Origin of the sequence: Exiguobacterium sp. SH1S21 (assembly GCF_004337175.1) — a bacterium.
GTDB classification, from domain to species: Bacteria; Bacillota; Bacilli; order Exiguobacteriales; family Exiguobacteriaceae; genus Exiguobacterium; species Exiguobacterium aurantiacum_A.
In genome coordinates, this window is the sequence record NZ_SJUY01000001.1 from 454703 (window position 1) to 512373 (window position 57671).

Annotated in this window: 58 protein-coding genes (2 of these 58 running past the window's edge); 18 read left to right on the plus strand and 40 right to left on the minus strand. The window is 52.8% G+C overall.

The genetic code is table 11. The features are described from left to right. The 3 genes from EVJ24_RS02195 to EVJ24_RS02205 form a co-directional block, all read left to right on the plus strand. A protein-coding gene (locus EVJ24_RS02195) for an NADH-dependent flavin oxidoreductase (RefSeq protein WP_131439202.1) crosses the window boundary here: on the plus strand, positions 1-220 show its 3' end. The gene continues 896 nt to the left of window position 1, outside the view; the window shows 220 of its 1116 coding nt (coding positions 897-1116); its start codon lies off the left edge, out of view; it ends in the stop codon at positions 218-220. 264 nt (positions 221-484) lie between these two features. Beyond that, on the plus strand, positions 485-697 hold the full coding sequence (locus tag EVJ24_RS02200; RefSeq protein WP_070328215.1) for a hypothetical protein: 213 nt from the start codon (positions 485-487) through the stop codon (positions 695-697). 39 nt (positions 698-736) lie between these two features. After that, the gene (locus EVJ24_RS02205; RefSeq protein WP_131439204.1) at positions 737-1504 is read left to right on the plus strand and encodes a helix-turn-helix transcriptional regulator; all 768 of its coding nucleotides are present in this window, start codon (positions 737-739) and stop codon (positions 1502-1504) included. Here the strand turns inward: EVJ24_RS02205 and EVJ24_RS02210 are convergent. The 5 genes from EVJ24_RS02210 to EVJ24_RS02230 form a co-directional block, all read right to left on the minus strand. Continuing rightward, on the minus strand, positions 1496-2050 hold the full coding sequence (locus EVJ24_RS02210) for a GNAT family N-acetyltransferase (protein ID WP_131439206.1): 555 nt from the start codon (positions 2048-2050) through the stop codon (positions 1496-1498). The genes EVJ24_RS02205 and EVJ24_RS02210 overlap by 9 nt on opposite strands. Positions 2051-2092: 42 nt before the next feature. Beyond that, entirely contained in the window at positions 2093-2908 is an 816-nt protein-coding gene (locus EVJ24_RS02215; protein WP_236637525.1) for a TVP38/TMEM64 family protein, read from the minus strand. 151 nt (positions 2909-3059) lie between these two features. Beyond that, on the minus strand, positions 3060-4655 hold the full coding sequence (locus EVJ24_RS02220) for a CTP synthase (protein WP_131439214.1): 1596 nt from the start codon (positions 4653-4655) through the stop codon (positions 3060-3062). A 235-nt stretch (positions 4656-4890) separates the two neighbouring features. After that, a complete protein-coding gene (gene rpoE, locus EVJ24_RS02225) occupies positions 4891-5370 on the minus strand; it encodes a DNA-directed RNA polymerase subunit delta (protein WP_070328219.1) in 480 nt (159 codons plus the stop codon). An 80-nt stretch (positions 5371-5450) separates the two neighbouring features. Beyond that, positions 5451-6761 (minus strand): hypothetical protein, encoded by a 1311-nt coding sequence (locus tag EVJ24_RS02230; RefSeq protein WP_084812983.1) that lies wholly within the window; start codon positions 6759-6761, stop codon positions 5451-5453. A 187-nt stretch (positions 6762-6948) separates the two neighbouring features. Here EVJ24_RS02230 and EVJ24_RS02235 point away from each other — a divergent pair, with 187 nt between their 5' ends. Continuing rightward, positions 6949-8244 carry a globin-coupled sensor protein gene (locus EVJ24_RS02235; protein ID WP_131439216.1) on the plus strand — a complete coding sequence of 432 codons (1296 nt, stop codon included), beginning with the start codon at positions 6949-6951 and terminating at the stop codon, positions 8242-8244. Between the two features lie 45 nt (positions 8245-8289). Here EVJ24_RS02235 and EVJ24_RS02240 read toward each other — a convergent pair whose 3' ends face one another. The 6 genes from EVJ24_RS02240 to EVJ24_RS02265 form a co-directional block, all read right to left on the minus strand. Then, entirely contained in the window at positions 8290-10419 is a 2130-nt protein-coding gene (locus EVJ24_RS02240) for a (Fe-S)-binding protein (RefSeq protein WP_131439218.1), read from the minus strand. Between the two features lie 89 nt (positions 10420-10508). Continuing rightward, positions 10509-11225, minus strand: a complete 717-nt coding sequence (locus tag EVJ24_RS02245) for a hypothetical protein (protein WP_131439219.1) — start codon at positions 11223-11225, stop codon at positions 10509-10511. Positions 11226-11231: 6 nt separating this feature from the next. Further along, positions 11232-11750: a GNAT family N-acetyltransferase gene (locus tag EVJ24_RS02250; protein ID WP_131439221.1), complete on the minus strand. Its 519-nt coding sequence runs from the start codon at positions 11748-11750 to the stop codon at positions 11232-11234. A 47-nt stretch (positions 11751-11797) separates the two neighbouring features. Then, positions 11798-12226, minus strand: coding sequence for a hypothetical protein (locus tag EVJ24_RS02255; protein WP_131439223.1), 429 nt, complete (start codon positions 12224-12226; stop codon positions 11798-11800). Next, positions 12223-12642, minus strand: a complete 420-nt coding sequence (locus tag EVJ24_RS02260; RefSeq protein WP_131439225.1) for a DUF1934 domain-containing protein — start codon at positions 12640-12642, stop codon at positions 12223-12225. Before EVJ24_RS02260 ends, EVJ24_RS02255 begins: the two co-directional genes overlap by 4 nt. Positions 12643-12769: 127 nt before the next feature. After that, positions 12770-14473, minus strand: coding sequence for a glycoside hydrolase family 13 protein (locus EVJ24_RS02265; protein WP_131439226.1), 1704 nt, complete (start codon positions 14471-14473; stop codon positions 12770-12772). A gap of 220 nt (positions 14474-14693) precedes the next feature. Between EVJ24_RS02265 and EVJ24_RS02270 the strand changes: the two genes are divergently transcribed. Beyond that, positions 14694-15155, plus strand: coding sequence for a GNAT family N-acetyltransferase (locus tag EVJ24_RS02270; RefSeq protein ID WP_236637526.1), 462 nt, complete (start codon positions 14694-14696; stop codon positions 15153-15155). Positions 15156-15203: 48 nt separating this feature from the next. Then, complete coding sequence (locus tag EVJ24_RS02275) at positions 15204-15968, plus strand: MerR family transcriptional regulator (RefSeq protein ID WP_131439228.1); 765 nt, start codon at positions 15204-15206, stop codon at positions 15966-15968. Between the two features lie 27 nt (positions 15969-15995). On the opposite strand, the gene EVJ24_RS02280 is transcribed toward EVJ24_RS02275, so the two are convergent. The 8 genes from EVJ24_RS02280 to EVJ24_RS02315 all read right to left on the minus strand — a co-directional run bounded on the left by EVJ24_RS02280 (position 15996) and on the right by EVJ24_RS02315 (position 25589). Further along, complete coding sequence (locus EVJ24_RS02280; RefSeq protein ID WP_131439230.1) at positions 15996-16649, minus strand: hypothetical protein; 654 nt, start codon at positions 16647-16649, stop codon at positions 15996-15998. A gap of 76 nt (positions 16650-16725) precedes the next feature. Next, on the minus strand, positions 16726-17427 hold the full coding sequence (locus tag EVJ24_RS02285) for a hypothetical protein (RefSeq protein ID WP_131439634.1): 702 nt from the start codon (positions 17425-17427) through the stop codon (positions 16726-16728). Between the two features lie 28 nt (positions 17428-17455). After that, entirely contained in the window at positions 17456-18586 is a 1131-nt protein-coding gene (locus tag EVJ24_RS02290) for a glycosyltransferase family 4 protein (protein ID WP_131439232.1), read from the minus strand. Then, entirely contained in the window at positions 18574-19905 is a 1332-nt protein-coding gene (locus EVJ24_RS02295) for a nucleotide sugar dehydrogenase (RefSeq protein ID WP_131439234.1), read from the minus strand. Before EVJ24_RS02295 ends, EVJ24_RS02290 begins: the two co-directional genes overlap by 13 nt. 13 nt (positions 19906-19918) lie before the next feature. After that, positions 19919-21283 (minus strand): phenylacetate--CoA ligase family protein, encoded by a 1365-nt coding sequence (locus EVJ24_RS02300; protein ID WP_131439236.1) that lies wholly within the window; start codon positions 21281-21283, stop codon positions 19919-19921. Positions 21284-21307: 24 nt separating this feature from the next. Beyond that, entirely contained in the window at positions 21308-22651 is a 1344-nt protein-coding gene (locus tag EVJ24_RS02305; protein WP_131439636.1) for a phenylacetate--CoA ligase family protein, read from the minus strand. Further along, complete coding sequence (locus EVJ24_RS02310; RefSeq protein ID WP_131439238.1) at positions 22651-23679, minus strand: NAD-dependent epimerase; 1029 nt, start codon at positions 23677-23679, stop codon at positions 22651-22653. The genes EVJ24_RS02305 and EVJ24_RS02310 overlap by 1 nt, the downstream gene beginning before the upstream one ends. Continuing rightward, positions 23676-25589, minus strand: a complete 1914-nt coding sequence (locus EVJ24_RS02315; protein WP_131439240.1) for a polysaccharide biosynthesis protein — start codon at positions 25587-25589, stop codon at positions 23676-23678. Before EVJ24_RS02315 ends, EVJ24_RS02310 begins: the two co-directional genes overlap by 4 nt. 448 nt (positions 25590-26037) lie before the next feature. Here EVJ24_RS02315 and EVJ24_RS02320 point away from each other — a divergent pair, with 448 nt between their 5' ends. Continuing rightward, positions 26038-26790 carry a homing endonuclease associated repeat-containing protein gene (locus EVJ24_RS02320; RefSeq protein ID WP_071398405.1) on the plus strand — a complete coding sequence of 251 codons (753 nt, stop codon included), beginning with the start codon at positions 26038-26040 and terminating at the stop codon, positions 26788-26790. A gap of 35 nt (positions 26791-26825) precedes the next feature. On the opposite strand, the gene EVJ24_RS02325 is transcribed toward EVJ24_RS02320, so the two are convergent. The 4 genes from EVJ24_RS02325 to speE form a co-directional block, all read right to left on the minus strand. Continuing rightward, the gene (locus EVJ24_RS02325; protein WP_131439242.1) at positions 26826-27776 is read right to left on the minus strand and encodes a sodium-dependent bicarbonate transport family permease; all 951 of its coding nucleotides are present in this window, start codon (positions 27774-27776) and stop codon (positions 26826-26828) included. A 198-nt stretch (positions 27777-27974) separates the two neighbouring features. Beyond that, entirely contained in the window at positions 27975-28343 is a 369-nt protein-coding gene (locus EVJ24_RS02330; protein ID WP_201740335.1) for a DUF2294 domain-containing protein, read from the minus strand. A 2-nt stretch (positions 28344-28345) separates the two neighbouring features. Continuing rightward, the gene (gene speB, locus EVJ24_RS02335; protein ID WP_131439243.1) at positions 28346-29227 is read right to left on the minus strand and encodes an agmatinase; all 882 of its coding nucleotides are present in this window, start codon (positions 29225-29227) and stop codon (positions 28346-28348) included. Continuing rightward, a complete protein-coding gene (speE, locus tag EVJ24_RS02340; RefSeq protein ID WP_131439245.1) occupies positions 29224-30063 on the minus strand; it encodes a spermidine synthase in 840 nt (279 codons plus the stop codon). The genes speB and speE overlap by 4 nt, the downstream gene beginning before the upstream one ends. A gap of 220 nt (positions 30064-30283) precedes the next feature. On the opposite strand from speE, the gene EVJ24_RS02345 reads away from it, so the two are divergent. The 4 genes from EVJ24_RS02345 (at position 30284) to cls (ending at position 34489) form a co-directional block, all read left to right on the plus strand. Beyond that, complete coding sequence (locus EVJ24_RS02345; RefSeq protein WP_330857577.1) at positions 30284-31216, plus strand: EAL domain-containing protein; 933 nt, start codon at positions 30284-30286, stop codon at positions 31214-31216. 101 nt (positions 31217-31317) lie between these two features. Further along, the gene (locus EVJ24_RS02350) at positions 31318-32502 is read left to right on the plus strand and encodes a chloride channel protein (RefSeq protein WP_131439247.1); all 1185 of its coding nucleotides are present in this window, start codon (positions 31318-31320) and stop codon (positions 32500-32502) included. Between the two features lie 65 nt (positions 32503-32567). After that, positions 32568-32918: a hypothetical protein gene (locus EVJ24_RS02355; protein ID WP_131439249.1), complete on the plus strand. Its 351-nt coding sequence runs from the start codon at positions 32568-32570 to the stop codon at positions 32916-32918. 77 nt (positions 32919-32995) lie between these two features. Continuing rightward, entirely contained in the window at positions 32996-34489 is a 1494-nt protein-coding gene (gene cls / locus EVJ24_RS02360) for a cardiolipin synthase (protein ID WP_236637528.1), read from the plus strand. Here the strand turns inward: cls and EVJ24_RS02365 are convergent. The 9 genes from EVJ24_RS02365 to ypfJ form a co-directional block, all read right to left on the minus strand. After that, the gene (locus tag EVJ24_RS02365) at positions 34465-34998 is read right to left on the minus strand and encodes a TVP38/TMEM64 family protein (RefSeq protein WP_236637530.1); all 534 of its coding nucleotides are present in this window, start codon (positions 34996-34998) and stop codon (positions 34465-34467) included. The two genes, cls and EVJ24_RS02365, sit on opposite strands and share 25 nt — an antisense overlap. Before the next feature lie 49 nt (positions 34999-35047). Then, complete coding sequence (locus EVJ24_RS02370; RefSeq protein ID WP_131439255.1) at positions 35048-36310, minus strand: dicarboxylate/amino acid:cation symporter; 1263 nt, start codon at positions 36308-36310, stop codon at positions 35048-35050. 156 nt (positions 36311-36466) lie between these two features. Then, positions 36467-36970: a YwhD family protein gene (locus tag EVJ24_RS02375; protein WP_070328246.1), complete on the minus strand. Its 504-nt coding sequence runs from the start codon at positions 36968-36970 to the stop codon at positions 36467-36469. Positions 36971-37027: 57 nt separating this feature from the next. Beyond that, the gene (locus tag EVJ24_RS02380; RefSeq protein ID WP_131439257.1) at positions 37028-38080 is read right to left on the minus strand and encodes a DUF871 domain-containing protein; all 1053 of its coding nucleotides are present in this window, start codon (positions 38078-38080) and stop codon (positions 37028-37030) included. 53 nt (positions 38081-38133) lie between these two features. Continuing rightward, positions 38134-39507 carry a PTS transporter subunit EIIC gene (locus EVJ24_RS02385; protein WP_131439259.1) on the minus strand — a complete coding sequence of 458 codons (1374 nt, stop codon included), beginning with the start codon at positions 39505-39507 and terminating at the stop codon, positions 38134-38136. Positions 39508-39520: 13 nt separating this feature from the next. Beyond that, positions 39521-40414, minus strand: coding sequence for an N-acetylmuramic acid 6-phosphate etherase (murQ, locus tag EVJ24_RS02390; RefSeq protein WP_131439261.1), 894 nt, complete (start codon positions 40412-40414; stop codon positions 39521-39523). A gap of 138 nt (positions 40415-40552) precedes the next feature. Beyond that, positions 40553-41011, minus strand: a complete 459-nt coding sequence (locus EVJ24_RS02395) for a GNAT family N-acetyltransferase (protein WP_131439263.1) — start codon at positions 41009-41011, stop codon at positions 40553-40555. Beyond that, positions 41008-41856: a MurR/RpiR family transcriptional regulator gene (locus EVJ24_RS02400; protein WP_070328251.1), complete on the minus strand. Its 849-nt coding sequence runs from the start codon at positions 41854-41856 to the stop codon at positions 41008-41010. The genes EVJ24_RS02395 and EVJ24_RS02400 overlap by 4 nt, the downstream gene beginning before the upstream one ends. 114 nt (positions 41857-41970) lie before the next feature. Further along, positions 41971-42825, minus strand: coding sequence for a KPN_02809 family neutral zinc metallopeptidase (gene ypfJ / locus EVJ24_RS02405; protein ID WP_131439265.1), 855 nt, complete (start codon positions 42823-42825; stop codon positions 41971-41973). Between the two features lie 157 nt (positions 42826-42982). Between ypfJ and EVJ24_RS02410 the strand changes: the two genes are divergently transcribed. Further along, positions 42983-43762, plus strand: coding sequence for a VLRF1 family aeRF1-type release factor (locus EVJ24_RS02410; RefSeq protein WP_131439267.1), 780 nt, complete (start codon positions 42983-42985; stop codon positions 43760-43762). Between the two features lie 66 nt (positions 43763-43828). Beyond that, a complete protein-coding gene (locus EVJ24_RS02415; protein ID WP_070328254.1) occupies positions 43829-44017 on the plus strand; it encodes a 2-hydroxymuconate tautomerase in 189 nt (62 codons plus the stop codon). 42 nt (positions 44018-44059) lie between these two features. Here EVJ24_RS02415 and EVJ24_RS02420 read toward each other — a convergent pair whose 3' ends face one another. Both EVJ24_RS02420 and EVJ24_RS02425 read right to left on the minus strand, forming a co-directional pair. After that, positions 44060-45646, minus strand: coding sequence for a Na/Pi cotransporter family protein (locus tag EVJ24_RS02420; protein ID WP_131439269.1), 1587 nt, complete (start codon positions 45644-45646; stop codon positions 44060-44062). 24 nt (positions 45647-45670) lie between these two features. After that, the gene (locus EVJ24_RS02425; RefSeq protein WP_131439271.1) at positions 45671-46966 is read right to left on the minus strand and encodes an HD domain-containing protein; all 1296 of its coding nucleotides are present in this window, start codon (positions 46964-46966) and stop codon (positions 45671-45673) included. Between the two features lie 107 nt (positions 46967-47073). On the opposite strand from EVJ24_RS02425, the gene EVJ24_RS02430 reads away from it, so the two are divergent. Both EVJ24_RS02430 and EVJ24_RS02435 read left to right on the plus strand, forming a co-directional pair. Further along, entirely contained in the window at positions 47074-47916 is an 843-nt protein-coding gene (locus EVJ24_RS02430; RefSeq protein ID WP_131439273.1) for a lipoate--protein ligase family protein, read from the plus strand. Between the two features lie 7 nt (positions 47917-47923). Then, the gene (locus EVJ24_RS02435) at positions 47924-48769 is read left to right on the plus strand and encodes a DegV family protein (RefSeq protein ID WP_131439275.1); all 846 of its coding nucleotides are present in this window, start codon (positions 47924-47926) and stop codon (positions 48767-48769) included. A 45-nt stretch (positions 48770-48814) separates the two neighbouring features. Here the strand turns inward: EVJ24_RS02435 and EVJ24_RS02440 are convergent, their stop codons facing one another. Further along, positions 48815-50764, minus strand: coding sequence for a glycoside hydrolase family 3 protein (locus EVJ24_RS02440; protein WP_131439277.1), 1950 nt, complete (start codon positions 50762-50764; stop codon positions 48815-48817). A gap of 304 nt (positions 50765-51068) precedes the next feature. On the opposite strand from EVJ24_RS02440, the gene lipA reads away from it, so the two are divergent. Both lipA and EVJ24_RS02450 read left to right on the plus strand, forming a co-directional pair. Continuing rightward, positions 51069-51986, plus strand: coding sequence for a lipoyl synthase (lipA, locus tag EVJ24_RS02445; protein WP_131439279.1), 918 nt, complete (start codon positions 51069-51071; stop codon positions 51984-51986). Between the two features lie 17 nt (positions 51987-52003). Next, positions 52004-52834, plus strand: coding sequence for a lipoate--protein ligase family protein (locus tag EVJ24_RS02450; protein ID WP_131439281.1), 831 nt, complete (start codon positions 52004-52006; stop codon positions 52832-52834). A gap of 50 nt (positions 52835-52884) precedes the next feature. On the opposite strand, the gene EVJ24_RS02455 is transcribed toward EVJ24_RS02450, so the two are convergent. Next, on the minus strand, positions 52885-53901 hold the full coding sequence (locus tag EVJ24_RS02455) for a fatty acid desaturase (protein WP_131439283.1): 1017 nt from the start codon (positions 53899-53901) through the stop codon (positions 52885-52887). A gap of 297 nt (positions 53902-54198) precedes the next feature. On the opposite strand from EVJ24_RS02455, the gene EVJ24_RS02460 reads away from it, so the two are divergent. Continuing rightward, a complete protein-coding gene (locus EVJ24_RS02460; RefSeq protein WP_131439285.1) occupies positions 54199-54654 on the plus strand; it encodes a VanZ family protein in 456 nt (151 codons plus the stop codon). Positions 54655-54702: 48 nt separating this feature from the next. Here EVJ24_RS02460 and amyS read toward each other — a convergent pair whose 3' ends face one another. The 4 genes from amyS to EVJ24_RS02480 form a co-directional block, all read right to left on the minus strand. After that, positions 54703-56247, minus strand: coding sequence for an alpha-amylase (amyS, locus tag EVJ24_RS02465; protein ID WP_131439287.1), 1545 nt, complete (start codon positions 56245-56247; stop codon positions 54703-54705). Between the two features lie 171 nt (positions 56248-56418). Then, a complete protein-coding gene (locus EVJ24_RS02470) occupies positions 56419-56946 on the minus strand; it encodes a DUF2812 domain-containing protein (RefSeq protein WP_131439289.1) in 528 nt (175 codons plus the stop codon). Then, complete coding sequence (locus EVJ24_RS02475) at positions 56943-57275, minus strand: PadR family transcriptional regulator (protein ID WP_131439291.1); 333 nt, start codon at positions 57273-57275, stop codon at positions 56943-56945. Before EVJ24_RS02475 ends, EVJ24_RS02470 begins: the two co-directional genes overlap by 4 nt. Positions 57276-57391: 116 nt before the next feature. After that, positions 57392-57671, minus strand: the final stretch of a protein-coding gene (locus EVJ24_RS02480) for a YfbR-like 5'-deoxynucleotidase (RefSeq protein WP_131439293.1). 848 nt of this gene lie beyond the right edge of the window; the window shows 280 of its 1128 coding nt (coding positions 849-1128); its start codon lies off the right edge, out of view; its stop codon occupies positions 57392-57394.

Sequence of the window (57671 nt, forward strand, 5' to 3'; positions counted from 1 at the left end):
AGTCGAAGACGCTTTGAACGTCATCGACCTGGCCGCGCTCGGCCGTGAACTCATCATCGACCCTGACTGGCTTGAAAAAGTGCAAACGGATCGTGAAGAGGAGATTGAAACGGCACTCGACTTGAACAAGCAAGCCGAACTCGCTGTCCCGGCCCCACTTTGGAACGCCATTACGACACGTGCCGGTTGGTTCCCAATCAAAGATGAAGCAGTAAAATAAGCAAGCTGTCCGCAGACATAAGTCTGCGGATTTTTTATTGCGTTCGGAGACGAGACCGGACTGTGACACAAATAAGTCTCTTCGGACACAATTCCGTCACATTTATCATCTTTTTCACCACTCCTTTCGTGTTGACCTAACTTTCCAACCATTCGCCCCATTCGTAAGCTAAGGACAGGAAGCGTTTCCTCATTGAGACCGCGGCGCGAGACCCATCATTCGTTCCGCCTGTCTGTTTGACCTTGTTTTGAAAGGGGCATATATATGACAAAAAAGCCGTTTGATCTCGATGTACACAACAAACAGCTTAATCAACATCACCAGCGCACAAAACAAGCGGCTGAAACGTATCGCAACAAAAGCAAAGAACTCGAACACCACCTCGAATCATCCACACGTTCCCGAGAAGAAGCACTCGCCAAAGAAATCGCCGAGCTGAAGCAGGCGACGATGCGAAATGCTCAACGAGACAAATGAACGATTCCCGATGGTACGATGAAAGAAGTGACTTGACCGGTGGAAAACAAAATCGAACGCCAATTTATGAACCACTTGCAGCGCGACAAAAACTTATTTGCTGACTTTCAGCTGCTCGATAACTTTTATGCGCTCGACCAACAGATTTTGAATGCGATCCGGAGCGCCCATCCGGTCCGGGCCGAGCAATTGCTTGAAACGTTGACGTTCGACCTTTTGAAACTTCCGGTCACGGATGAATATAGGAGTGTCCGCTTCTACTATCGCGGACTCGTCTATCACGTCATCCGCATGATTCCGGTCGACAACCCGAACGTCCAGACCGCGCTCACTTATACGAGTGCGCTCCTCATCTTGATCGACGAACTGACGACGACGCTCGACTTCATCGATGCCGTCCCGGTCATCGTCGATTCCTTGACGAAGATGATGGCTTTCTTGTCCCCACCCGTATCGACCAATCCGAACGTGACGACGATCATCTACTTAATCGAGGACCATCTGCAAGAACCGGCGTTATCGCTCCCTTGGATCGCCCAACGAATCGGTATGTCGAACAACTATCTGTCGGCTCTGTTCAAACAAGAAGTCGGGGAAAGTGTGCCAGAACGGATTCGCAGGCGACGGATTGATGCGTCGATCGCCGACCTGCTCGGTACGAATCTGCCGATCTGTGCCATCGGCAAAAAATACTGTTTTACCTCTTGCACGGCGTATATCACCACGTTCAAGACGTACAAGCAGATGACCCCGCTCCGATACCGCCAATTGTTTCTCACGTCTAAAAAGCGCGATGCCTCAACTTGAGACGTCGCGCTTTTGTTCGTCTTCCCATTCTTCCCGAAGCATGCCCATTCGAATCGAATCGTAGCGCTCGCCACGGACGACGCGGACGCGCCGCATCCGGCCTTCGAGCTGCATGCCGACCTTTTCAGCGACGCGCACCATGCGCTCGTTCCCTGACCACGTCGTCAATCCGACCCGAACCGTCGAGAGCGTGTTAAACAGATGGTCGATCCAAAGCTTGAGCGCCCTCGTCCCGACACCTTGATTCCAGCGGTCTGACTGATGAAGGATGATCCCGACTTCGAGCCATTGTTTCCCGGCGTCTTCATAATAGTAGGACACCGTACCGAATACCGTCCCATCGACTTCGACGACCCACATGTCGTCACGTCCGACATGGCGGTCCGCCTCCTCCTGATACGCATCATAGCTTTGCGCGCGATGTTCAAAATACGGTGCGTCCCACCGTTTCCATTCGGGCGTCGCTTCTTTGTAAATCAATTCCCATAACCGTCCCAAGTCGCGCGCCTCGATCGGTCGAATAACCAGTTTCTCATCTCGATACATAATCTCTTCCTCTCTGTATATGCTCCTCACTCATTCGAGACGTCAGTTCGAATTCCCTTTTCTACGTTTGCGCCAGACGAGCGCCAAGATGACGAGGATCAAACTCGCCGTCACCGAGACGACCGCGAACGGGCTCGTACCGGTCACAAACAATTCACCGAGCGTGACCGAATAAGCTAATCCGAACGACGTGACGAGCTTCGCTCCGGCTGCGATCATCACGAAACGTCCGAACGGTACACGGCTGAATCCGGCCGCCAAACAAATGACTTCGTCCGGTAAGATCGGGATGATGAACAAGACGAGCAAGACACCGAGACCGTACTTGCCGACATAACGGTCATACGTCGCGAGCTTATCCGCATCGATCAAGTGCATGACCCGCTCCCGTCCGAACCGCGCGAGCCCGTACATGACGAGGATGCCAAGCGTCGTCGCGACACTGCCGATCAAGGCCGCGCGCAACGGACCGAGGGCGACACTGCCGATCGGGACGCTGATCGCTTCCGGGACCGGCAACGCGATCGGTTGCAGGAAACTGAACGCGGCGAACACCCAGACCGCATGATTTTCATAACGTTCGAGCAAACGATCGAGCCCATACGTATCGTATAAGATGAGACCGAACGAGACGTAATAGATCAAGACAAATAATAAAAACAACGTGAATGTCACTTTCAACATCTGCTTCAAATAGACGCTCGACCCTTCACGGATCGACCGCAACAGACCGATCGATAGAGCCAACAGGACAACCCCGGTCCATCCGAGTTGATACGGCAATAAGAGTGTCGGCAGGACGACGAACGGCAATATGCTCAACGCGACTAATGCGACCCCATACCCCCAGTAAATCATGTTTCGTTCCCCCATGTGACATCGCCCTCTCCCCGTTCTACTCTTAGTTTACCCGGATTTAGGTGAACATGTATCCATCCTAAGCTGTTGAAGCGGTCAGTCTTTTGCCCGAGAAAAAAGGCCACGACCGAAAACGGTCGTGACCTCTCCCTCACTCTGCGAGTGCTGCTTGGATGAAATCGTGGAACAAGCGCTGCGGGCGCTCAGGACGTGAAATCAATTCTGGGTGGAACTGTGACGCGACGAACCACTTGTGTTCTGGAATCTCGATGATCTCGACGAGACGGCCGTCCGGGCTCGTCCCCGAGAACTTGAATCCTTCCGCTTCGAACGCTTCACGGTACTCGTTGTTGAACTCGTAGCGATGGCGATGACGCTCATAGACGAGCTCTTGGTTGTAAGCGGCGTGCGCTTTCGTGCCCGGCTCAAGCTTACAAGGGTAAAGGCCGAGGCGGAGCGTACCGCCGAGGTCCTCGATATCTTTTTGCTCAGGAAGAAGATCGATGATCGGGTAGTTCGTCGTCGGATCGATTTCCGCCGAATGGGCGCCGTCTAACTTCAAGACGTTACGGGCAAACTCAACCGTCGCGAGTTGCATCCCGAGACAGATTCCGAAGAACGGGACGTTGTTCTCACGCGCATAACGCGTCGCTTCAATCTTCCCTTCAATCCCACGCTCGCCGAAGCCGCCCGGGACGAGAATACCGTCGGCGTCGCCGAGAAGCGCCTCGACGTTTTCAGCCGTCACATCTTCTGCGTTGACCCAGTCGATGTCGATGTCGGCGTTGAACGCGTAACCGGCATGCTTGAGTGATTCGGCAACCGAGATATAGGCGTCGCGGAGTTCGACGTATTTTCCGACGAGTGCGATCTTCACTTTCTTCTCGAGGTGCGTGACCGTATGGACAAGGTTTTTCCAAGCCGTCATGTCAGCCGGTGGCGTGTTGAAGCCGAAGTAGTCGTTGACGAGCTGGTCCATGCCTTGTTTTTGAAGGTTGAGCGGCACTTCATACAACGTCGACGCGTCTTGTGCCTCGATGACCGCTTCTTTGCGCGTGTCGCAGAAGAGGGCAATCTTTTCACGCATGTCTTCCGGGATATCATACTCGGTACGGAGCACGATGATATCCGGCTGGATTCCGTAACTGCGGAGCTCTTTGACGCTGTGTTGTGTCGGTTTCGTCTTCATCTCGCCAGCTGCGCGAAGGTATGGGACGAGCGTACAGTGAACGTACATGACGTTCTCTTTGCCGATGTCGTTTTTCACTTGTCGAATGGCCTCAATGAACGGAAGCGACTCGATGTCCCCGACTGTTCCACCAATCTCTGTGATGACGACGTCCGCGTTCGTCTCGCGGCCGGCACGGAAGACGCGGTCTTTAATCTCGTTCGTGATATGCGGGATGACTTGGACCGTCCCCCCGTTATAGTCACCGCGACGTTCTTTTTTCAATACCGTCGAGTAGATGCGGCCTGATGTCACGTTCGCGTTTTGCGACAAGTTGATGTCGATGAAACGCTCGTAATGTCCGAGGTCAAGATCGGTCTCGGCGCCGTCGTCCGTGACGAACACCTCACCGTGCTGGTATGGGCTCATCGTCCCTGGGTCGATATTGATATATGGGTCAAACTTTTGAATCGTTACGTTCAGACCTCGGTTTTTAAGCAGACGTGCGAGCGAAGCGGCTGTGATCCCTTTACCGAGTGAAGATACTACCCCACCTGTTACGAAAATATACTTTGTCATCATCATTCTCCTCTCTTGAATACCCACATCGGGAAACGAAAAACAAAAAAAGCAAAAGTGCCCCCACTGACATGGGGGACACTTTTGCTGCATCGTACGTGCTAAACTAGCCCATGACTAATTTACGTCAGAGACGATGCAGTCGTCAAGTTATTATTTTTTTCTTGGTTCCGTGTGCCAAAAAAGAAAAAGAGACACGCCTAGCCGGGACAAATGCCCGGCTTTTTGCGGTCTCTTATAAGTCGTCCTCGTCTTCGAGGTCGAGGTCGTCGTCTAAGTCGTCGTCCTTGAACTCGTCAAGGTCTGGTACTTTTTCAGTTTCATCATCCGCATCAAATTCAGATGCATCGAAATCTTCACCTTTAGCAAAGACGTCAAGGTCGTCTTCGATGTCGACGATGCCTTCGTCCGTCTCATCGAGATCTTCCTCAAACTCGTCAAGCTCGCCGCGTTGGCGTGCCTCGATGACGAGATCTTCGTCTGACTTATCGAACGGATACCAAACACGAAGCGCCCAACGGTTAGCTCCCAAGTTGACGAATAGTCCGTCGATGTTCATGTCCGTGTAGAGTTGCGCGATTTTCTCGAGCTCTTCCTCTTCACTTGTGAACGTATAGTTTTGTCTGATCTGCTCGCGGATTTCATCAAATGAAACTGGTTGCTCCCCAGTCTTTTGAAGAATTTCGTAAACAAAATCGATCAACGATTTATTCATTAAAGGACACTCCTTTTCCGTCACTAGTTAAACATCACTCCTCATTATAAACAAAAGCAATATAAAAAAGCTAGAGGAAATTATTTCGGTTCCGCTTGATTTTTATTGACGCGTTGCCAATAGATTGTAATCAATCCAACGTTAAACAACCAAGTCAGACCGAGTACAACCATCATCCAGCCGCGAGGAATTTGAAACGACAGCTCGGCATTGACTGTCTGTCCAACGTAGAGACCATAGCTTAATATTCCGACCATCAAAGCGGAATAGGCGACGACCATGCCAAATCGTTTCCATAGTTGAAGCAGTAACGAAGCAAACTCTTTGTTGTCTCCATAGTATTCATATAAGTAGACGTGCCCGGCACTTGAGTACATCGTTTGGACGTAACCGCTCACGAACAGGACGGGAATGAACACGAGCGGTTCGATGAAACCTAAGAAAAACACCAGAGATGAGACGAACAGGACGAGATAAGGACGGCGAGCCAAGTCGAAAACGCGACTAATCAATACCCAACCGATCACCCCTGCAAAAAATGGGACAAATACATAGAAGAGGAGTACTTGAAACGAATATAGGGCGAGACTGACGAATACGGCACCGATCAATGTCCATCCCCCGAACAAGCCGACGACGAACGCAAGCAATTGGACTTGTCGCGTCCTAGTCGCGCTGACGTATGTTCTCGTCCGTTCTTGGAACAGAACCCAGCCCACATATCCTAGTAAAATGACCATCAATAAAAATAGTTCAATGTAGCCTCTCGTTCCTTCTAACAAACTAAGAAGACGGCTCACTAACGTAAATAATGTGACGGCGATGAAGGCGCCCACAAACTTTACCGTCGTCAATGTCCAAGTTGCCGTTTTTTGGAGTGGCAACTTTCTCACGAATAACCATGGCAGGACAAGGCTGACGAGGAATAAGATGACGGCCCCATTATAAGATTGGGTGAGCATGTATGAGAATGCGGCGATCCACGCAACGAGTGCCAATACGAGCGGCAATGAACTCCCTTTGTCCTCCGTCGGTTCTTTTGGTACAGACAGTTCACTCAGTTGGGACAAAATCGTCGTCATGATTGACCCGACCCCAATTGAGCCGACGCCGACTAAAAATGCACTCAACTCGATGCCCCATTCAAACGGCAACAAAAAACAGACCAGTCCGCCGACTAGTACCCACAAAGCAATCAAAAATGTCTGTTTCGATCCGAGACGACCGATGACATACACCCACAACAATAGCCCCGACATGCTCGCGACATAAAAAATCATGAATGGGATTAAACCCCCGATGCCTTCTTCTAATGCCATCACCGACAAATACAGGATTTGCGGGAGAATCTGGCTGCTGAGCGCACTGACAATCGTCAATAACACAATCATGTTTTTCACGAAGGACACCTCTTTCTTCGAAATGGTCGAAGTGGTCGAAACAGTCTCTCTTTCCTTCTTTCCCGATTTGGACAAAAAACAACTGACTCCTTCGCACATCAAGTTCTCAGTATTTTCACATTTTGACCGATATATGAGATGACGGCTTTTACTCGTACTAAGAAAAGGAGATTTTTGAATGACACTCTTCCGTAAATCGAAAAAAACTGATTATACCGCATCAATCGCTTTCCCTGACGCAGCGACCATCGCCCAACCGTCAGACACCCGTCTGAGTGGACGTGCGCATTATATGGGTTATACGTCGACTCAAGTCGAACGCCTTCAAGCGATGGCCCCACTCGTCGAATCCGTGCTTGATGACGTGTTAGAAAGCGTACTCGACCATTTGATGTTGCAGCCTGACATGGTCAAGATCGCCAACGCCTCATCGACGCGCGAGCGTTTGAAAAAAGTATTCGCCGACTACTTCCGCAGCTTGTTGACGGGTCGGATCGATGAGAAGTTTCTCGCCATGCGTAAACGCATGGGACAGACACACCATAATTTCTCGGTACCGGTCGTCTGGTTCCTCGCGACGTATTCTGCCTTCAACACGTTGCTCGTCCCGAAAATCGTCGAGCACTATCAACACGATCCGGCGGCGATGACCGAGTCACTCCTCGCGTTGTCACACGCAATGAATTTGGATGCTCAAATCGTGACCGAGCAGTACGTCGACGCCCGACTCGGTGAGATCGAATCGGCAAACGTGGCCCGGGCCGATTTGTTGACCGATATCGGTCGTGTCAGCACGGAAGTCGCGACGACGATGGAACGGACCGGCGCCGCCATGTCCGAGACGAGCGACCGGGCCCACCAAGTGTTGTCTGAAACCGAACAGACGGAGAAGATGAGCCGTCACTTGATGGAACTGACGCAAACGAACAGCAAACAGATCGAACAGATGGAGACCGAATTCACACAATCGGCGACATACGTCGACGCCTCGCTCGAGCGCATCACTGCCTTGAAAGACGGCTCGCAAGAAATCGTCAGCATGACCCGCAGCATCGAACAGATCGCCAACCAAACGAACTTGCTCGCGTTGAACGCGTCCATCGAGGCGGCCCGGGCCGGTGAGCACGGCAAAGGGTTCGCCGTCGTCGCGACCGAAGTCCGGACACTCGCCGAGAACGCCAAACAGCTCAGCAGCCAAATTAACGTACTCATCCACGAGAACGAGACGAACATCGCCGCCCTGCTCGACCAGATGGGACAAATGCATCGGACGAACGACGAGGCGATGCGTCAGTTGAATGCGGTCAAAGTCGGCTTCTCGACCGTGAAAGACGAGATGGGCAACTACGTTCTCTCATTCGAACGCAACAAGCAAGACCTCGGACAGATGGTCGAGACGATCTCAGCCATCAACGAGACGACGCAAGGACTGTCTCACCTCACGTCTTCACTGCTCACAAAATCCGAAATGTGAGTAAACGAAAGCCGGGCCTGGTCAACGACCAAGCCCGGCTTTGTTTCATTGTAAGATTGGTTCCGGTACTTCGATTGGCTTCAGTGAGCGATCGAGCAACTCGACGACGTCGAACGTTCCGACCGTCTCATCGACTTCTTTCGCTTTCGTACCGTCCGAGAGCATCGTCAAACAGTACGGACATGCCGAACCGATGACCGTCGGCTTCGTCTCGAGCAACTGCTCGGTCCGAGCGACGTTGACACGCGTCCCGACTTTCTCTTCTTGCCACATGAGTCCGCCACCGGCTCCACAACACATGCCGTTCTCGCGGTTTCGTTCTGCTTCGACGAGCTCGACCCCTGGAATTCGTTCAAGGACGAAACGCGGTGCGTCATAAATATTATTGTAGCGGCCGAGATAACACGAGTCGTGGTAGACAACGCGTTCGTTCACGGCGAAGTCCGGTTTGATCCGTCCTGTATCGAGCAGTTCGGCGAGCAGCTCGGTATGGTGGTACACTTTCACACCAGAAAGTCCGAAATCCGGATACTCGTTTTTGAACGTATTGTATGCGTGCGGGTCGACCGTGACGATTTTCGTGACCCCGTACTTCTCGAACAGTTTGATGTTCGCCTCGGCGAGTTCTTGGAACAACAGTTCGTTCCCGATGCGACGCGGCGTATCACCTGAGTTCTTCTCCTCGTTTCCGAGGATGGCGAACGAGACACCTGCTTTATTCAAGACGCTTGCGAAGCTTTGGGCGACTTTTTGGCTGCGGCTGTCGTAAGAGCCCATCGCCCCAACCCAGAAGAGAAATTCGAACTCTTCCCCAGCTTTCTTTTTCTCTTTGGCAGTCGGGATGACGAGTTCTTCCCGGTCTTTTCGCCAGTTCTCGCGCTCTTTCCGGTTCATCCCCCACGGGTTGCCTTGACGCTCGATGTTTGCGACCGTGCGTTGCGCCTCAGGGTCCATCTTCCCTTCCATCATGACGAGGTAACGGCGAAGATCGATGATTTTATCGACGTGCTCGTTCATGACCGGACATTGGTCTTCACAGTTTCGGCACGTCGTGCACGCCCAAATCTCTTCTTCCGTGATGACGTTGCCGATCAACTCATCGGCGACGAGCATGTGCCCGTTCTGGGCCGCGGCCGCGATCTCCGCACCTTGCGTGTTCTGGAACATAAGTGCCGGTGCCCACGGTGATTTCCGCGTGATGGCCGCCCCTTTCATGTTCATATGGTCACGCAGCTTGACGATGAGATCCATCGGCGACAGCATCTTGCCGGTACCGGTCGCCGGACAGACGTTCGTACAGCGCCCACACTCGACACAAGCGTACAAGTCGACGAGTTGCTTCTGGTTGAAGTCCTCGATTTTGTTGACACCGAAGACGACTTCTTCGTCCGACTCTTCCGCGTCTTCCATCGCTGAGAAATCGACCGGCGCGAGACGACCGACTTTGTGCGTCCGGCCGAGCCAGACGTTGAGCGTCCCAGCGATCAAGTGGGCGTGTTTGCCTTGCGGGATGTAGATCATGAAGCTGAGCAAGAACATGAGGTGCAGCCACCAGAAGACGACGAACAAGGCGAAAGCGACGCCCCCAGGTACCCAAGCGAACGCTGAACCGATCAGCGTCGCGACCGGTTCGCCCCACATCGGTAACTCTTCCTTATAAACGAGATAGAACCCGTTGCCGAACAAGACCGATACCATGAGCCCGCCGATGAAGATGAGGGCGAGGCCGGCCAAAAAATTCCGTTTCAAGCGCACGAGTTTCTCGACGTAACGGCGGTAGAATCCCCAAACGACCGCGACGAGAATCATGAGCATGACGATTTCTTGCATGAATGTGAAAATCGGATAGAGCGGACCGAGCGGCACATGCGGGAAACGGGTTCCGACGGCGAGCCCTTTCCAGATGAAGTCGATGGCCCCGAATTGGACGAGGATGAACCCATAGAACATCATGACGTGGATGATCCCGCTCTTCTTATCCTTCAGTAATTTCTTTTGACCGAACACGTTGATCATGACTTGTTCGAGCCGTTCCTTATTCGTTTGGCTCCATTCTGCCTTCTTCCCAAGCTTGATGAACGTATACCGCTGATACACGAGCGTCGCGAACAAATACAGTCCATAACCGAGAACGAGCAAGAATAGAATCCAGTTGACGATTAAAAATGTCGACATCCCCAAAACTCCCCCTTATGAAAACGGATTCAATCTTGAGTTCAGTATAACAAATAGTGAATGAACAGTCATTCATTTTCTTGTTAGAATCAAAAGTCGAGCACATGTTTCAAGAACAACAAGATGCCGCCGTAGCCGAGAACAGCGAGCATGAACGTCCGGAAGTGGAGGTTGCGGTCGGCCGGCAGCTCGAACTTGACGATATTGAGGATCATCGCCCCGGCGACGAACGCGAACAGGAGCGCCTCGACGTGCGTCGCTAGATCGATGAAACGGGCGAACAAGCCGCCAACGAGAATCCCGCCGCTCAAAAAATAGCGTCCTTGTGTCAAGTAACGTTCCCCGTAGTGACGGTACAAGTCGTGTCCGACAGCGAGGAAATGGACGCCGAGCGCGGTCGCATAAAAACTACGTGCCACAAACGTGACCGACGTCGCCGTGACGACGTAAGCCGAGAACGACATGTATGCCGTCAGAAGCGTCACTTGAAGCCAATACGACACGTTTCGGTCAATCGTCTCGTCTTGAAAGTACGGTGTCCGCACGAACCGCATCGTTCCGTAGAAGACGGTAAAGCCGAGCAGACTGACGACGTAAATCTCTGACGGCAAGGCAAGATCGAGCCAGTCGACTTGAAGCGTATCTTGGCGCTTGTTGAGTGATGGCAGTAAATACATGAAAAAATACGTGATGGCGATCCCGCTCGAAAATGAGAACCATTTTTTAGACGGTACCCGGTCGCGTGGAAACAAATAAATCCCAAAGAAATTGATGAGCACTAAATACACGACAATCCAGTTCGCCATCCCATGTCACCCTTTCACATCAATCCAAAATCGCTCGACGACGTTTCCACCTTCTTCGGTATACGGTGTGTCGGCGACACCCCCGTTGTTCAAAATGACTTGGCGAGAAGCGACGTTCTCTCGGTCACACGTGATGAGCGCCCGCTCAATTCCGAGTTCCTTCGCTTTCTCGAGCGCGAGACGTAGCTGTTCTGTCGCCAAACCGCGTCCGCGCGCACTCGGCTTGATGCCGTAGCCGATATGTCCCCCGAAGTTCAACAGGTGGGCGTTTAACTCATGGCGAATATTCGCCGCCCCGAGCAACTCGTCCCCGTCCGTCAACCAATACGTCGTGCTCGGCACCCAACCGTCCTCAATCTTTTCACGGTCTTCTGCGTCAAGTAGTCGTTTGACGTAGGCGTCAAAATCGCTTGTATCTTTATTAATCGTCGTCGGGACGATGTTGCTTCCGTCCTCTTTCCATTCGCTTAACAGGGCAAGAACTTGGTCTTGCTGTTCGACTGACGTCTTCACGAGCCGTAACATAGCATTTCCCCCCTAATCATATGTATGAAAAAGACCGCAATGCGGCCTTAGTCTTCGAGTCCTAATCGTTTTGGCATCACCGGTGCGAGTTGTCTCGCTTCGTCTAAGCGACCGGCTTCGACGAGCGTGTGGAACCGTAAAAATTCCTCATGCTCAGCGTCACCGATTGCCGCCAAGTAGTCGATATAGCGGTCGTACACCGATTTATCTTCCGGTCGCGCTTCGATCAACGCGATATAGAGCCGGACCGTGTCTTCTCCGTACAGGAGCGGGAACTCGTCGTTCAATTGGAGCAACTTGTCGACCGCGTCCATATCGACGCCGGTCTCATTGTCATAATGACCGATGACTTGTTCGGCATGGTCTTCGAGGCGGCCTCGCCATTCCTCATACTCTTCCTCGTTCGTCTCGAGCATCTCGAACCAATCCTCGTTCAACATCTCTTCAATCTTTTTCACACGTTCTGTAAAATTCATCTCGTTTCTCCTCCTTCAAACGTCCAAGCGACGTCGACTTCATAGTCGCCCGCCAAGTCGTCGTTCATTGCCAACTCGTAATGGAAACGGCAGCGGCCGTCCCGGACATCGAGCCGCACCGTCGTCGTCGCCATCGTCATCGACATATATGGATTTTTATATAAGCTTTGTGTCAGCCGCCCTTCAATGAAGGAATGGTTCATCTCGATCGGTCCTTTACAGATGAGGGCGAGCCGCCCGGTCGTATATTTCAACGTCGTCGGCACAATGCCGTCCTCACGCTCTTGGTCGAACATCAAGATGAAGCCGGTCTTTAATTCATAGTAGAGCCCGTCGGCATGGAGCTCGATCGGTTCATCGACCTCACTGACTTTCGTCGTCTGCCGGACACGGACCCGTCGTGGTTCAATTGCCATGGTGATTCCCCTTTCCGCCGTCTCATCGTACCATATCTCCTAAACGGTCCGGAATCGCTAACTTTTTCTTTCCCGGTTCGCGCGCGCCTCACACTACAAAAAAGACAGGGTTTCCCCTGTCTTTGAGTCAGCTCAACTTGTAGACGCGTCCTTCGAACGGCTTCAAGTGGAGGAGCATCGTCTCATCATGCGCGTCGAGCGGCATGTTCTTCAAGACGACGTCGTCTGAACGAAGCATGATATCCGTCGCGAAGATCGCTTCTTTGTCCGTCAAGTTCGACATGACGAGGTATTGCGTGTCACCGAGCGTCCGTGTGTAGGCGTAAATCTCCGGATGTTCAGGCAAGACGATATCGTACTTGCCGTAGACGAACGTCTCGTCGTCTTTACGGAGACGGATCATCTCTTTATAGAAGTTGAGGATCGAATCCTCGTCCTCGAGCTGCGCGTCGACGTTGATATCCGGATAGTTCGGGTTGATGCCGAACCACGGCTTCTCGGCGAACGTGAAGCCCGCATTCGCGGCGTCGCTCCATTGCATCGGCGTCCGTGTGTTGTCACGCGACGAGTTCCACGTGATCTCCATCATCTCTTCATGGCTCTTGCCGTTCTCACGTCCGATATAGTAACGGTTACGTGTCGCGATGTCGTCGTACTGGTCGATCGAATCGAACTTCACGTTCGTCATCCCGATCTCTTGGCCTTGATAGATGAACGGTGTCCCTTGCATGAGGAAATACATCATCGCGATCGACTTGGCGCTCTCTTTCCAGTAACGCTCATCGTCGCCCCATGACGACACGGTCCGTGTCTGGTCGTGGTTCTCGACATACAAGGCGTTCCAGCCGTCTGCCTCGAGGCCTTTTTGCCATTTCGTCAAGACGTTCTTCAAATGGACGACGTCGAGTTTCGACTCGGCATCTTCACGCCAAAGACCCATATGTTCGAATTGGAACACCATGTTCATCTTGCCGTCCTTCTCACCGACCCAAAGGTGGGCGTCGTCAGGCGAGACGCCGTTCGCTTCACCGACCGTCATGATGTCGTGTTTGTTGAACGTCTCGTCACGGAGTTCTTCCAGGTAGCCGTGGATACCGTCGACGTTCATGTGCATCTCGAACGACGGCACGAAGTCGAGGCCTTCCGGATTCGGAAGATCGCCGAACGACGGGTGTTTACGGATATGGCTGATGGCGTCGACGCGGAAACCGTCGATGCCTTTGTCGAGCCACCAGTTGATCATGTTGTAGATCGTCTGGCGCATCTCAGCGTTCTCCCAGTTGAGGTCCGGCTGTTTCTTCGAGAAGACGTGCAAGAAATACTGTTCGGTCGTCTCGTCGAACTCCCAAGCCGAGCCGCCAAAGATCGACTCCCAGTTGTTCGGCTTCGAACCGTCGGGCTTCCCGTCGCGCCAAATGTACCAGTCACGCTTCGGATTGTCTTTCGAGCTCTTCGATTCGATGAACCACGGGTGCTCGTCTGACGTGTGGTTGACGACGAGGTCCAAGAGCAGCTTCATGCCGCGCGCATGGACTTCTTCCAAGAGACGGTCAAAGTCTGCCATCGTCCCGAACTCGTCCATGATGTCCTCATAGTCACTAATGTCATAACCGTTGTCGTCGTTCGGCGACTTGTACATCGGGCAAATCCAGATGACGTCGACGCCGAGGTCTTTCAAATAATCGAGTTTGTCGATGATGCCTTGAATGTCACCGATCCCGTCACCGTTCGCGTCGTAAAAACTGCGCGGGTAGATTTGATAGGCGACGGCTTCTTTCCACCAATTTCGTTTTAAAGTTTTTGTGTGTTGGTCACGTTGTAAAAGTTGCATGTCTCAATAAGACTCCCTTGTCTCTAAACTTACTGCGCATCCTATATACTTATCTTATTATCAGTGCTATTTTTTCTTCTTACGGCTAGCGCAATCGTTTGCACGATTACAGTAAGTTTATCTTACCAAAAATCATTCGCCGACACAAAGAAGTTTTAAATAGCTTACTCACCGTGTACCCTACACGATTTAAAAACCAATTGAAAGCGAGGCGACTCATATGATTCGTTTGGCCACAGTGGCCGATGTGTCTCCCATTGATACGCTTATTCTAACGAAAGCGATGGAGTTTAAAGCAGCCGGAAAAACGCAATGGCAAAAATATTTAGAGCCGAGCCGGACCGATACTGTGACGTATGACGTCACGAACGGAACAGTCTATGTATATGAAGAAAACGATACGATTGTCGGGGCGGTCAGTCTGATCCCACCGACGTCGTGGGACGAGAACTTATGGAGTGACGCCGACGCAGCCGTCTACGTGCATCGCCTCGTCGTTGACTCGCGCCATAAAGGAAAACAAATCGGTACTCAATTGATGAGTCAGGCAATGGCCGGGTCAAAACGGATCCGTCTCGACTGTGTCGCGACGAACGGTTTTTTGAACGACTATTATCTTCGCTTCGGCTTCAGCTACGTCGGCGAACGCGACGGTTTTTCCTTATTTGAAAAACAAGCTTGACCTTGACGTGACGTCACGCTTTACGCTGAATTCAAGGAGGTGAGGCTTATGTATTCGATTCAGCAGCTCGCCAAGCTCGCTGGGACGACGCAACGGACACTCAGGCATTATGACGCGATCGGTCTGCTTGTACCGCTGCGCGACGACAACGGATATCGCCGCTATGCAAAACATGACGTCGACCGTTTGCAGATGGTTCTGTTCTATCGGTCGCTCGACTTTTCACTTGACGCGATCAAGCACTTACTTGAAGCTGATTCGTTCGACCGGGCTCAGACGCTCGAGCGCCAAGTCACAGCGTTGCGCGAGAAAGCGGCTTATTTTGATATGCTCGCCGACACGGCCGAGACGACACTCACCTCACTCAAAGGAGGAATTCCAATGAAAGAAAAAGAGTTGTTCAACGGACTGTCGTTTGACGAACTACAAGTCCACGAAGCGAAACATGAAGCCGAAGTGCACGCTCGTTGGGGTGACAGCGAGGCGTACCACACATCTTTCGAGCGTGCCAACCAGCGCTCGAAAGATGCTTGGGAAACACTCAGCCAAGAACAGATGAATCTCGTCAAACCGCTCGTCGACCTGTTCCGAGCGGACGTGCCGATTGAAGACGAACGTGTCCAAGCCGTCGTCAAGGCGAACCATCAGTTCATCAATGCTAATTTCTATGACTGTTCATTCGACATGTTCAGCGGACTCGGGCACATGTATGTCATGGATGAGCGGTTCACGATGTTTTACGACAAGTACGCGACCGGGCTTGCCGTCTACTATAACGACGCGATCCAACATTACTGCATCAAAAATAGCTAAAAGGCCAAAGTGAACTCGCTTTGGCCTTTACTCTGCCGTCCGTCGATCATACACGTCCTCTTCGAGCATCGATTCAATTTGGCGACGCAAAAGCGGAAGTGCCGTCACAAGTTGAAGGTAAGGATACGTCGCAAAGTTATCGGTGCCACCGACATAGAGGACGGACCGGTCGAGTACAGTCCACCCTCTGTCGCCCCATTGTTCGATTCTCACTTCACAGACGTCAGGCTTAGCGCGAAACGCCCAGTAAGCTTCAAGTTGTCCTTTGGCCATCGAAGGGCTGACCGTTAAAATCGGACAGTCAAGACGGTGCAGTCGGCTCATGTCGACGGGTCCGGTCTCGTGCAAGATCACGAGTTGTGGTTGTAAGCGATCAAGCCACATCATCGTTCGTGCGTCATTCAGTGACGTGACACGCAACAGATGATGCGATGGAATCGGATTGTCGTTCAGCGGATAACGTGCTTGTAACTCTCGGACGCGCTGACGACTGAATCGGCGCATGAGCGGTGACGTCAATCGAACGTATGATTGACGCATCCACTCGTTGATCGAGTCGGGACGCACTTCAGCCGGACCGTCTTCTTTGATCACATGGGTCACCCCGAGATTTCGAATCGCCTGGTACACATAAGTCGAAGTCGGATCCTCGCCGATACATAAGACGATCGGACGCGTCATAAGCCCTCCTCCTTCCCTCTCTTTGAAACGTCATCGTTTGCCTGGTCTGTAAATTCTGGCCCCATCGCCGAAAGCGCTATGTCAAAAGAACCGAACATCTGTTGGATATCTTTAAGCGCCGGTCCTTTCCCATCTTTTTTTGCCATATTTCATAACCCCATGGCGAGAGGACAGCCAAATCCTCACTCGCTTCTTTCAACGCCGATAGAATATCTTGTTCCGTGAACGCTTTACGCGTCGACAATCCGATTTCTTCAAGTGCTTGCGTCCAAGACCCGAAGCGCCGAACGACTTTTGTGATACTCGGACGTTGGTTCGCTTTCGCCCATTTCGCATACGTTGTTGAATTAAATGGTTCGATTTCATCGCTCGCATCGAGCAACGCTTGAATAATTTCAATCTTTTGGTCTTTTGCCATCATCCCGAGTAGATCGGCCTCAATCAATGCGACCTTCCAAGACCCAAACTGGATGACAACTTCCGTGAGTGTCGGAGCATCATGGTCATGCGCCCATTTTCGGTAATCGGCACTATTGATCGAGCCAAGATCCTTCGCTGCCCGGCGAAGCGTTCGCAACATTTCCGACTTCGTGAAACGCGGCATCTGGTTTTCAAACCCGACGAGCCGCAGCACGTTCGCCCACGAACCATAAACCTCTAACAGTTCGAGTACGGTCGGTCCGCCGTTCGCTTGTTGCCATTGCTGGTACATATGGATTGTGAGACGACCGTCATCAGCGGCCGTCCTCAACTGGTAAATCACTTGTTTCTCTTCCATGCCGCCTCCCCCTTTTTTATACGACGACTCATCCCACTTCACGAGCGCTAATTTGCGCAAATAAATTGATTTGCCGTGTCAAAATTTTCGATTCATCGAACCGTTCCTCGACGACTTCGCGACCTCGGCGACCGTATGATTCGATCCGATCCGAATGCTCGATGAACGACTCCATTGCCTCCGCGAGCGCTTGCGGACGGGCCACCGGGACGAGGTATCCCGTCTCTCCGTCGATGACTTCTTCTCGACAACCGCGGATGTTCGTCGCGATGACTGGAAGACCTGACGCCATCGCCTCTAAAATGGAACGGGGGAGCCCTTCCCGATAAGACGGTAACAGAAAGACGTCATGACGGTTGAACAAAGACGGGGTGTCTGTGACGAACCCGGCGTAATGCACGTTCGGGTTATCGGCGAGATGCGCCTCGACGAGTTTTACCGTCACTTGGTCACGTTCATTCGTCATCAGTTCCCCAGCAATCGTGAGTGTTGCGCCCGGATGACGCGCCGAAACTTCCTGAAACGCCTCGAGTAAATCGAGGATCCCCTTTTCTTTCACGAGGCGGCCGACGAATAGAAACTTTAACTGTTTCGGGTCCACTGTTTTTTCAACCGGTTGGAAGCGAGTCAAATCAATCCCGTTCCCGAGATGAAGCAGACGGTCGTCGTTTTTAAAATGTCGGGTCTTAGCGAGCGAATAATCTTCCTCACTTTGAAGCAACAACCAGTCGGTCGCGAGCGCGGCTAGCGACTTTTCGAGCCAAAATACAAGCTCGTAAGCGACCCGACTCATCCGTTCATGGAAGTAAAAACCGTGGGCCGTGTAAAGAATGTGTGGAGTGCGGGCGATGCGGGCCGCGACACGTCCGAGCGCGGCGGCGACCGGCGTGTGGACATGGATCGCATCGTATTTCTCCCGCCTGAGCAACGTGACGAGTCCCTGAATCGTCTGCACATTCCGTTTCGGATGGAATTTGCGATCGATCGGCAGCGTGTGAATGACCCATCCTTCTGCCCGCAACCGGTCCGTCCGGTCACCGTAGGCGCAGGCGACGTCGACTTGGTGACCTTCTGCTTTGAGCGATTCGATGAGTGGGCGCAATAAGACGTCTGCGGTCATATCGACCGCACAGAATTGAAGGATCTTTAAAGGCGCCATAAGTGGACCTCCTCTGGCTTCGTCGCTCGGTTTAAGATACCTTTTAAATCCATGACGATCCCTCGTCCCATCTTCAACTGACGTTCGGCGATTTTCCAACCGGCACTCACGAATTCATCGTGTGAGACGGCGTAGATAACGACCTCGGCCGGTTTCAGCTCGTGATAGGCTTTCACTTCAATCCCATACTCGCGTTTCACTTCTTCATGGTCGACGAACGGGTCATACACTTGGACATCGAGCCCGAACTCTTCAATTTCCCGAACGAGCGATGCGACTTTCGAGTTGCGGATATCACTGACGTTCTCTTTGAACGACATCCCGAGCACAGTGACCCGGGAGCCGAGTACCGGCATATTTTGCCGAATCATCGTTTTGATGAGCGACGTGGCGATGAAGCTGCCCATCGTCTCGTTGATGCGCCGTCCGGCCAAGATGACCTCAGGGTGATAACCGAGCATCTCGGACTTCATCGTCAAATAGAACGGGTCGACACCGATACAATGGCCACCGACGAGTCCAGGCCGGAAGTTCAGGAAGTTCCATTTCGTACCGGCCGCTTCTAACACTTCAAGTGTATCGATATTCATCCGCTCGAAGATGATTGCGAGTTCATTCATCAATGCGATGTTCAAGTCCCGCTGCGTGTTCTCGATCACTTTCGCGGCTTCGGCGACTTTGATGGACGAAGCGCGATGCACACCGGCATCGACGACCGTCTCATATACGGCTGCGACGATATCAAGCGTCTCGTCATCCTCGGCAGCAACGACTTTCTTAATCGTCCGAAACGTATTGACGCGATCCCCTGGATTGATGCGTTCTGGCGAATAGCCGACTTTAAAGTCAATCCCAGCCCGGAGACCCGACTCTTGTTCGAGAAGTGGGACGCATTCTTCTTCTGTCAAACCAGGGTACACCGTCGATTCGTACACGACGATCGTCCCAGGTCGCAAGTGTTTCCCGACTGCCCGCGTGGCCCCGCAAATCGGTCCGAGGTCTGGTTGATTTTGTTCATTGATTGGCGTCGGCACGGCGATGATGATAAAGTCCGCCTCTTCGAGCTGTGACGCGTCGGTCGTATAGGCGACTGATGCGCCCTCAAGCGTTTCCCGCTCGACTTCGTGCGTGATATCGACGTATTCATTTAATTCGTGGATTCGCGCCTCGTTAATATCTAATCCGATGACGTCACCGACTTCTCCGAATGCGACCGCGACCGGAAGTCCGACGTACCCGAGTCCGACGACGGCGATATGGCGATTGGCAATGGTTCTTCGTGTTGTCTGTGCTTCTGAGATGAGTTTGTCCATGTCCATCTGCCTCCAGTTATTATGAAATTTGATTCATCAACTTTTCGACGACGATGACTTTTCCATTCGGGCCTCGAGGAATTTGTTTGACCGGCGTCAACGTAATCTCGACGCCGTCTCCGACGAGCTCTTTCAACCCCCGTCGAAGCACTTGTTCATGCGACGAGGTAAAGCGATTTGGGTCTTTGATGTAGCGCATCTCGATGTGATGCAAATCGAGCTGCCGAAACTGGACTTGAATGACCGAGTTCGGGAGCTCGCTGACGATCGTCGTCAAATCCCCTTCATAGACTTTGAGTCCTTTTGGCGTGACGATAAAATTGGTCTGTCGTCCCTCAATCGATTCAACATACGTCCCGCCTTGGCCGCACGGGCAAACCCCTTCTCCGAACGTCATCCGGTCCCCGATCCGGTAACGGACGAGCGGTGTCCCGTGGGTCGTAAAGCTCGTGACGAGAATTTCGCCGTCCTCCCCATAAGGCTCGATGACCCCCGTCTCGTGATGAAGGTGCATCCGTCCATGACTGCACTCGCTCAAAATCGGTGCCCCTTCGGACGAGGCGTATTGGTCGAATACGGGCGCGTTGAACGCTTCTTCAAGCAACGACCGTCCAAACGCCGTGATCGTTTCGGACGTCGGGAACAAGGCGATCAGTTGAAAGTCGAGTTTGATATTGTGCGCTTTAATATATGAGGCCAGGTCGATCATAGCGGACGGGGCGCTATCGAGAACGGCTGGTTTGAACCGATTCAGTTCCGCGATATAGTGCGGGATATTCGCCTCTGTCAGATGGAACAATGACAGCAGTAGTTGATTCATCGGACGATTATACCGCCAAAACACGGGTGCCGCTTGATCTGGTTCACAAATGACGCGTCCCGTGAAACTGGCTCGCTTCATCCCTTTTTTAAAGCCGTGTTGTTCTTTAAAATAATCCAAATGGGCCATCCGGATCTGATAATCTTCTGCTGTGAATTTCACTTGGAGCGACGCACCGGTCGTCCCGCCTGTCTTGCCGATAATGTCTGTCTTCACGTGCGAGTAGATGACCGGGGTCGAGCGGACCGTTTCCTTCTCGAGTATCGGAATCTGTTTCAGATCTTCGACCGAGCCGAGCGGGAGTGATACGCCGGCCTCGTCGAATAACTGACGGTAATAGTCATTGTTCGCTTCGCAAAATGCTAAAAAGTCATTGAGTCGTCGAAGCTGGTCTGCTCGAACGGCCGCGTCATCCGTCGGACGGTTGCGTAGTGCGGCAAGCTCCTGCTCGTACGCTTTCCCGTAACGCTCTTGTGACAACTTCAAGCCGTAAAGTGACGTCATCCAGTTTTGAAGGCGGATCGGCGCCTTAAAATATACGTCCCGCAACGCGAAGATTGCCATGATCAAACTCCCCTTTTGTATGGGTCAGACGTGAAGTCGCTTCACGACCCGAATTTTTCCGTTTGGTTCTTTTTTGATGGCCGGCACATTTTTAAGACGGATTCGCATATTCGGTGTGAACAGTCGTTCCACTTCTTGCTTTAATATCGTCTCATGTTCGTTTTCGAACCGGTCCTCATCTTTGACATACAACATTTCAATCTGGTCGATCTCATGTTGGAGCACTTGGACTTGAAGTACCGAGTTTGGAAGCACGGCGACGGTTGCCGTCAAGTCGCCTTCGAACACTTTATAACCTTCCGGTGTCTCGACGTAATTCATTTGACGGCCATCGATCGACGAGATGACCGTACCGGTCTGGCCACACGGACACGTCTCATCGCTGAGTGTCATTCGGTCTCCAATTCGATAACGGACGAGCGGCGTGCCATGGGTCGTGAAGCTCGTGACGAGCACTTCTCCGTTCTCTCCGGCCTCAATGATGCCGGTCTCCGGATGGAGGTGCATCCGGCCATGCTGACATTCGGTGACGAGCGGTGCGCCTTCTGAAGAAGCGTATTGGTCGTATACCGAGGCGTCAAAAACTTCCTCGAGCAATGCGCGTCCCCATGGCGACAACGTTTCCGACGTCGGAAAGATGGCGATTGGCTTGAACGTCAAGCGCATATCCGTGTCTTTTAAATACTTGGCGACTTCGATCATCGCGGACGGCGAACCGTCGAGAGCGTCAGGTTGAAAGTCGTTCAATGATTTGACGTAGGCCGGGATCGTTTTCGGATGAAAGTGAACGACCGAGTAGAGCATCTGTTTCATCGGAGCGTTATAACGCCAATAGACCGGCTCTTCCTGGCCGCGCGGACAAATCATCCGATCGGTGAAACTTGCTCGTTTCATCCCTTTTGTAAAGCCGTGCTGCTCTTTAAAGTAATCTAAGTGGGCCATGCGGGCTTGATAATCTTTGACCGTGAACCGGACTTGGAGTGCCGTCCCGGTCGTTCCGCCCGTACAACCGACGATTGGTGCTTTAACGTCCGAGAAAATAGTCGATTCGGTACGAAGTGTCTCTTTCTCAAGCACTGGAATTTGTTTCAAATCGCTCAGTTGCAGAAGTGGCAGCTCCACGTGATGGCGGTCAAACAAGTCTCGGTAGTAGCTATTATGCGTCTGACAAAACTTAAGGAACCGATTGAGCCGGTTCAGTTGGGCCGTTTGCGGATCGACGAGCCGTCGACTTCGAAGCTTGGTCAACTCTTTTTCGTAATAAGGACCGTAACGCTCATGGTATAACTTCAACCCGTATAGCGAGATGAGCCAGTTTTGAACCGGCAACGGAGAGTTGGCATAGATTTTGTCTTGAAGTGACATCATCACTCGATTCCCTCCTTCAATGCATGGTGATACGCGATATACCAATCGATAAATTCATGCACCCCTTGTTCAATCGGGGTCTGTGGTTGAAAATCAATCGCTTCATACAATTCCGATGAATCGGCAAAACTTTCCGGTACGTCACCCGGCTGCAGCGGGAGTTCGTTCACGATTGCTCGCTTCCCGAGTTTTTTCTCGATGATTCGAATAAAATCCATCAGCTGGACCGGACTATGATTGCCGACGTTGTACACACGGAACGGGACGTCGCTTCGGTCAGGGAGCGGGTCGTGATAGTCAAACTCTTCGTCAGCGAATGGTTGAATGTTCATCAAGCGGACGATCGACTCGATCACGTCGTCGACGTAAGTGAAGTCACGGGCCATTTGCCCATAGTTATAGACGTCGATCGGTTCGCCTTTCATGATGGCCTCTGTGAATTTGTACAGCGCCATATCCGGTCTTCCCCACGGTCCATAGACGCTGAAAAAGCGGAGTCCGGTCGTCTTTAGACCGAACAGATGGCTATACGTGTGGGCCATCAGTTCATTCGCTTTCTTCGAAGCCGCATATAACGAGAGTGGATGATCGACCGGATGCTGTTCAGAGAACGGCATCTTTTGGTTCGAGCCGTATACGGAACTTGATGATGCATAAATCAATTGCTCGACCGGGAAGTTCCGGCACGCCTCAAGGATGTTTAAAAATCCGACGATATTCGATTGGATATAAGCGTCCGGATTTTCAAGACTGTAGCGGACGCCTGCTTGCGCAGCCAAGTTGACGACGATATCAGGACTCCGTTTCTCGAACACCCGTGTGACGGCCATTTTGTTCTCGAGCGAGTCCCGATACAGTTTGAAGTTCGGGTGCGTCAAGACGTAGAGACGCGCCTCTTTCAAATGAGGATCGTAGTAATCATTCACTTCATCAATGCCGACAACGTGGTGCCCTTCTCGCAACAGTCGGCGCGCCAAATGAAAGCCGATGAATCCTGCGACACCTGTGACGAGCACAGTCTTTTTCATAACGTCTTCCTCCTTTGAGTGGGGTCGCTCGAACGAATCCGAACGGGCTCGATCTGAGGCGCGAACATATCTGCCATCACTTCTTCCGGGATTTCGCTATTGGCGACGAACAAGAGGAAGGACGTCAATGCGCTTTGTTGGTCAAGTAGATGTTCAATCGTACGTAAAATTGGTTCGACCGATTTGAACGGTCGCGTACAGCCGACAAAAATTTTGTCATACACTTGATTTTCGCTGCGTTCGCTCGTGGCAAGCAGCTCCTCATACAATTTCTCGCCCGCCCGGATTCCGCTGTATTCAATCGAAATTTGCTCAAGCGTGAAGCCGCTGAGCGTGATCATCCGTCGGGCCAAGTCGACGATTTTGACCGGCTGTCCCATATCAAGGACGAACACCTCACCGCCATTCGCGCGAACACTTGCTTGAACGACGAGCCGACTCGCCTCGGGGATGGTCATAAAGTAACGCGTCATCTCGGGATGTGTCACCGTGATCGGACCACCGCGTTCAATCTGTTCTTTGAACAACGGGACGACCGAGCCGCGACTGCCGAGGACGTTACCGAACCGAACGACCGAGAACGTCGTCGCACTATGACGCGCTTGTTGCTGAACAATCATCTCGGCGACCCGTTTCGTCGCGCCCATCACGTTCGTCGGATTGACCGCCTTGTCTGTCGAGATCATGACGAAACGTTCGACATTGAACAAATCAGCGGTTTCGACCATATTTTTCGTACCATAGATGTTGTTCTTCACGGCCTCTTTCGGGTTCCCTTCCATGAGCGGGACGTGTTTATGGGCCGCCGCATGATAGACGATCTCAGGCTTGAACTGTTCGAACACTTCCATCAATCGCGCCCGGTCTTGGACGTCCCCAATGATTGGACAAATCTCCGTTTCCGTTTGTAAGTCTTTAAGTTCACGGTCAATCGAATAAATGCTGTTCTCGCCATGCCCGAACAAGACGAGACGACCGGGTTCGAATTTGATTAACTGCCGGCATAGCTCAGACCCAATCGATCCGCCAGCACCTGAAATCAAAATGGTCGTGCCTTTTAGCTTATGTGAGATCTCGGATACGTCGAGTTGGACCGGCTCTCGTCCGAGCAAGTCTTCGATCGCCACTTCCCTGATCTCATTCATCGATACTTTTCCGGACGCAAGCTCTGAGAGCATCGGTAACGCATGTGATTCGACGCCTGTCTTCTCGATTCGCTTGAGCAGTTGCAGCCGTTTGCTATAAGGCAGGGACGGGATTGCGAGAACAACGACTTCGATCCCGAGCTCTTCAATTTTCCGCTCGAGCGCATCAATCGGGCCGATGACCGGTGTCCCATGGATATAGAGCCGTTGCAGGAACGGATTGTCGTCTAAAATACCGACGACGTTTAATACGTTCGTCCGATGTTCTTTCAACTCTTTCGTGATCTTTTGTCCTGAGTCCCCACCGCCGATGATGAGCGTCGCTTTTCCGCTCGGCGGAGCGTTCCGGAAGCGGAAGAAAGACCGGGTTCTCGCCACAATCCGGATGAACAACATCCCGTTGAACGCGAGCAGGCTCTGGACGAATAGCGCTTGATACGATACATTCTCTAACACGACGAGGGCAGCACCGAGGACAAGTAAATCACTCGTAAGCAACACAAGGGCGAGCAATTGCAACTCACGCATCGAACCGTAACGCCAGTCAATCCGATAAACACGTGTCATCCACCCGAGGACGAGCAGAGCCGTACTTTTCAACGCTAAAATCGTCATTAACTTCGTAGTGTCGCCGGAGACGGTCGTGTCATGAGCGAACAACAGTTTGAACGTGAGAAAGATGGCCGCCGCCGCGATTGTCACGTCGAGCATCATAAGCATCGTGTTTTTTCGGTCCATCGGATAATGATTGAATCGAATAGTCATCCTGTCACCACCTTTAAAGATTGCCGAATGTAAACGGGTTATTCGCTGATGCTAGATTAGTACCCGTTCGAGATTCACAATCTGAAAGAAATCCATAGCTTTTTCATAGCAACGAAATTTAGCCATCAAACAGTTTTACGAATGTATGATGGCCATTTCTTTTTGTTTGTGAATATTTCCGCACTAAATGGGTAATATTGAAAGTATATGAATCGTGAATTAGGTGTAAATTGTCAATAAGGAGGGGAATTTAGAAATAAGTGAACATGCATGCTCGTCACATGATTTCTTCACGACTTGCTTACACCGTCAGTCACGAGTCTTTTATGTTCGTTGTCAACCGCAGTCGCGCCCTCGACCGTTTGGGCTTTCCTTGAGGACCATCATCGTTCAACCACACCATGACCTTTGAAGCAATCAAGCGCTTCTAAAAAGGAGAGACATCACGATGAAAAGATGGACAGAGCAGCAAATCATCTCATGCCTACAACAAGCAGCGAATGAACTCAAAGAATTCGATACGAAACAATACACACTCTGGGCCCGCAGCAAAGACGTTCCTTCCCTCTCGACCGTGATTTACAAATTCGGTTCCTGGCGCGAAGCCGTTCAAGCCGCTGAAATCAAAATGATGTACCGCTATTATTCGGACGAAGATATTTTAACCGCGTTAAACGAGGCCGCAGAAGAGCTCGACATCTTTACGAGCCAAACGTATCGGGAGTGGGCCAAAGTCGCACAAGCCCCGTCGCTCACGCTGATCAGCAGTCGGTTCGGCTCGTGGTCAAACGCGCTTCGCGAAGCGAAGTTGCAGACGACGACGGCCCGCAATAACGAGGAGCGCATCATTCAGGCACTCATCGAGGCGTCCGCCGAACTGACACGTCTCACTTCACAGCACTACGCTGTCTGGGCGCAGGAGAAGGGATATCCGACCGTGGCAACGATTGCCCGGAAGTACGGCTCCTGGAGCTACGCCTTGTTCGTCCTCGATATCGCCCCACCGAAACGGAAATGGGACGAGGAGGACGTCATCGAGGCGCTCCGGGTCGCTAAAGATGAATTAAGCCATTTCAGCATCCTTCACTACCGCAAATGGGCCGAAGGACGAAACGTGCCGAGCACGTCGACAATCAACGCCTTGTTCGGCAGCTGGACCGCCGCTTTGAAATGTATGGAACAACAGCAAGTCATCACATGACAAAAGCGCCGTCTCTCAATGAGACGGCGCTTTTGTCATGTGACGATTGTGATAAAGAACGGGATACCGACGAGCAAATTAAACGGGAACGTGACGGCGAGGGCGAGCGTCAAATAAAACGACGGCTCGGCTTCCGGGACGGACGCTTGAAGCATCGCCGGCGCCGCGATGTAAGAGCCACTCGCAGCGAGCGTCATGAGCAAGATCGTACCCCCGTCAGACAAACCGGCCAGTCCAGCGGCAAAGTAGCCGACGACGGCCCCGATAAGCGGGAACATCGTCCCAACAATTAAAAACTTCATGCCGTACGCCGGGACGTCTTTCAGCTGATGGCCGACCTTGACCCCAAGACTGAGTAAGAATAAGAGTAAGACACCCGGGAACAAGTCGACGAAGAATGGTGTCAGCGCCGACGTGTCCGGCGTAACGAATCCGACGACGAGGCCGGCGATGAGCAAGAGGATGCTCTTTGAAAGCATACTGTCCCGGATGACGGTGAACGACTGACTCGGGGCGGCCGTGATACCGAGCACACGCGTCTGGTTGTACAGTAAGAGCGCGACGACGAGACCGGGAATCTCGAGGACGACGACGAGCGTCGTCATGAACGGTTCATAGCTGATACCGAGCCGCTCGAGCTGGGCGGTGGCTGCGACATACGTCACAAGCGAGACCGAGCCGAACGTCGCCGCCATGGCGATCCGTTCGTGAAAGCTGAACTTGAGCAGACGACCGAGTCCAAAAGCGATGAGCGGTAAAACCATCCCGAGGACGAGCGTCACGGCGAGCGGTGCCGCAAGCTCGTCGAGCGAGACAGCGGCGAGCCCCATTCCTCCTTTTAACCCAATGGCGAGCAGCAGATAAATGTTGAGTGTCACACTGAGCGATTCTGGGATTCTTAAATTCGACTTCCCGAGAGCGGCAATCACGCCCGTCACGAACAAGAGCACCGGAGCGCTCGTCAACAAAAACGTCAATAGTTCCATCATTTCCTCCTAGACGACAAAAGCGCACACCAAAGAAAGGTGTGCGCTGCATGCCGACGGCTCGAACCAGGTCGTTCCGTCTAGCCGACAACTGTCGGATTTATTTTTGACAGCTCCGGGTCAGGACGACGATGGAAAGTTCCCGTAGGCATTCTCCACCAATCCTGACGCGTCTCTGCTCTTAGTGTAAAAATATCGTCACGCCTTGTCAATCACGTCGTCCCACGTTGCATCCAACCGAAAGACAATGAGGCGTTCGCCTGTCTTCGTGCTGATGTCCGTATGGAGCGACACCAGTCGTCTCCCGAGCACATCTTGAATGATCGTCTCGAGTTGGATCCGGCCGGATTCGACCAAGTTGTTGCGGTATTTCTTTAATTGCTCGCGACCACTCGACTTTGCGGCGAGTTCATACTCGGCCGGGGTCAAGACGCCTTGTAGCGTCACGATGGCCAAATCGCGGAGCAAATCGCTCTTACACGTTAATGAACCCCGCCCGAGATACTCTTTCTCCCACTGGGTGATCCGGGCGCTCAGTTCCATCTCGAGCTGGCCTTTTTTCGGCATCGTTACTTCACGAACCCGATCATCATCTCGCGAAGGATCTTCGCGGCGGCGATCGCTGTCATATCTGACTGATCATACGCGGGTGACACTTCGACGAGATCGGCACCAATAATATCGAGGTCAGCATTGGCGATGGCATGGACCGACTCGAGCAACTCCTTCGTCGTGATGCCGCCAATCTCTTGCGTGCCGGTTCCTGGTGCTGCCGACGGGTCGAGGACGTCGATGTCGATCGTGACGTACACTTTCTTGCCGGCGAGCGTAGGAAGGACGCGTTTGAGCGGTTCAAGCACTTCATACTTGTACAAGTTGTAGCCGACTTCTTTGGCCCAGTCGAACTCTTCTTTCATCCCAGAACGAATCCCGAACGAATAGCAGTTCGACGGTCCGATCAAGTTGGCCGCTTTTTTGAGCGGTGTCGAGTGCGAGAGCGGCTCGCCCTCGTAATCGTCACGAAGGTCGGTGTGCGCGTCGAGGTGCAAGATGACGAAGTCGTCCCCGTATGCGTCATACATCGCTTTGATGACCGGCCACGTGACGAGGTGTTCACCGCCCATACCGAGCGGGAACTTCCCTTCCTTGATTACGTCTTTGACGAACGACTCGATCATGTCAAGCGACTTTTGGGCGTTGCCGAACGGAAGCGGGATGTCCCCTGCGTCATAGACGGCCGCTTCACTCAAGTCCCCGTCAAGATATGGGCTGTATTCTTCAAGTCCGATCGAGACTTCACGGATGCGGTTCGGGCCGAAACGTGAGCCCGGACGGAAACTGACCGTCCAGTCCATCGGCATGCCGTAAAGGACCGTCTTCGCTTCCGTTACTTCCGGAAGACTCGCGATAAACACTTTTCCTGAGTAGGCTTCATCGAAACGTTTGATCATTTCGTCAAGTCCTCTACGAACTTAGGAAGTACGAACGCCGCCGCGTGCAGCGCTGGCGTATAGTATTTCGTCTCGATGTCGTGGAACCGCTCAGCTGGTACTTGAAGCGGGTCATACTTCTTCGAGCCGATCGTGAACGTCCACAAGCCGCTCGGGTACGTCGGTACATTGGCTGTGTAAAGCTTCGTGATTGGGAAGATCTCTTTCACGTCACGTTGTACCGTTTGGATGAGTTCTGGTGTGAACCATGGGTTGTCCGACTGCGCGACGAAAATCCCATCGTCTTTGAGCGCTTTCGAGATTCCCGCGTAGAACCCTTTCGTGAACAAGTTCGCTGCCGGTCCGACCGGTTCAGTCGAATCGACCATGATGACGTCGTACTCGTTTTCCGATTTCGCGATGTGCATGAAACCGTCGCCGACGATGACTTCGACGCGTGGGTTGTCGAGCTCACCCGCAATATTTGGCAAGTATTTCTTCGAATATTCAATGACTTTCCCGTCGATGTCGACGAGAACCGCTTTCTCGACTGTTGGGTGTTTCATAATCTCACGGATGACTCCACCGTCGCCGCCGCCGACCACGAGAACGTGTTTCGGGTTAGGGTGCGTGAACAGTGGCACGTGCGCCACCATCTCGTGATAGACGAATTCGTCTTTATCCGTCGTCATGACCATTCCGTCAAGCAACAACATTGTACCGAACTCGTCCGTTTCGACCATCTCTAGTCGTTGAAACTCCGTTTGTTCGCTCTCATAAACGTGGTTAACCCGGAACGTGATCCCGTAATCTTCTGTCTGGTGCTCCGTAAACCATAACTTTAATTTTTGGTCCATCGATAGAACCCCTTTCTGTTCAAAAAGTTGTTCGTATGCGAGTGGCGTTTTGAGGCGCTTCTTATTCATACGATAGGAAGTATACAAAAACTGTCCGCATTTTGCACGATTTTTTTATTTATTCGTCCAGATGTGTGAGTTTTCCATGAGGTTTAGCCGATAAACTGGATATAGATGTATTTTATAACAGGAAAGGAGGGGTCCTATGTGGTCTCCTTGCGTGGCCTGCTCCACGACAATCCCGCTCTTTGAACGGGGCTTGTTGGTCGTCAACGACCAACCTCATCCATACGAATCATTTGATGAACTCAAGACTAAGCTATCTTCGGTCGAGGACAATGTATATTGTGTCAACCCTGCCACGAAACAGCAAACGTCGATTCTACCAGCAGTCGATTTGCTCGAACAGATCGCCAACCGTGACACGATCGAGCTGATCCAACACGGGGAGTTCGAAAGTCACCTGCAACCGATCGTCCATCTCGACACAGGTGAACGCTTCGGTTACGAGGCGCTCCTCCGCAGTCAGAACAATATCTCGCCTGGAGAGCTGTTCCGAGCCGCCAACCGGTTCGGACTTCATTCGAAGCTCGACCAACGCGCCCGGTCCGAGGCGATCAAAGCGACGTATCACGCCGTCGCACCACACGAGAAGACGTTCATCAACTTCTTGCCGTCGACGATCTACAACCCGGACTACTGTCTGCAACACACGTTCGAAGTCATCGACCGCTACGGGCTCAGTGCCGACCGGTTCATCTTTGAAGTCGTCGAGACGGAGAAAGTCCAAGACGTCGCTCATTTGCAGCACGTGTTCGCGACATATAAAAAACGCGGCATGAAAGTCGCGCTCGACGATGTCGGTGCCGGCTTCTCGACGCTTGACATGTTACAGCGGCTCGAGCCCGATTACGTCAAAATCGATCGGTCGTATATTTCGTTCTGTGACCAAGATGCTGAGAAGCGGGCCTTCTTGAAGAACGTCCGTCAATTGACGCGCTCGATGGGCATTACCATCCTCGCCGAAGGGATTGAACGCGCCGAAGAGGTCGACGTCTGTCGCGAACTCGGTTATGATCTCGCCCAAGGCTACTTTTTCGGAAAACCGGCTGCACCAGATGATGTTACTTCGCTTAAATCGATGCCACTCTGATAACAGAGTAGCATCTTTTTTTAGGTTTTAGAGAAGAACGTTCGGGAGATAGGATAACTAATAGAAGTTTTTATCGATACGGGCAAAAAGGTGGGAGATCAGTGAAATCCATCATCGTAAGTGTCTATGCGGTCATACTCGGTATATTGATTGGATTCATTAGCTGGATTTTTTTATCAGTCGTCTATAAAGGAATTCACTTTGTCTGGCATACCGTACCCGAACGAGTCGAAAGCCCTTTTTATATCTTTTTCGTACCGCTTGCAGCCGGAGTCTTGATCGGACTATTACAACGGCGATACGGGCCGATGCCGCGCCTGATGCCAGAAATTTTAGAAGACAGGAAGACGTCAGGACGGATTGCCTACCGCTACATCGGATTCACGACGCTAACCGCTCTTCTCGTCTTGATTGGCGGTGCTAGTCTCGGTCCCGAGGCGGCTCTCATCGGAATCGTCGGCGGGCTTACGACTTGGTTTGCCGAACGACTCCGTTATGTCCGACACGAGCTGAGTGAATTGCAAGAAGTCGGACATGCGGTCGTTCTCGGGATTGTTTTCAACGCACCGTTGTTTGGAGCGCTCGCAGCCGAAGAAACTGAACATAAAAAGCAATCGATGCTGAACTTACTGGCAACTCTTGCGGGAGTCGGGACGTTTTATCTCCTCAACCGATTGGACGAACGTCCACCTTTTGTCGTCAAGTTCCCCGCCATCGAGTCAATTCAGTTTGACTGGTCGATTTTATTCATCATCTTGTTTGGCATGATTTTTGGTTGGCTTTATTTACTAGCGGAACATGCTTTGATGAGGCTAACCTCTCAAGTACCTATCTTGTTTTTGACAATCACAGGTGGAATCGGAATCGGTACGATGGCCCTCATTTATCCAGACCTCTTATTCTCTGGGGAAGAGACCATTTTAGAGTATTTTAATGATTGGGAGCGTATTCCGCTGTATACACTATTATGGTTTAGCTTTTTAAAGCTGTTTTTTACCGCCTTTTGTCTCGCCACCGGTTGGCGTGGTGGACATATTTATCCGTTGCTTTTCTCTGCCTTCACCCTCGGCTACTTTTTCAGCGGATCATTCGACCTCGATCCAACTTTTGCCGTCGTTTTAGCGACGAGTACCCTGCTTGCAACTACTATGCGCCAACCGTTGGCGATCATCGTCCTGCTCGTCTTGTTCTTTCCTCCGAACAGCTGGGTTTATGTATTTGGAGTCGTGGCGATTGTATCAAAAATCCCTCTTCCCGCGTTCATCCATCCTAATGTACACAATTGATTTCAGTATGAAAAAAAAGGGTATTGGATGAATAGTTATGCAGTGCCTGGAAAGGAGGGTCGTTTATGAACGAATACAACGTCGCAATTGAAAATTTAGTTGATGCAGTCAGTTCAGATTGGATTAGTATCATCTTAGCCATTTTGGTGGTCCTCATGGGGATTGTCGTATTCTTTTTTGTCGTCATGACAATCGTCGATATGTTTTTATCGAAAGACATCCTTTGGGGAATTGTTGAAATTGTCGCTCTATTCGTTGGTATCGCCGTTTTATTTTCCGTCTTTTACTACTGGAACCGTAATCGAACGAAAGCACAATTCGCTCTCTTCCTCGTTTTGTTCTCACTCGTTGTCAACCTGTACTTCTTCATACGCTACGCGAATGAGATCAACGCCGTATTAAACAGCTTGTATTAAGACGAGGGGACTCCCCTCGTCTTAAACGTTTTAGAAAGTAGGTGCCTTTGTTGAAGCGACGAGTCATTCAACTGATCATGATGATAGTCAGTCTCGTTTTACTATTAGTTTTTTTGTTTTGGGTTGACACGCTCACTCCGTTTTTAATTTTAATCGGGGTTTTCGCGCCGCTCATCGTCGGTTGGAATATTTTATTTGACCAAGTTCAACCGCAAGCGAAGCTCGCTTGGCTGCTCACCGTCTTGTTCATCCCGTTTCTCGGCGCCCTCGCCTGGGTGCTGTTCGGCCGGACACCGAAACGCCACCGCCGGATCAAACGAACGTCGTCCGAGATTCGTATGTTCCGACAAGCAATCGAAGCCGACCGCGTCGAGACGACGAATGACGTATCCGACCGGTTCCCCCTCACGAGAACGCTTGAAAAACTCGGGGCGACCGGTGCCGACGGTCATACGGCGACGAAACTGCTCGTCAACGGAGACGAAAAATACGATGCCGTGCTCAAAGATATCGAGCAAGCGACACACCATATCCACGTCCAATACTATTTGTTCCGGACCGATGAGATCTCACTGAAGATTCGCGACGCTTTAATTAAAAGAGCCAATGAAAACGTCACCGTCCGCTTTCTTTACGACGGTCTCGGCAGCCAAGAGATCGGGGAAGAATTCCTCGAGCCGCTCCGCAAGTCGCGTGTCCACGTCGAAGCATTCGATCCGGTCGTGCATCCGCTCCTCGTCTTTAACGCCAACTTCCGGAATCATCAAAAACTCATCGTGCTCGATGGACGGATCGCCTACACTGGTGGGCTTAATGTCGGCGATGAATATCTCGGCAGGCATAAGAAGCTCGGTTTTTGGCGAGATACGCATTTGCGTATCGAAGGACCGCTCGTCCGAGAGCTTCAGCGTCTGTTCATCGAGAATTGGCTTTACGCCGGACACGAAGAAGAGAGCGAGACGTGGGACTTGTTCGCCGACGCTAAACATCTTCCGGAATACTTCATTAACGAACCGCAAGACGCAAACGGGGCGACACAACTACTTGTGACGTCTCCCGGTAAGGACGTCACGATTCGGGATGGGCTGATGCGTCTGTTGATGGAAGCGAAAGAATCGATTTGGATCACGACCCCTTACTTGATCCCGCCGCCCGAACTGCTCGCCGTGCTAGAAGTCGCAGGTAAAAGCGGCATCGACGTTCGCATCGTCGTCCCGGGACAAGGCGACGAATGGTTCAGTTTCCATGCGACCGAATATTATTTCGAGCAACTGCTGAAACGGAACATCCGCATTTATAAATACAATCGTCATTTCATTCATGCAAAAACCGTCCTCATCGACGGCAAGATTGCGCTCGTTGGGACGGCTAACTTTGATTTCCGCAGCATGTATTTGAATCACGAGATGACGATCGCCCAGTTCGAGACGTCATCAATCGGTCAACTGCATGACGCGTTTTTGAAAGACTTCGACGAGTCGATTCTCGTCGACTGGTCGACGCTCCGAAAAAAATCGAACGGCAAACGGTTCATCGAGGCGTTCTGTCATATCTTCTCGCCGTTGCTTTGAAACACACGCCAGAGGAGATAAATGAGCGCGAGTAGCGCGATCAGCACGAATTGCCAACCGGTCGCAACACGCAATACGGCCGTGACCGCGAGCGCCTCGATGAGGAGCGCCGGGATTTTCCCAATCGTGCTCGCCGCGGCGAACGACGGGAGCGTCATCCGACTGAACGCGGCCGATAACGTGACGAGGCCGGACGGAACGAACGGCATGAGTCTCATCCCGAGGACGAGGAACCACGCCTCGGCCCCACTAGCCTCGCGGAGACGCTTGAAGCGCTTTCCGTTCGGTGACGTATACGTTTGTAGCGCACGTCGGTACAGTACAAAACTGATGACCGCTCCGACCGCCTCACCGATGATCGATACCGTGACGCCGAGACCGAAACCGAGAATGTTTACGTTCAGCGCCGTCAAAAACGCGCTCGGCAACACGCCAGCGACGGCGATGGCACTGTTTAGGACGATGCTGACGACAACAAACAGCGGGATCGGGAGCAGTTCCCATTCCATCATTTTAACCCCATTTCAAAAGGCTGACCTCGTGAGGTCAGCCTTTGTTTTATTTTGCGTCCACTTCATCCCACGCGTCTTCATCGACAGCTGGAAGGTGTTTCTCTTCAAGTTTCGAGACGACGACCGCACATGCGGCGTCACCCGTGATGTTGACGGACGTGCGAAGCATGTCGAGGATGCGGTCGACACCGATGATGAGGGCGATCCCTTCGACCGGCAAGTTGACCGACTGCAAGACAAGTGCGAGCATGACGAGCCCGACGCCTGGCACACCAGCCGTTCCGATTGAGGCGAGCACCGCCGTGATGACGACTGTCGCAAGTTCAGTGATTGTCAAATCAGCCGCGAACACTTGCGCGATAAAGATCGTCGCGACCCCTTGCATGATGGCCGTTCCGTCCATGTTCACGGTCGCGCCGAGCGGTTGGACGAATGACGAGATTGAACGCGGGACACCGAGCTTCGTCTGCGCGATCTCCATTGATATCGGGAGCGTCGCATTAGAAGACGACGTCGAGAACGCAAACGTCATCGCTTCATAGAAATTTTTAAAGAAGAAAATCGGATTCATTTTACCGATTAATGCCACCGCTCCACCATAAACAATGACCGAGTGTAACAATAACGTCAGGATGACGGCGAACATATACCATCCCATGGCGACGACAGCATCGAGCCCGATGCCGCCGATGGCCGAAGCAATCAAGGCGAACGCACCATATGGCGCGAGCTTCATGACCAAGTGAATCAAGTACATCATGATGCGGTCGCCTTGTTTGACGAAACGACGCCATGTTCTTGCTTTTTCACCAAGTGCGATCATCGCAAACCCGATAAGCGCCGCGAAGACGATAATCTGTAACATATTGCCTTCAGCGAGCGCTTGGACCGGGTTCGTCGGGATCATATTGACGAACGTCTGGACGATGTTCGACGACTCTTCCGACCCGGACGCATCAAACGCTAAGTTAGACGTCTCGAAGTTTCCGCGTTCTCCCGGTTTGATGATTTCTGCCACACCCATCGCCAACACAATCGCGATTGCAGTCGTCGTCAAGAAGAACAAAATTGATTTCGTACCGACGCGCCCGAGTTCTTTTGGGTCACCAAGACCCATGACACCAAGAATGATCGAGAAGAAGACGATCGGGACGACTAACATTTTAATTAAATTCAAAAATACAGTTCCGACTGGAGATAAAACGTACGTATTGACGATATCGTAGATGTTACCGGACAAACCAGCCAGTCCTAAACCGACAAAAACACCCATAATTAGACCAATCATAATTTTCTTAGTATCACTCATCGTGTCACCCTTTCTCTTTTACACAGTGCGTTTAGTATAGCATAATGCTAAATTTCCTTACAATTCTGGTTGATTTTCGGGCCTTAACACGGTCATTTTCCCGAGTTGCTTCAAAAGAAAACAAAAAAGATTGGAGACCGTGACGGTCCAATCTTTTTACTCGGCAGCGAGACGCGCGAGTTCAGTATGAAGTTCGGTCGACTGGTCCCATATCTCCGGACGGTGCTGTTGTAGAAACTCCGCGAGCACGCTCCGTGACGGCGCATCCATCATATCGATGAGGATCCGTCCTTTGAGCGACTTGTCCATTTGATTGACGTGATACGGGAGCAATTTGTACCCGCGACGCGCCTCCAAGTCAATCGACATGTCACAAGCCGCAATCCCGCCGTAGTAGAACCCTTCCGGCTTGCGTCCGACCGTCACCCAGACGATCCAATACGGTTTACCGTTCGGCACAGCTTCCGGGTCGGTCAAAAACTTGATCCGTTTCTCGATTGCCGACTTGGCGTGCATCGCACCCATGTCGATCACTGCCGTACCTGCCTCGACGTCGATGATGACGGGCGACATATTGTTCAAACTGAGCGATCCGACCCCGAAACCGCCGTGGCCGTCCGTCGCATCGTCAGCGATAATATTAAAGTTGATATCTTTCATGGCATTCCCTCCCCCTCTACTGTACACAAAGACGAGGGAACGTGGCAATCGCGAACGTCAGACCCACTCGATTCGAAACTTCGTGCCTGGTCCAACCGAACGAAGGAGCGGACGATCCGCTTCGATGACACGTCCGAGCACGTTGACCCGCTTGTCGGCCTGAAGGTCTGTCTTCGTCACTTGCATTTCGCCAGCATAGCGCCCGTAATCCATGTTGTCAATCGTGATCGTGCCGAGCGGTCGCTGTTTCGCCGCAACCGGTTCGAGCAAACGGTCCCCGGTGCGACCATACGCTCGTGATTCGACGGAACGGATGACATCGCGCGCCGGGTCCATCCGGTTCGTCTGGACGCGGTAGAGCGCCGCCTCGATTGTCGTATACGCCTCGGCCCGGAGGACGAGCATCCCGTCCGCGTATGACGCGAACTGTTCGACCGTCGCATCCGCTAGTCCCGGGTCACCGATCAAAATGCGGTCGACACTACCCGTCAACTCTAAATAAGCAGCGAACGTCGACAGCTGCCGGTGGTCTTCAAGCGTCGGCAGTCGTTCGTATAGCGGTCCGCGGAGCGTCCCATCTCCCGGGATGAACGCCTGCACGCTCAACCCTTGTCGTTTTAACCAGTCATTTTTTTCATCAAACCATTGCTGGTCGAGCCCGGTCTCCGGACGCGGATAGAAGTTGTGCCATGCTTCGACATTGTCCGTCATAAGCCCTTCCCGTTTCATCTCGTCGAGCTCTTCAGCAGTCAACGTGCTCGCGTTCAAGGCGACGGTCATCCGTTTCGACAGATCGGCGACTTGTTTCGGGGTCACCCCGTAATCGACGCGGAGGCCGGTCACGCCCCAGTCGATGAGCGTATGGGCGTCGTCCCACGTCTTCCCGAGCGCGGCGAGCGAAGTCGGGGCGATATCGGCGAACAGTTCCATGTCGTGCTGTCGCGCGAGCGTGCCGAGTCGTCGCAACCCCTCCGTGTAGACCGATGGATCGTCTTCCGGGATATGTAGCGATGTGAACAGTGACGTGAAACCGATCTCACGCATGCGTTTCATCCACACCGTGAACGCTTCTGTCAGCGGTTCGCTCAAGTAAACAGATAACCCTCTCATATAAAACAGCCCTCCCTATTCAAAAAGGTGACTCGAAAGAGCCACCTTGGTTGTTAAATCCCATCCGCCATCTCTTCTTTGAAACCGAAGAAATACGTGAAGATGAAGCCAGCCGCATACGAGATGACGAGACCCCCAATATACGTCAAGTACATCCCATTGTCGATGAGCGGTGTGAGCGAAAGACCTGAGACCCCGATCCCGAGCGCTGCCGTTTGCATCGACGCTTGGAACGCACCGCCGACCGCGGCTCCCATACAAGCCGTCAAGAACGGACGACCGAGCGGAAGCGTGACCCCGTAAAGAAGCGGTTCGCCGATTCCGAGGAAACCGACGGGGATTGCTCCTTTAATAATGTTGCGGAGACGTTGGTTGCGCGTCTTCACGAAAATCGCAAGCGCGGCCCCAACTTGTCCCGCTCCTGCCATCGCAAGGATTGGCAAGAGCGCCGTGTTGCCAACGGTGTTCAGTAACTCAAGGTGAATCGGTGTCAAACCATGATGCAAGCCGACCATGACGAGCGGCAAGAAGAAGCCCGCGAGGACGGCCCCTGCGACCGGTCCGCCGATTTCAAGCACGGCGTTCAGTCCTTGCATGATGCCGTCTGACAACACGCCCGCGACCGGCATGATTGCATAGAGCGCCGTGAAGCCGACGACGAGCACCGTAAGTAGCGGCGTAAAGATAATATCAATCGAGACTGGCATGAAGCGGCGGACGTGTTTTTCGATATACGTCATGAGCCAAGCGGCAAAGATGACACCGAACAGTCCACCCCTTCCGACGACGAGTGCTTCCCCATAGATGACGATATCGGCGAGTAACGGGTTGAACAAAATCCCCCCGGCAATCGCTCCGAGCACCGGCGTCCCGCCGAACTCTTTCGCCGTATTCCACCCGACGAGGATGGCGAGATAGGCGAAGACCGTGCTCCCGAGCACAAGCAGAATTTGCATCCACGTCTCGGTCCGGTCGACACCAGCGTTGACGGCAAAGTTCGCTGCCCCGTTGATGATCCCTGAAGCGACAAGTCCCGGGATGAGCGGGATGAAGATGTTCCCTAAGCGACGCAAGAAACGTTTGAACGGTGACTTCTGTTTATCTTTCACTTTTTGACGCTCGATGGCCGCCCGCTCGTCAGGCGTCAAGTTCGCATCGACTGCCTCTTCCCCGATAGCGAGCCCCGTCTCACGGCTCAAGTGATCCGCGACACGGTTGACCGTTCCCGGTCCGACGACGATTTGCAGCGTCTCGTCATCGATGACGCCCATGACACCGTCGATTTGTTTGAGTGCCGAAATATCTGCCTTCGTTGGGTCTTTCAACGACAACCGGACGCGTGTCATACAGTGCGCGAGTTGGCGGATATTATCTTTTCCCCCGACGTGCTCGAGTATGGCTTGAGCCAACACCTCTTCTTTCTTCATCTCGTAATCCCCCTTAAATCGCGTCGCGGACGAATCCGTTCGCGCGCTGTAATCGCTCGACTGCCTCTGCATAGGAGACGTCGGCTAAAATCATGACGATCGCCGTCTTGACGTGGCCGTTCGATGAAGCGAAATAACGCGCGGCCGTCTGTTCGTCGACCCCTGTCGCTTCCGCAATCATCCGTTTGGCCCGAACTTCCAATTTCTCGTTCGTCGGTTGCACGTCGACCATCAAGTTTTGATACACTTTGCCCACTCCAATCATCGACGCCGTCGAGATCATGTTGAGGACGAGTTTCTGGGCCGTCCCCGCCTTCAAGCGCGTCGATCCGGTCAATACTTCCGGTCCCGTCTCGACTTCGATTTTGAACTCGGCGTGGTCGCTGATTTTCGAGCCTTTGTTGCAGGATAGCGCCGCCGTCGTCGCACCGACTTCACGTGCGTAATCAAGTCCGCCGATGACGTACGGGGTCCGGCCGCTCGCGGCGATGCCGACGACCGTATCGTCTGGATTCAAGTGAAGCGCTTTCAAATCATTGATTGCCAAATCTATACTATCCTCTGCTCCCTCGACCGCTTTGACGAGCGCGCGTTCACCCCCAGCAATCAAGCCGACGACCATGTCCGCTGACACGCCGAACGTCGGGACACATTCTGCCGCATCTAAAATACCGAGTCGTCCACTCGTCCCCGCACCGATATAGATTAAGCGTCCGCCTCGTTTAAACGATGTGATCGCTCGTTCTACGACTTGTGCGATGACCGGAAGCTGTTGCTTGATCACGTGAGGCACCGACTGGTCCTCTTCATTCATCACGCCGAGCAGTTCCTCAACCGTCATGTCATCTAGGCGCATCGTCCGTTCGTTCCGTCGTTCCGTAGCCAATTTGTCTAACATCGCCACCATCCTTTCTTCTCTCTAGTTTTATTGTACTAATTTGAAATTAAAAGTCAAACTTATTTAAAAAAATAAAGAATTATAATTTCATAAGCGCTCGACTTGAGTGCCAACAAAAAAACTCGGCCGTTTGAGGCCGAGTTCACTTCATTCGATGTCTTTTTTCAACACGTGGACGTGGACACCATCCCCTGTGACCGAGTCTTGCTCATACACGTAGCCTTGCCGCTCCCAAAAACGACGGGCCCGCACGTTCGTCGGGAGCACACCGAGCCGGAACGTCGTCTGGAACGGACGCATGTGGTCCCGCTCGAGTTGATCGTATACCGTCTGGGCGAGACCGGTGCTGTGAAGTTGTTCGTCGACGAGGAGCAGGCCGAGCCAGAGTGAGCCGTCGACCGGGTGACGCCTCAACAAATCCGCCATCGCCACGATCGCCCCGTCGTCTTCCACGACGAGGCTGACCGTACCTGTCGCCTCGAAGTCAGCCAAATTCTCATCGCGGAACACTTCGAGCGTCTGAGCGTTCAATCCGGCGAACGCTTGTTGTCTCATGAGGAAAGCTGCCACTCGTTCGCGGTCTGACGCTTCATATCGGCGAATCACCGGCGCAGCTTCACCATCTCGTCGCGCGCCTCGGCGTAACGATCGATCAGCCCTTCGCCTTTTCGGTGCAACAGACCCATGTAGAGCGTGTCGATAATCGTCAATTGTGTCATCCGTGAGGCGATGCTCGCGATTCGGTAATCTCGTTCGACGGTCGGTGTGCACAGACGGACGTCCGCCTCGCGGTAAAGCGGCGACTTGTCGAGGTCGGTGATGGCGACGACGGTGACGCCTTTTTTCTTGGCGAACCGGACGAGCTCGAGCACGTCTTTCGTCCGGCCCGACGTGCTGATCGCGACGAAGACGTCGGTCGGCCCGAGATGCGGGATGAGCGACAGCATATAGTGAAAGTCTTGCGACGTCAGAGCGGCGTAGCCGAGTTTCGTGAACTTGTACTGCGCATCATAGGCGGCCGTCGATGAGCCGCCGACTCCGTAGAAGATGACCCGGTTCGCGCGAGCGAACGTATCGATCGCATGTTCGAGTTCGCGTTTGTCCATCGCCTCGGCACATGCCTCGATGGCCATTTTGTTCACGTGGATGACTTTTTGGAACGAGTCGTACGGCGTGTCCTTTTGTTGAAGGACGTTAAAGTCGGTCAGCATCGTCTCTGTGATCGCCAAGTCTTTGACGAGGGCGAGCTTGAACGATTTGAAGCTGTCGATCCCGACGACGCGCGCGAAGCGGACGATGCTCGCTTCTGACACGTCGGTCTTTTGGGCGAGTTCTTTCGTCGTCATATTCGGGACGAGCGTCGAATGGGTCAAGATGTAGTCCGCGATCTTCTTTTCGACGGACGTCATCTCGCCTTGGGCGAGCTCGATTTTTTTCAGTAAGGATTCCATCAGGTCATCCCCTTCCTGCTACTAGTTGCTGTATTTAATGATAGCGGATTCTTTCCCTACATTCCAACTTGGACACGAAAAAGGCTGAGCTCGCGCTCAACCTGTAGGTGAGACTTACAAGTTTTTTGTATTGAACGTGTCGCCGCCTTGGATTGTTCCATTTTGAAAACCTTTATCAAACCACCGTTTCCGCTGTTCCGACGTCCCGTGCGTGAACGAGTCCGGCGTGACGTAGCCACGCGCTTGTTTTTGCAACGTGTCGTCCCCAATTTGATGCGCCGCGGTCATCGCCTCTTCGACATCACCCGCCTCTAAATAGCCCATGCCTTGGGCATGATGCGCCCAAACACCGGCATAGTAGTCGGCTTGAAGTTCGAACCGTACCAAGTACGTGTTGAACTCGATCTCGCTCATCTCGTTTCGCAGCGGCATGATCTCGTCTGTCGTGCCGAGCAACGTCTGCACGTGGTGTCCGACCTCATGGGCGACGACGTACGCCATCGCGAAGTCGCCCGGCGCATTGAAGCGCTGACTGAGTTCGTCATAGAAACTCAAATCGATATACAGTTTCTGATCGCCCGGGCAATAAAACGGTCCGACCGCCGAGCCAGCGATCCCACACGCCGACTCGACTTGTCCTGAGTAGAGGACGAGCGTCGGTTCCCGATACGTCAAGCCGTTCTCGGCAAAGATGTCGGTCCACACTTCTTCGGTGTCACGCAAGACGACCGAGACAAAGTCCGCCATTTCTTCTTCCCGCGCCGAGCCTTGATACGTCTCAGAAGACTGCGGCTCACCGATTCCGATATTGTTGACGATGTCTCCCGGGTTACCCCCGTTCAAAAGCGTGACGACGATGACTAAAATCAGGCCAAGACCGCCTCCGATTCCCGCAATCCCTTTTCCCCCAACACTTCGGCCTCGCCGGTCTTCGACATTCCGACTCGCCTGTCTGCCTTTCCATTTCATACGATTGTTCCTCCTACTGCTAGTCTGTCTTGTTACTTACCCGGATTCATCTCGTTTCGCACCTGCTTTTTTCACATTTTCCCATCGTGTTCGGTGTTTGAGTCCTAACCAAGTAGGAAACAGGTTAGGAGAACGTTTACTTTAGGGAGGAATTAAGATGGGATTAGCAAGCGACTTGAAACAATTGCGTCAGATTGAATGCAAGGACAAGTGTGTGCTATCGGTCTACCTTAATACAGGACCTAACCAACAAGGCGACTGGTCAATCCACTTGAAGAACGGTTTGAAGCGGATCGGTGAATATTTAGAGGCGTCCGGTGACGAGACGCAACTGAAGAACTTCAAAAAAGTACGGAAGCAAGTCGATCAGGAACTCGGCAAACACCGGAACGACTTGGCGCGAAGCCTAATCATTTTTGCTTCGGAAGAGAACGATTTATTTGAAACATACTACCTTCAACACGATGTCGAGACGTCGTTCCACTGGGAAACGAAGCCAGTACTTGAACCACTCGAGGCGTTACAACAAAAATTCCCGTCCACCGGTATTATTTTGACGAACCTCGACCACGTGACGGTACTCGACACCTCACTCGGACACATCGATGCGACGTTCGAATTCGCGTTCGACCCTGAGACCGAGGAGTGGGTTCGGTTTGAGGGGACGGCTTCGGGTGACCGTATGGCGTCGAGTAGCTCGCAAGTCGATAAATTCGATCGTCGACTTGCCGAAAATCTCGGTCGGTTCTACCGTGACCTCGCCCAAACTGTCGAACAGATGAAAGGTGCACACGACTGGGAATCGCTTGTCGTCATCGGAGAAGCCGAGCTTTCCAACTCGTTCCGTGACGAGTTGCGGACGAAACCAGAGCGCGTCGTGCACAAAAATTTGTCGAAATCGAGTGCACCTCACATCATCGAAGCTGCATTCCATTGATTTTCCGCTTTCCTCTCGACTAGTGATTCTCTAAAATAGAAGAGAACTAGAAAAGGAGGAAATGATATGCCATACGTTACCGTAAAAATGCTCCCGGGCCGTACTGTTGAACAGAAACGTGCCTTGATTGAGAAAGTGACAGACGCCGTCTCAGAGACGACGAACGCACCGAAAGAGAACATCACCGTCTTCATCGAAGAGATGGACGCGACGAACTACGGTCAAGCCGGTGTCATGCACGCCGACAAAAAATAACGCCAGTCACCCGCGCATCCAGTTGGACGCGCGGGTGTTTTTTCAGTCTTCTAAGTTCACTTCGAACCGCTCGCTCGGAACGGTCGGTTTGATTAAGTGCCGGGTCGCCCGCCAGACGTGATAACCAAGCCGATCGAGCCAAAGGAGCGCTTGAACTTTGCGAATCGTCTGCTCCATTTCAAGCTGGTTCGCCGCCGTCTCCTCTAACATCTCGGCCCGATGCGCTTTCCGGTACTCGGCGAGCTGCTTCGACGCCGTCTTCCATTGTTTCGAATCTTCCGGCGGCGTGTGATGGTTGAGGGCATCGACAAGCTCGAGCTCGTGCAAGACGAGCTGACGTGCGACTAAAAAGTCAGTGTCACGGAGGGCGTCGACGGGATCGACTTCGCGCAGGACGAACAGCCAGCGCTCCAAATGGTCGATCGTATGGAGCAGTGACAAGTGTTGTCCGTAGTCGTTTCGGCCCTGTCCTTCTTCCAATTGAATCGTGCTCAAAAATACCCGGACGTCACCGAGCGTCTTCTCGACGAGCTGCAACTCGTCCTCCCGCTTGCGCGCTTCCGTCAATAACAGTTTCGTCTCGTTTCCGAGATAGCGCTCGATCTCAATCAACGAACGTCTTGCCGCCTCGAGTGCGACCGTCGGAATCCGCGACATGTTTGGGTCGAGGAAACGGATCAGCTTTTCAGACCGACTCGGCACCCATTTGAGCAACCGCCGGCTGAACGCTTTGTGAAACGGCAGAAACGTCAACACGCCAAGCAAGTGAAACGACGTATGGAACAATGCGAGCCGCAATAGCTCATTCCAATTCAACCAGTCAGCCACGCGATTGACGACACCAAACAAGAGCGGGAACGTCAGCCAGCCAATCAACAAAATCGAACTATGAACGAGTACGTGTCCGAGCACGATGCGCCGCGCTGATTTCCATCCTCCGAGCGAGCCGAGCGCGACGACAAGACTCGTCCCGGCACTCTGCCCGAGTACGAGGAATGCAGCCTGCGCGAGCGTCACCGTGTCGGTCGCGAGCGCCGTCATCGTCAAGACGAGACCGATGCTCGACGATTGCAAGACGACGGTCATGAACAGACCCGTGCCGAGCAAGGCTAATTGATGAAGTAGTGTGTCGGTGTCCCAGCCCGAAAACGAGAACGTGACGACTTCCCGCATCGCTTCTTGAAGTGTGCCGATGCCGACAAAAACAAGTCCGAGACCGACGAGCAACATCCCAATCCGCTTGACTCGTCGTCCAATCAAGCGGAGCGCCATCCCAAGGCCGATGAGCGGCAGTAAGAGCTCTCGAATGTCGACGTTGTAGCCGAGGAGCGCTACGATCCATCCCGTCGTCGCACTACCGGCGTTCGCCCCGATGACGAGCGTGAGCGCCTGCGTGAACGTCAACAGCCCTGCGCTGACGAAACTGATCGTCATGAGCGTCGTCACGGTCGAGGACTGAAACAACGCCGTCATCGTCGCACCGAGAAATGCCCCTGCCACCGGTCCTTCCGCCATGCGGTTCAATCGCTCTCGCAGTCTTTCCCCAGCCAAGCTTTTCAACGTATCGGTCAACAGCATCATCCCTAACAAAAAGATGCCGATTCCGCCGATGAGCGTCCCGATCCCCATGGTGTCACATCCTTTTCAAGCGATTCAATCGCCGCGTAACGTTGACAACATCCATGATTTTTCTGAAGCGTGGTCTTTCAAGTTCAACAGCACGTCCTCAGGGTAATAGATTTTCTCGTCCGACTGTCGCGAATTCAAAATCGATTGGACGAGCATCGACACCTCTGAAATCTCGCGACGGTCGCCGTCGTTCATCTGCAGGTAAATCCCTTCGTACGTGCCGTGTCCTTTATATAGATCATATGGCAGCTGGCTGAGCTGGTCCTCGAGTAAATAATAGCGCGTCGGCAACCCGATCGCTTCCATCGTCGACCGTAACCGGTCCATATAGCGGACGCGGTTCGCTTCTGGGAAGTTTTTATACTTTAACAGGCGACGATTGACGAAACGGCTCGCCAGATCGGCCAAAATCGGGTCTGCCTCGTCCATCCATTCTTGGAAATAGAAGTAGACGATCGTCTCGTCGAGCTTCAAATAGTGTTCGAGCGTCATCTCGTCATGGTTGAAGATCGGCAAGAAATGCTTCGGTGTCATTTCGAACACATAACCCGATTCATGCAGTTCTTGGGCCCGCTCGAGCACGGCTTTTAATAGCAAGTCACTCGAACGCGTCGCCGGATGCAGATAGACTTGCCAATACATTTGATAGCGCCGCATGATATAGTCTTCGATCGTATGCATCCCCGACTGTTTGACGACGATTTGATCTTCGTCCGGCCGCAACACGCGCAGCATCCGCTCGAGGTCGAACTTCCCGTAACTGACGCCGGCGAAATGGGCGTCGCGAAGTAAATAGTCCATCCGGTCGACGTCGAGCTGTGAGCTGAGCATGTTGACGATGAGCCGGTTCGGGTGCGTCTTGTTGATGATGGCCGCGACTTCTTCCGGGAACCCAACGCCCATCTCCGAGAGGACTTTATTCACTTCCGTGTCCCCTAAGATGATTCGTTCCGTCCAGACTTCATGGCGGACTGAGAAGACGTGCTCGAACGCGTGCGAGAACGGGCCGTGCCCGACGTCGTGCAACAGTGCCGCCGCGAGCAACAGCTCCCGGTCGCGATCGTCCCATTCCGGATAGTCGCGGAACTGGTCGATCAACTGCCGGGCAATCTCATAGACGCCGAGCGAATGGTGGAATCGGGTGTGTTCAGCCCCGTGGAACGTCAAAAACGACGTCCCGAGCTGCTTGATCCGACGTAACCGTTGAAACTCTTTCGTGTTGATCAACTCCCAAATGAGATGATCGTAGACGTATATATAACGATGGACCGGGTCTTTAAACACTTTTGACCCAGATAGCTGACCTCGTGATGTGTACATGTTGGTGCCCCCTGCGTTTTATGTATTGTACTGATTCGACTTCTTCCGAGTCGTTCCCTCCATGCTATAATGAGGAAGATATTATTTTTTGAAAAGGAATTATGTATATGATCCATCCACTTTTACGACAACCGACTTACCGCCTGATCGACCAATCATCACTCGGTGCGGCGTTTCAAGCCGAGCAATCATTCGCGACGGACGATACGCTGTGCGCGTCGACGAAACACCAAGGCGCCGTCTTTCGGGCCTGGGTCCATCTGAACACAGTCGTGCTCGGGATTCAAGACGCGCGGCTGCCCCATCTGCGTGACGGCATCCGATTGCTGCACGAACACGGCTATCGCCCCGTCGTCCGTAACTCGGGAGGACTTGCGGTCGTCCTCGACGAAGATGTATTGAACCTATCTCTTATTCTACCCGAGAATGACGGCATTCAAATCGATAGCGGCTATGAGGCGATGACGTCGCTCATTCAACATATGTTCAAAGACGTGACGGACAACATCGTGCCTGGTGAGATCGTCGGTTCGTACTGCCCAGGCAGCTTCGATTTATCGATTGATGGTAAAAAGTTCGCCGGCATCTCGCAGCGACGCGTCCGCGGCGGTGTCGCCGTCCAAATTTATTTGAGCGTCCGCAAAAGCGGCAGCGCTCGTGCTGCCCTCATACGTGATTTTTACGACCGTGCCATCCAAGGCGAAGCGACAAGATTCACGTACCCGGCGATCATCCCGGAGACGATGGCGTCGCTCGAAGACTTGCTTCACATCCCTCTCACCGTCAACGATGTGCTCCGCCGCGCCTATGACGTGCTCGGGGAGACGAGCCGACTCGTCCCGGCAACGCTCGACACAGACGAACAAGCGACGCTCATCGTTCAGCTCGATCGCATGTGGCAGCGAAACGAACCGATCCGTGACATTGAACACCAACTACTAGAGGAGTGATCCAACCATGTTCAAAATCATAACCGATACCGGTGCTGATTTGACGCAAGACCAGATCGTCGAATACGGCCTCGAGATGTTACCGCTCGGGGTCATCATCGACAACGAAGAGTTTTTAGACGGAGAGACGATTCAGCCGAAAGAAGTATATGACGCGATGCGTGTCGGCAAGACGCCGAAGACGTTCCAAATCGAGGCGGCCCGGATTGAACACTGTTTCCGCCAACATCTCGAGTCTGAGATCCCGTTCCTTTACCTCGCCTTCTCGGGCGAACTGTCCGGTACATATCAAACGGCCGTCATGGTCGGGAACTTGCTTAAAGAAGAATACCCGAACAGCACGTTCCATATTCTCGACACGCGGACCGCGTCGGTCGGACAAGGATTGTTCGTCCGAACGATCGCCGAATACGGCCAAGACCACTCGTACGAGGAGACGATCGCCTACGCCGAGTCGATCATCGGGAAGATCCGCCACTTGTTCACCGTCGAATCGCTCGAGTACTTGATGCGCGGTGGCCGCGTCTCGAGAGCGAGCGCGTTCATCGGGGACTTGTTGACGATTTTACCGCTGCTCACTGTCCGAGATGGTAAGCTCGTCCCGATCGAGAAGATTCGCGGCCATAAAAAAATGATGCGGCGCATCGTCGAGTGGATGACCGAGTCGAAACCGCTCATCGAAGGACATCACATCTTTATCGGTCACGGGGACGACCCGGCCAAAGCCGATCAACTGGAAGCATTGCTACTTGAACAGATGAATCCGGCCAGCGTGACGAAGACGATCGTCGGTTCGGCGATTGGCGCGCACACAGGTCCTGGACTCCTTGTCGTCAGTTACTTCGAGGCGTAAACCAAAACTAAAAGCAGCGAGCACCCTCAAGGGCGCTCGCTGTTCTCATTTATTCCAGTTCTTGAAGCCGTCACCGAATTCGAGGTGGAGTTCGTCACCGAACATACCGTTCTCAAACGTCGGGACGTCGACCGGGAGCTTGCCTCCTGGTTTGACTTCACCGAAAATGGCGCGAATGCCAGCCGGAAGGTTTGGTCCAGCCGATTTGGCGTTACCTGCTTCAGAGTCCGGTCCGTTCGGGTCACCTTTGAAGCCATAGATGAGCAGCTGGGCCGGCGCATCCGGTTGGACAGCCACATCGTACGGGTTACGAAGGCTGAGCAACACCGATTTCTTGCCCGTCTCGTTGGCATAGCGGAACACTTCTGCCGGTACGTAATTGTCCGCTGACGTCGCTTTCAGCTTGGCGCTGTTGTTCACGTTCGAGCCGACGATGATATAGTCGGCCGCATCGAGCTTCTCTTTAAGGGCCGGATTTTGATCCAAGTGTTTCGTTGACGCCGTATAGTTCGCCGTGATGACGTTCACTTGTTTCATGTTGCCCGCGTTCTTTTTAAGCGATTTGATCGTCTTGACCATGCTGTCGGTCTGGTCTTTCGCTGGCGAGATGACGAGCACCGTATCGCCTTTTTTCGGTTTGAATGGGAGCGTCTTGTCGTCGTTCTTCACGAGCGTAACGGCTGCTTCGGCGATTTCACGCTCTTTCGCCTTATGCTCGGCACTGCCGACGACCGTGTTCGCTTCCGCAAGTTTCGCCTCGAGCGTCGTCGTATCCACTGACTCGCTCCAAATCCCGCGTTCCGCTTTCAGTTTCAAGATCCGTTCGACCGCTTCATCGATCTTCGCTTCCGGCAAACGTCCGCTCTCGACAGCCGCCATGACGTCTTCAAAGATCGTCTCAAGTTTCACAACGTCCGCGTTCGACCGTAAAATCGTCGGCATGAGGGCGATATCGACGCCCGCTTCAAACGTCTTGATGACCGCCTCGGCTTCGGTGAAGTTATCCACGATCGCCTGCATGTTCAAAGCGTCTGTGATGACGATGCCGTCATAGCCCATCTCGTCACGCAAGACGCCGGTGATGACGTCGTCAGAGAGCGTCGCCGGGAGCGGGAACGTGCCACGCGGAGAGTTGACGACCTCGTCCTCGATTTGTGGCATCCCGATGTGGGCCGTCATGATCATATCGATGCCTTCCGTGATGGCCCTCTTGAACGGCAACAGCTCGAGGCCGCGCAAGTCTTCGAGTGACTTATCGACGATCGGTAAGCCGTAGTGCGAGTCGACCGCCGTGTCGCCGTGCCCCGGGAAATGTTTCGCCGTCGCGGCAACGCCTTGGTCCTGAATCCCTTGCGTCATCGCTGAGCCGAGTTCGCCGACGAGCTCCGGGTCACTCGAGAACGAGCGCACCCCGATGACCGGGTTGGCCGGATTGTTGTTGACGTCTAAGACCGGACCGAAGTTGACGTTCACCCCGAGCGCGTTCAACTCTGACCCGATGATGTTCCCCGCATCATACGCGTATTGGCTGCTCCGCGTCGCCCCGAGCGCCATGTTCCCAGGTAAGTTCGTGCCGGTCCCGAGCCGGGTCACGATCCCACCTTCTTGGTCGATCGTGATGAAGAGCGGGATGTCGTTGCTGTCGTCTTGCTTGACGACTTCTTGCAGGTCGTGGACGAGTTTCGTCGTCTGTTCGGTCTCGGTCACGTTTTCCGCGAACAAGATGACACCTCCAAGGTCGAACCGGTCAATGACCCGTGCCACATCTGGCGCGAGTGCCGTATGGTTCGCCCCGTTCCAAAGTCGGAAGTCTGGCATGATCATCTGTCCGAGTTTCTGTTCGAGCGTCATCGCCTCGAGTTGCGCGTTCACCCGTGCTTCAATCGATGGCGCCGGTGTTTCTTCTGCCACGACGGCGTTTGCCATCGGGACGGACGAGACGAGTAACGCTGTCGTCAATCCGAGTGTTGCTGTCCAGTTCAGTACTTTGTTCATGTTTTCACTCCTTTTTGAAAGTTCCCCCGACCACAAACAAAAAGGCATGGAGGAATAAGCGTTGCCTCACCAACGCTCGTTCACCCCATGCCTGATCGAATCAGTTACATATGGTCATTATTCAGGTGGTCAACGTCAGTATAGCAATTCAAAAAATGGGAAACAATGACTTTGATGAAAGCGTAACCATTTTGAAACATATGACCTGTCTTGCAACACGTTCCACCTGTATTGGCAAAGCCAATAATTTGAGTGGTTCGATTTGCATTTGTTTTTTGGTAAACTCATTTCGTTAGGGGTTGACATGATAAAGGGGGAATCGGAAGTGGCAAGAGGGGAACTGAAACGAAAACCAGAATGGCTGAAAATCAAATTGAATACGAACGAGACGTATACCGGTCTTAAAAAGATGATGCGGGAGAAGAATTTGAACACGGTCTGCGAGGAGGCGAAATGCCCGAACATCCATGAGTGTTGGGCCGTCCGCCGCACGGCGACGTTCATGATTCTCGGGAGCATCTGTACACGGGCGTGCCGCTTCTGCGCGGTCACGACCGGGAAACCAAACGAACTCGACTGGGAAGAGCCGAAACGCGTCGCCGAGTCGGTTCGGCTCATGAACTTGAAACACGTCGTCATCACCGCCGTCGCCCGCGACGACTTGAACGATTATGGGGCGACCGTATTCGCCGAGACGGTCCGCTCCATACGCGCGTTAAACCCGGAAACGTCGATTGAAGTATTACCGTCCGACATGATGGGCAACTTCTCGGCACTCCAGACGTTGATTGACGCGGGGCCGGACATCATGAACCATAACTTGGAGACAGTGCGCCGCTTGACGCCGCGAGTCCGGGCTAAAGCGACGTACGACCGCACCCTTGAATTCCTAAAACGTTCCAAAGAATTGAATCCGGACATCCCGACGAAATCGTCAATCATGCTCGGTCTTGGCGAGACAAGAGAAGAATTGATTCAAGCGATGGACGACCTCCGGGCCCATGACGTCGATATTTTGACGCTCGGTCAATATTTACAGCCGACAAAGAAACACCTCGACGTCGAGCGCTACTACCACCCGGACGAATTTGCCGAGTTGAAAGAAATCGCCTTGTCAAAAGGCTTCTCACATTGCGAGGCCGGTCCGCTCGTCCGCTCGTCGTACCACGCAGACGAACAAGTCCATAAGGCACGTCGCCATACGATGTTGCCAATCGATTGAGAGAAAGAAGAGACACGATGACTGATACAACATGGCACATTTTAACGACACAATCACTCGCCCCGGCTGAAAACATGGCGATCGATGAAGCGGTCTCAGGCTGGGTCGCCCGCGGCGAACTGAAACCGACACTCCGCTTCTATTCATGGGCCCCGCACGCGATCAGCGTCGGGCGCTTCCAACGGGCGACCCGCGACCTTGACCGTGAGGCGCTCGCAGCGAACGGCATCCCCGTCGTCCGCCGCTTGACCGGGGGCCGGGCCGTCTTACATGCCGACGAATTGACGTATAGCGTCATCTTGCCCGAAACGACGCCGACACTCCCGACGAACGTCATCGAGAGCTATCGCCTGTTGACCGAAGGCGTAAGGCGCGGCTACAGAGCGCTAGGCGTCGCTGCCGAATTCTCGGTACCGTTGACCGAAGACGATCGTGAAGTATTGCGGAAACCGAAGTCGGCCGTCTGTTTCGACGCCGCTTCTTACTACGAACTCGCCGTCGACGGCCGTAAAGTGGCGGGTAGTGCTCAAGTCCGGCACCAAGGGGCGGTCTTACAGCACGGGTCAATTCCACTATCAATCGACGACGACGTCCTGTTCGATTGCTTTAAGATGGAAGCAGACGAGAAAGCACAAGCGAAAGCACGGTTCAGCAGCAAAGCGGTCGCTTTGAACGAGACGCTCGGCCGCTTCGTGACGTTCGACGAAGTCGCTGCGGCGTTTGAGGACGGGTTCCGCGACGCGTTTCAACTGACGTTCGAGCCGCTCGTGTTCACGTCAGAACAGCAAGATGAGATTGCTCGCTTAGTTGAAAAGTATGAGAGTGACGACTGGGTCTGGAAACGCTGAGATGCATGAACCGAAAAATGTCCTGCTGAAACGATTCAGCAGGACATTTTTTATAAAGTTGTCTTCGGGTCGCGCAACAGATGCTTAATGTCGCGGAACGTGACGAACGTCATATTTTTCGCATCGTACAATTTGTAACGAAGCGATTTTAAACTAGAGAACAGTCCGATCGTCGTCGCTTTTTGCAACGGCGGCGTCGCCGTATGCGCTTTTTCGAGGTTATAGTTCGGCACGCGCGGGCTCAAGTGGTGGACGTGGTGGAAGCCGATATTGCCTGTCACCCACTGCAACACTTTCGGCAACTCGTAATACGAACTGCCTTCGATTGCCGCTTTGACGTAATCCCATTCGCTCTCATCTTCGAAATACGAGTCTTCGAACGTATGTTGGACGTAAAACAGCCAAATCCCGAGGACACCGGCCGTGAACATCGTCGTCCCTTGAACGATCAAGAACGCCTGCCAGCCGACCAAATAAATCATCAGACTATACAGCACAACGAGCGAGAGGTTGATGACATACGTGTTCGTCCGCTCTTTTTTGCGGGCGTCCTTGCGGTTAAACCGACTCGTGACGAGAATCAAGAACAGCGGTCCGAGACCGAACATGACGAGTGGGTTGCGATAGAGACGATACTGCAGACGCGTCCATTTCGAGGCCTCGACATATTCTTCGATCGTCATGACCCAAATGTCACCGACACCGCGCTTGTCGAGGTTACCACTCGACGCGTGATGGATCGAATGCTCCCGCTTCCACTTCTCGTACGGGAACAGCGTCAACACACCCATAATCGTGCCGACGACGGCGTTCGCTTTCTTGTTTTTGAAGAACGAACCGTGCGTGCAATCGTGGAAGATGATAAACATGCGGACGACGAACCCGGCCGCGATGACGGCGAGCGGAATCGTCAGCCACACCGACACTTGACGTGCTTGGTACGCGAGGAACCAGGCGACGAGGAACGGCAGGATCGTGTTGATCATCTGCCGGACACTGACTTTGACGTCTGCCTTTTCAAAAGGCGAGACGTGTTTACGTAGCTGGGCGATCTTTTCTTTACTCATATGTGAGCCTCCTTGAATTCGACAGCGTTCACGACGCGTCTAAAGTGATGATATGAAATGAAACCGACAACCGACGTTCGTGAAGGTGAATTCATAGTATCCGTATGGTCATCTTCCCCACCTAAACTAATACCAGGTGATTATACCATGTATTATCTTAAAGGAGTGTTAGATTTTAGAAACAGATTGATTGAACGTGCAAATCATTGAGTGAGCCTGACCGGAATAACCGATTTACTTGTATTGTATAATGTACGTTGCACAAAAGATGAATTCAGAAAGAGTTGATTTTAAGACATGAAAAAAATAATCAAACTGAGCTTCATCCTGTATCTGATTGGACTGTTCGTCCTGATGTTCAGCGGGGGGCGCGGCCAACTTTTCACTAACTTATCGTTAGTCGAATACATTCAGGCCTCCTCGAACCTTGTCCCGTTTGAAACGATTCGCCTTTATATCCAATCGATCAAGGACGGAAGCTTGAATGTAGACATCCCAATCAAAAATTTAGGTGGTAACGTATTGCTATTCTTGCCGATGGGAATCTATGTGCCGCTGTTTATAAAATCGGTGAATCAAATCGGTAAGTTCGTCGGATTCATGACGGTGCTATTATTCAGCCTTGAAGTCGTCCAACTCGTCACTCGACGCGGTAGTTTTGATATCGATGATTTCATGTTGAATCTCGTCGGTGCCTTGATCGGATACGGGATGTGGCATACGAAGTTTGTGCAACGTCTGCTGCGTACATGAAAACAGAGGACGTCATCCGTTGCGGATGACGTCCTCTGTTCAAACTTGTTATTGTTGGGCGTAAATCGACACCGAACCCCCGTTGACGAAGAACTGACCCCAGCCGTCGCTATTGATCGTGACGAGACGGGTGTTGTTGTTCGTCATATCTTTCCACACTTCACCGGCGTTCTGCTTGCCGACGTACATCCATTTCGATCCGCCCGGTCCGTCAGACAAAATCGTCGCGAGACCCGACTTGGCCCGATCACTCACGCCTTCACGTGTCCAACCGATGACGTCTTGATGATCGAGATAGTCGTGCTGTGTCCCGTAGGCGAAGTCTTTACGTGCTTTCATGATCGGTTGGAGCGATGCCGACATGTTCGGGATCTCCCGGTTCGTCGTCCCTTTCGTCCCGTAGTAGTCTCCGTAGAAGAGCGTCGGATAACCTTGGCTGCGCGTCATGATCGTCGCATAGGCGAGCGGTTTGAACCAGTTGGCGACCGTCGACTCGAGCGACTGCCCTGGTTGTGAGTCATGGTTGTCGACGATTGTCACGGCGAGCGTCGGATGCTGCTCGGTGACAGTGCCTTTCAAAATGTTGCGCATGTCATAGAAGCCGCCGCCGTTGCCGGCCGCTTGGAAGTTATAGTGGAGCGGTACATCGAAGACAGAGTGCGTGTAACCGGTCTTCGCGAGATAGTCGTTGATGGCGCCGAGGTCGTTCTTCCAATATTCGGCGACCGTGAACATCTCTTTGCCGGTCGTCTGCCGGACGCTCGTCACCCACTCTCGCAAATACGCGTGACTGATATGTTTGACCGCATCCAAGCGGAACCCGTCGAGTCCGAGCGAGTCGGCGTACCATTTGCCCCAGTTTTTCATCTCTTGACGGACTTCCGGATGCTCGAAGTCGACGTCGGCATACATGAGATAGTCGTAATTGCCGTTTTCGTTCGAGACGTCCGTGTCCCACGCCTTGCCCGTACTCTTGAACTTGTAGATCCGGCTCAAGCTGCGAGACTGATCCCAGTCGGTCCCGTCAAAGTGATACCAACGCCATTTGAACGGCGAGTATGTATTGTTGCGGCCCGCAAAGTTGAAACCGGTCCAGGCCGAGATGCCATATTCCCCTGACGTCTCTTGGTTCCGGTTCGACGGGTTCACCTCGATCGCTTGGACAGACTCGGTGTAGTCGGCACCGCCCTTATGGTTCATGACGACATCGCCGTAGACGCCGATACCTTTACCACGCAAGTTCGAGATCGCCGATTGGAGCTGCGCTTTCGTACCGTACTTCGTCCGGACGGTCCCTTTCTGGTTGAACTCACCGAGGTCATACAAGTCGTACGCCCCGTAACCGACATCGTTTTGCGACGTCCCTTTATACGCCGGCGGAATCCATACCGTCGTCACACCGATATCTTTCAGGTTCTGAGAGTCGTTCGATAACCGATTCCAATGCAAGCCGTCGTTCGGGACGTACCATTCAAAATACTGCATCATCGTGCCGTTTTGCGGCGTCGCCGCTTGCGCGACCGGTTGCCCGGCAAGTAGCGCAACCGCTGTGACGCCAGCGATGACCGCAAACCCTTGTCGTCTCTTCATCATGCGTTTTCCTCCTATCGAATCAAATGCAAGCGTTTTCATTAATTATCATGAACGATTCCGCTTTAGTTGAACAGAGGATTTTCGAAAAACAGTTCTCTGCACCTAACTATTTTTTTCTTGAATAGTTCAGTCGTCCAAAACAAAAACGGATGGCTTGTGCCATCCGCCTAGTCATCCTTTGCGATCGAGACGTTTTCGCTTCACGAGATAGCCTAAATACGGGAGACCTGTGAAGACGAGTCCGATCGTGACGAGCAACTGGACCATGATCAGTCCCGTCTCAACGAGTCCCGACCAATCCAGTTCAAGCAATATAAACAGGCCGATCCATAAGATGAGCAGTGCCAACGCTACTTTCCCCATCTGTCCTTCGACTTGAGCGTATTTCTCGTGTGTCGTCTCACGGTCCGAGTAGATCGGTCGCGCGTCCGGACTACCTTTGAATACGTGAATCTCGTCCCCGCTCGACGTGACGTGTTCCCAGCCGCTCGCGCGGAATAGCTCGAAATAATCCTCGTCCGGTCGTTTACGATAATCGAGACTATACTGGACGTCCACCGGCTCCCCTTCGACGAGCGTATAGCCAAGCGGTGCGAACTTCTCTAAATGCCAGCCCTTCGCGGCCATTCGTCCCAACTTCTCCATCTCACGCTCTTCAGCGAACGCGAGGCCCCAACTCGCCATATATTTTCGGTTCATCTGTGGCCCTCCCCTTCCAAAATGAAACGTGCGTCGTCGACCATCGCTTGGCGCCGTTTCACGTCTTCGTGTAACAACTCGCGCCCGATGTCCGTGATGATGTAACTCTTTTTCTTGCCGTCCCCGTCGAGCGGTTCGATCAGCGACGCGTTCACGAGTTTTTTGATGATCGTGTACATCGACGCCGGACCGATCTGCATCCGCCCGTTCGTCAACTCTTCGACGAACTGCATGATCAAATACCCGTGCCTTGGCTCGGTCAGCGCGAGCAAGATGTAAAATGTGCTATCGGTCAACTCCCCGAGCCCGATCGTATCGTTCCGTGGCATCGTCTCGCCTCCTATATCATTCATCGATATACTTCTTACTCTTAATATATATCGTTGAATGATATATGTCAATGAATGATATAAAAAAAGCCGCAGACAGGTCGTCTGCGACTTGTTTAGCTCGTGACATAATCGAGATCGTGCAAAATGTAGGCGAGGAAGAAAATCATACTCGGATTCTCATAGCGCGACTGGACTTTCCGGAGTTGTTCCCGGTACGTGACTTCGTACTCGGCCCCGTTCATCTTCCGCTCCATGTTCATCTTGATCAAGGCGTCAAGCTTGTCCATCATATCGACGAGCGACCCTTCGTACGTCGCATCTTTCGAATCGGCCATATAGCGCCGGAACGCTGGTTGCATGTATTCCGGGAGGAGTGACAATAACGCCTCGCTC

Coding starts and splice junctions, on each gene's coding strand:
- murQ (WP_131439261.1), bottom strand. CDS start 40,414: ATGGTGGCGATGTTAGACAAATTGGCTACGGAACGACGGAACGAACGG.
- EVJ24_RS02295 (WP_131439234.1), bottom strand. CDS start 19,905: ATGGACATGGACAAACTCATCTCAGAAGCACAGACAACACGAAGAACC.
- EVJ24_RS02300 (WP_131439236.1), bottom strand. CDS start 21,283: ATGGCAATCTTCGCGTTGCGGGACGTATATTTTAAGGCGCCGATCCGC.
- EVJ24_RS02290 (WP_131439232.1), bottom strand. CDS start 18,586: ATGGCGCCTTTAAAGATCCTTCAATTCTGTGCGGTCGATATGACCGCA.
- EVJ24_RS02455 (WP_131439283.1), bottom strand. CDS start 53,901: ATGAGTAAAGAAAAGATCGCCCAGCTACGTAAACACGTCTCGCCTTTT.
- EVJ24_RS02470 (WP_131439289.1), bottom strand. CDS start 56,946: ATGAACCGAAAATATATGGCGAGTTGGGGCCTCGCGTTCGCTGAAGAG.
- EVJ24_RS02250 (WP_131439221.1), bottom strand. CDS start 11,750: ATGTTACGGCTCGTGAAGACGTCAGTCGAACAGCAAGACCAAGTTCTT.
- EVJ24_RS02420 (WP_131439269.1), bottom strand. CDS start 45,646: ATGGGGATCGGGACGCTCATCGGCGGAATCGGCATCTTTTTGTTAGGG.
- EVJ24_RS02400 (WP_070328251.1), bottom strand. CDS start 41,856: ATGGAATCCTTACTGAAAAAAATCGAGCTCGCCCAAGGCGAGATGACG.
- EVJ24_RS02215 (WP_236637525.1), bottom strand. CDS start 2,908: ATGATTTACTGGGGGTATGGGGTCGCATTAGTCGCGTTGAGCATATTG.
- EVJ24_RS02425 (WP_131439271.1), bottom strand. CDS start 46,966: ATGTACACATCACGAGGTCAGCTATCTGGGTCAAAAGTGTTTAAAGAC.
- lipA (WP_131439279.1), top strand. CDS start 51,069: ATGATAAAGGGGGAATCGGAAGTGGCAAGAGGGGAACTGAAACGAAAA.
- rpoE (WP_070328219.1), bottom strand. CDS start 5,370: ATGAATAAATCGTTGATCGATTTTGTTTACGAAATTCTTCAAAAGACT.
- EVJ24_RS02450 (WP_131439281.1), top strand. CDS start 52,004: ATGACTGATACAACATGGCACATTTTAACGACACAATCACTCGCCCCG.
- EVJ24_RS02320 (WP_071398405.1), top strand. CDS start 26,038: ATGAAAAGATGGACAGAGCAGCAAATCATCTCATGCCTACAACAAGCA.
- EVJ24_RS02265 (WP_131439226.1), bottom strand. CDS start 14,473: ATGCAACTTTTACAACGTGACCAACACACAAAAACTTTAAAACGAAAT.
- EVJ24_RS02260 (WP_131439225.1), bottom strand. CDS start 12,642: ATGGCAATTGAACCACGACGGGTCCGTGTCCGGCAGACGACGAAAGTC.
- EVJ24_RS02275 (WP_131439228.1), top strand. CDS start 15,204: ATGTATTCGATTCAGCAGCTCGCCAAGCTCGCTGGGACGACGCAACGG.
- EVJ24_RS02385 (WP_131439259.1), bottom strand. CDS start 39,507: ATGAAGAAAGAAGAGGTGTTGGCTCAAGCCATACTCGAGCACGTCGGG.
- EVJ24_RS02305 (WP_131439636.1), bottom strand. CDS start 22,651: ATGATGTCACTTCAAGACAAAATCTATGCCAACTCTCCGTTGCCGGTT.
- EVJ24_RS02200 (WP_070328215.1), top strand. CDS start 485: ATGACAAAAAAGCCGTTTGATCTCGATGTACACAACAAACAGCTTAAT.
- speE (WP_131439245.1), bottom strand. CDS start 30,063: ATGGACCAAAAATTAAAGTTATGGTTTACGGAGCACCAGACAGAAGAT.
- EVJ24_RS02410 (WP_131439267.1), top strand. CDS start 42,983: ATGGGATTAGCAAGCGACTTGAAACAATTGCGTCAGATTGAATGCAAG.
- EVJ24_RS02375 (WP_070328246.1), bottom strand. CDS start 36,970: ATGAAAGATATCAACTTTAATATTATCGCTGACGATGCGACGGACGGC.
- EVJ24_RS02325 (WP_131439242.1), bottom strand. CDS start 27,776: ATGGAACTATTGACGTTTTTGTTGACGAGCGCTCCGGTGCTCTTGTTC.
- EVJ24_RS02220 (WP_131439214.1), bottom strand. CDS start 4,655: ATGACAAAGTATATTTTCGTAACAGGTGGGGTAGTATCTTCACTCGGT.
- EVJ24_RS02255 (WP_131439223.1), bottom strand. CDS start 12,226: ATGAATTTTACAGAACGTGTGAAAAAGATTGAAGAGATGTTGAACGAG.
- EVJ24_RS02355 (WP_131439249.1), top strand. CDS start 32,568: ATGAACGAATACAACGTCGCAATTGAAAATTTAGTTGATGCAGTCAGT.
- EVJ24_RS02380 (WP_131439257.1), bottom strand. CDS start 38,080: ATGAGAGGGTTATCTGTTTACTTGAGCGAACCGCTGACAGAAGCGTTC.
- EVJ24_RS02440 (WP_131439277.1), bottom strand. CDS start 50,764: ATGAACAAAGTACTGAACTGGACAGCAACACTCGGATTGACGACAGCG.
- EVJ24_RS02285 (WP_131439634.1), bottom strand. CDS start 17,427: ATGGAAGAGAAACAAGTGATTTACCAGTTGAGGACGGCCGCTGATGAC.
- EVJ24_RS02245 (WP_131439219.1), bottom strand. CDS start 11,225: ATGGCGAACTGGATTGTCGTGTATTTAGTGCTCATCAATTTCTTTGGG.
- ypfJ (WP_131439265.1), bottom strand. CDS start 42,825: ATGAAATGGAAAGGCAGACAGGCGAGTCGGAATGTCGAAGACCGGCGA.
- EVJ24_RS02230 (WP_084812983.1), bottom strand. CDS start 6,761: ATGATTGTGTTATTGACGATTGTCAGTGCGCTCAGCAGCCAGATTCTC.
- EVJ24_RS02270 (WP_236637526.1), top strand. CDS start 14,694: ATGATTCGTTTGGCCACAGTGGCCGATGTGTCTCCCATTGATACGCTT.
- EVJ24_RS02370 (WP_131439255.1), bottom strand. CDS start 36,310: ATGAGTGATACTAAGAAAATTATGATTGGTCTAATTATGGGTGTTTTT.
- EVJ24_RS02235 (WP_131439216.1), top strand. CDS start 6,949: ATGACACTCTTCCGTAAATCGAAAAAAACTGATTATACCGCATCAATC.
- EVJ24_RS02210 (WP_131439206.1), bottom strand. CDS start 2,050: ATGTATCGAGATGAGAAACTGGTTATTCGACCGATCGAGGCGCGCGAC.
- EVJ24_RS02330 (WP_201740335.1), bottom strand. CDS start 28,343: ATGCCGAAAAAAGGCCAGCTCGAGATGGAACTGAGCGCCCGGATCACC.
- EVJ24_RS02240 (WP_131439218.1), bottom strand. CDS start 10,419: ATGTCGACATTTTTAATCGTCAACTGGATTCTATTCTTGCTCGTTCTC.
- amyS (WP_131439287.1), bottom strand. CDS start 56,247: ATGATGAAGAGACGACAAGGGTTTGCGGTCATCGCTGGCGTCACAGCG.
- EVJ24_RS02475 (WP_131439291.1), bottom strand. CDS start 57,275: ATGCCACGGAACGATACGATCGGGCTCGGGGAGTTGACCGATAGCACA.
- cls (WP_236637528.1), top strand. CDS start 32,996: ATGATGATAGTCAGTCTCGTTTTACTATTAGTTTTTTTGTTTTGGGTT.
- EVJ24_RS02280 (WP_131439230.1), bottom strand. CDS start 16,649: ATGACGCGTCCGATCGTCTTATGTATCGGCGAGGATCCGACTTCGACT.
- EVJ24_RS02315 (WP_131439240.1), bottom strand. CDS start 25,589: ATGACTATTCGATTCAATCATTATCCGATGGACCGAAAAAACACGATG.
- EVJ24_RS02365 (WP_236637530.1), bottom strand. CDS start 34,998: ATGGAATGGGAACTGCTCCCGATCCCGCTGTTTGTTGTCGTCAGCATC.
- speB (WP_131439243.1), bottom strand. CDS start 29,227: ATGATCAAACGTTTCGATGAAGCCTACTCAGGAAAAGTGTTTATCGCG.
- EVJ24_RS02415 (WP_070328254.1), top strand. CDS start 43,829: ATGCCATACGTTACCGTAAAAATGCTCCCGGGCCGTACTGTTGAACAG.
- EVJ24_RS02435 (WP_131439275.1), top strand. CDS start 47,924: ATGTTCAAAATCATAACCGATACCGGTGCTGATTTGACGCAAGACCAG.
- EVJ24_RS02310 (WP_131439238.1), bottom strand. CDS start 23,679: ATGAAAAAGACTGTGCTCGTCACAGGTGTCGCAGGATTCATCGGCTTT.
- EVJ24_RS02460 (WP_131439285.1), top strand. CDS start 54,199: ATGAAAAAAATAATCAAACTGAGCTTCATCCTGTATCTGATTGGACTG.
- EVJ24_RS02430 (WP_131439273.1), top strand. CDS start 47,074: ATGATCCATCCACTTTTACGACAACCGACTTACCGCCTGATCGACCAA.